This window comes from Clostridium sp. MSJ-8 (genome assembly GCF_018918325.1).
Taxonomy (GTDB): domain Bacteria; phylum Bacillota; class Clostridia; order Clostridiales; family Clostridiaceae; genus Clostridium.
Genome location: NZ_JAHLQH010000041.1, coordinates 115344 through 173014, shown reverse-complemented (window position 1 = coordinate 173014; position 57671 = coordinate 115344). Strand labels below are relative to the sequence as shown.

Genomic DNA, 57671 nt, shown 5'->3' with positions numbered 1-57671 from the left:
TAAAAACAGAGAACAATCTGCAGCAGCAGCTACTGCAGCAGCATCAAGCAATAATACAGATAGAGGTTCTAGCGTAACTGGAATAACAGCAACAGGTACTGCTTCAGCCGTATTACAAGTAGCTTATAGTTTAGCAGGATTACCATATCAATGGGGTGCAACTGGTCCAAGCAGTTATGATTGTTCAGGATTTACACAATATGTGTACAAAAAGGCTACAGGAATAGACATAGGAAGAACAACTTATGTTCAAATAAATGCAGGAAAAGCAGTTTCTTATGATGAATTACAACCGGGAGACTTAGTATTCCCTCATGAGGGTCATGTTGGAATATACATAGGAAATGGACAAATGATTCATGCACCAAGAACTGGTGATGTAATTAAAGTTTCTTCTGTATACAAGTTTATGACAGGAAGAAGAATATTAAACTAAGATATTAGAATTTTAAGATGATTTCAGAGATGGAATCATCTTTTTTTACTCTTAAGGAAATTACATCTTTTTATATAATAAATAACTAACCTTTGATATAATAGAGATGCTACATTATTAATAATTAGGATGGTAACGATGGAAAAAGATTTTCAAAATATAAAGATATATGAAGATGAAACAATAGATGATTTACAATTAAAAGGATTAAATATTATTCAGAAAAATAAAAATTTTAGATTTGGAATAGATGCGGTGCTTTTATCACATTTTGCTAATGTGAAGAATGGAAGTAGGGTTATAGATTTATGCACTGGAACAGGAATAGTTCCATTATTATTGCTTGGGAAATATAATGCAAAAGAAATTGTAGGGATAGAAATTCAAGAACATATGGCAGAGATGGCAAGTAGAAGCATGCAATTAAATAATTGCAATGATACTATAAAAATATATAACAAAGATTTAAGAAATATTGAATTTTTAAAAAGTATAGGAAAATTTGATGTATTAACTGTTAATCCACCATATAAGTTAGCTCAATCAGGAATTGTTAATGAAATAGATGAATTAGCTATAGCTAGGCATGAAATAAAGTGTAATATAGAAGATGTAATATCTGCAGCAAAAGTTCTTCTTAAGGATAATGGAAGAATGTTTATGGTTCATAGACCAGAGAGGCTAATAGATATAATTGAAGCGATGAGAAAATACAGAATAGAGCCTAAGAGAATACAAATGGTTCATCCTAACGTAAAGAAGGCACCCAATATTATGCTTATAGAAGGTCAAAACTACGGTGGAAAATTTCTGAAATGGGATAATCCTTTATATGTGTATAATGAAGATGGAACATACACAAAAGAAATTGATGATATATATGGAAGAGGAATGGAATAATTATGGAAAATGGTAAATTGTATTTAGTTCCTACACCAATAGGGAACTTAAAGGATATAACTCTAAGAGCATTGGAAGTTTTAAAGAATGTAGATGTAATTGCAGCAGAAGATACTAGACAAACATTAAAATTACTTAATCATTTTGAAATAAAGAAAAGTTTGATGAGTTATCATAAACATAATGAAATGAGTAAAGGTGAAGATATAATATCTAAGCTAAAATCTGGGTTTAATGTTGCAATTGTAACGGATGCAGGTACACCAGGAATATCAGATCCAGGAGCTGTTATTGTTGAAAAATGTATTGCAGAAAATCTTGAATTCGAAGTATTACCTGGTGCTACTGCTTTTACAACAGCATTAGTTTATTCAGGATTAGATACTACTAAATTTGAATTTAGAGGATTTATATCAAGAGATACGAAGGAACGTAGAGAAACAATAGAAGAAATAAAAAATAGCAGAAATACAATAATAATATATGAATCACCATATAGGATTAAAAGTACTTTAGAATTGCTATTAAAAGAGTTGGGTGATAGAAAAATAGCACTTTGTAGAGAACTTACTAAGCTTCATGAAGAAATAATAAGAGGAAGCATAAAAGAAGTTATAGATGCAGTAGAAGATAGAAATATAAAAGGTGAGTTTGTTATTGTTATTTCTGGAAAAACTCAAGAACAAGTAGATGAAGAAAATAAAGAAAAGTGGGCAGATATAGATGTGAAACAACATCTTATAAACTTAATAGACGAAGGAATGACTAAAAAAGAAGCTATAAAGGTTGTTAGTAAAGAGAGAGGATTAAGTAAAAACGAAGTATATAAAATAGCTATAGATATTTAATTATACAGAAAAAAATGTAGAAAAAAAGTTGTTATAAAAAAATTACAGTGATTACTAATTTGAGACATGGTGACTTGAAATGTTAATTGTTTTGTCGATTTTTTTGCTATTATGATAGTTTTCAAAACTTGTTATAGCATTTTAAAATTTTATTTCTATAGGTATTATACTTTCGTATTGCATAAATATTATTTATGATTGCTATACTTTTATATAGGATTGAAGGTTATATAAAAGTATAGAAAAAAAGAAAGAGCATAAGGGGAATGCTCTTTCTTTTTTATAGATAAGAATTAAAGATTTGCGTTCTTCATTTCTTCAAGACAGTTCTTACAGATATTCTTACCTTTGTAGTTTATAACGTCTCTAGCATCTCCACAGAAGATACATGCTGGTTCATATTTCTTTAAGATGATTTGTTCACCATCTACATATATTTCTAATGCATCTTTTTCTGCGATATCTAAAGTTCTTCTTAATTCTATTGGGATTACAATTCTTCCTAGTTCATCTACTCTTCTTACTACACCTGTTGATTTCATATAAGTTTCCTCCTTGTTCTTTCATCTTTCGACATTTACCATACTATATTACCAAATCTGTAATTTACAGTCAACCTTAAAACGAAAAATATTTAAATAAACTCATCTTTTTTGTATAGAAATATGGTATAAGTAAAATATACTACCATATATTTCTAATGTCAATACTTTACAACAAAAAAGTATTACTGTTTTTTACAAATAAATAATGCTTTTTATATGTTTATTTTTGTAAAAAGTGACTTAAAGCTAGTAAATATCACATTTTCGCAAAATGAATTGCAAAAAATAAAATAACGAGTTTTAATATTATCTGTCGAAAACAAACAATAACACAAAAATGTTAAATATTCAAGAACAAAATGTAAAAAAGTATTATATTGATGAAAATAACTTGTAACAAGTTTTTTTATACTATATAATATACACATAATATCATGTGATGAGGTGAGGAAATATGGAAGGAAAAAAGGTTGATTCAAGCTATGTAAAAAAATTAGTTGAAGAAATGTCTAAGAGTAGTATGGTTTCGTACGACGAATTACCACAATATGATTTGTTTCTTTCACAGGTTATTGATTTTTTAAATGATAAGTTCGAAGAGGATAAATACACCAATAATATTGTTCAAAATTATATAAAAAGTGAAGTTATTTCAAAACCAGAAGACGGAAAGAAAAGAGGGTATACTAAGGTACATTTAGCACAACTAGTGTTATTAAGTTATATGAGACCTATTCTTACAACAGAAGAGATAAAAAAAGTATTTAGATTAGCATTTAATGAAATTAATGATAGAAGTGATGATATAATTTCATGGCAAGATGCTTATAAAATATTTAATGAAGTTCAAAAACAGAGCTATGATAGTTTCTTTCATTCGTCAGTTGCAAGTGAAGAAAAATTAGATGAGATAATGAAGAGCTTAGATTTAGATACTAAAGATGAAGAAAGAATAAGAGTGTTTATATTGGTTATTTCATTAGTGGCTCAAGCAAGTGTTATTAAGAAGTTAGTACAAAGATTAGCAAGAGAATATGAGACTGAATAATAATTTTGAGGCAATATGCATATAATAATACTATTGTGTTAGTATATATTATATATTGAAAAGAAAGGAGTTATAATGGGTAAAGGACATGATAAAGGCACTAATTTGAGATTGATAATTAAGCTAATTGTAAAAGTAAGAAAAGATGATATATTTGCATTAGCTTCACAATTAGCATATTATATGATTTTATCATTTATTCCATTAATAATTTTCCTTATTTCATTAATTGCATGGATTAATGTAGAATCGATTAATTTTTTATCTATTTTACAGGGTTTCTTACCTTCAGGAATATATAGTGTGGCAGAAACCATTATGAAGGAAATTATAAATGCTAGAAGTATGAGTTTAGTTGGAGGTTCAATTTTTGTTGCTATATGGATGGCATCATCAGGATTTAGAGCACTTATAAAAGGTATTAATAAGGCCTACAATTTAAAAGATACTAGATCTTATATAAGAAGAACTATTATTGCTTATATTGGTACAATAATATTTGCATTATCAATTATAGCTGCGTTAGCTGTTATAGTATTCGGAAGAGTAATAGGTGAACATTTACTTGCATTGTTGCCTAATGCTGAAATATTTCAATATATTTGGATTATGTTTAGATATGTAATAATGCTAGTGTTTTTAGTTATTATTTTTACAGCATTATATAAGTTTACACCTTGTAAGAGATTTAAGTTAAAAGAAGTACTTCCGGGAGCAATTGTTAGTGCGTTAGGATGGTTGATTTCTTCTTTTGGATTTTCTTACTATGTTAATAATTTTAATAACTATACCAAATTTTACGGAAGTTTGGCTGCTATATTTATAATGATGTTGTGGATGTTTATAACTTCTATGGTTATAATTTTTGGAGTAGAAGTTAATTCAGTGTTAGTTAACCACAAGGAAGAAAATAATATTTAAAACAAGTATAAAAAAAATAATATTGTCAATAATACTGTAATGTGAGAAATGTTTATTAAGTAATTATAGAAAGGAGTTCCTGTATTATCAGGAATTGAGTGTATGAATAAGATAGTATTAGTTGGCAGACTTGTGAGAGATCCAGAACTTAAGTTTATAGAAGATATTGATAGATATTGTGCACATATTACATTAGCAGTTGATAGAAACTTTAAAGATGTAGATGGTAATGTCAAGGCAGATTTTATACCGGTTACTATATGGGGAAAGAAAGCTGAGAATTTGTGCAAGTATACTAAAAAGGGTAGTTGTATAAGTGTTAGTGGAAGAATAAGAACAGGAAGCTATAAAGATAAAGAAGGTAACATGAAGTATATAGTAGAAGTAATCGGTGATGAATTTAAATTTATTAATACTGGAATAAAAGAAGAAAAAATAAATTAAATATAGAATTAGATTATAAAGTGGAGCTTTAACTTAAGGGGTTTTTATAATATCTTAGGTTAAAGCTTTAATTTTTACTCTTTAGGGAATTATATTTTGTTTGTAGTTGAGGATAAGTATTTTAGATGTAGTACTTGCTACTACCTAAAGAGTAAAAAAATAGTTCCATGATAGAACAGAACACAAAAAAACAAGTTTAGTAACCTGTCGTAAGGTTCTAACAAAATCGACAGCTCCATAAAGTCGCCTTGACGATTTTTTATATACCAAAAAAGAACAAGATGTAACAGAAAATTAACAAAAAATCAATAATTATAAGGCGAATGTTCACAAAATATGCATAAAAAATAAGGATAAAGAAAGAAAAATATAAGTTGATGTCAGTATTTTAAGAAATATTTTTCTAAACAGAGTATAAAATATGACAAAAAAGTATTAATGATTATGTTAATATTTGACTTGTGCAAAGGTTAAGGGATTTGCACATGAAGGGGGAAGAAAATTGAGAATAGTAGAGACAAAGGATATAAGTGTGAAGATTAATGGGAGAGAAATGCAATATGTATACAGATTATTAGTAAAGGATTATAATAATAAAAAGGTATATGGATTGGAAGTAGAGAGAAGGGATATAAATAATAATCAAATTGTTAATATTGAGAGAGAAAACATAGAAAAAATATCAAGTGTAAAGAGCAAAGTAAAAGAAATGTTAGATATATTATATAAGGGGATTGTTTCACCTATACATGTTGTCGATATATTAGGGGAAGAGATTGATAAATGTATAGCTGAAATCTAAAAACAAAAGAGGTGCTAAAAACATGATTTCTGGAATTGGCGTAGATATAGTGAAGGTAAATAGATTTGATAAGATAGTTAATAGAACTCCGAGTTTTGTAAAAGGGGTATTTACAGAAAGAGAGATAGAATATATTTATAGTAAAACTAATAAGTTTGAAACTATGGCTGGTATATTCGCAGCAAAAGAAGCATTTTCAAAAGCAATAGGTACAGGAATAAGGGGATTTAAACTTACTGATATTGAAATAGTACAGGATGAATTAGGAAAGCCGAATATTATATTAAATGATAATGTAATTAGTAAGTTTAACTTATTAGAAAGTAATATAAAAGTTTCTATATCACATAGTGATGAAAATGCAATTGCGTTTGTTGTTATTGAGGAGGAGTAATTAATGAAGGTATTATCAGCTATTAACACTAAAAAGGTAGATAGTTATTGTATAAATAATATCGGTATACCAAGTATAGTTCTTATGGAAAATGCGGCAGAACAAGTAAAAAAAATCATATCTAATAAAGGAAATCATTTTTTGGTATTATGTGGGGAAGGAAATAATGGTGGCGATGGACTTGCTATTGCAAGAAAGTTGTTTATGGAAGGTAAAGAGGTATGTGTGGTCATATGTAATGGTACGGGCAAGAGAACAGAAGATTTTTTGATTAATTATAATATCTTAAATAATATAGGGGTAGAGATATTACAATTAGAAGATATAATCGAGAGAGAGAGTTTTGAAAAGAAGATTTGTTATTATGATGTAATTATAGATTGTATATTTGGTATAGGGTTAAATAGAGATATAAAAGGAAATACTTACAAATTAATTGATATGATTAATAAGAAAGCTAAATATAAGGTATCTGTGGATATTCCATCTGGAATAGATGGAAATACAGGTATGATAAAAGGAATATGTGTAGAAGCAGATAAGACTGTAACTATAGAGACATATAAACAAGGTTTTTTCTTAGGGGAGGCATGCAACTATTTAGGGGAAATAGATGTAGTTAAAATAGGTTTTTTACAAAGTGTGATTGATAAGTTTTCAGAGGGAATAGATATATTGGATAAAGCGGAATATGAGAATATGATAGTTTGTAGGAAAAAGAACGGGCATAAAGGGGATTATGGAAAGATACTTATACTTGCTGGATCTAAAAGATATACTGGAGCTGCATATATAGCGTCAGAAAGTGCAGTTAGATCTGGTGGAGGACTTATAACACTTATTGCAGATAATGATATAAAAGAAATAATGCAGACAAGACTTACAGAGGCTATGGTTATAGATTATGAAGATAAAGATTTAGAAAAATTAATTAAGACAGCTGACATTATAGCCTGTGGTCCAGGTCTTGGACAAACAGAAAAAAGTAAAGGTATACTAAAGAAGGTTATAGATGAGAGTGAATGTAATTTGGTAATAGATGCAGATGCAATAAATATAATAAGCAAAGATTCCGAACTTTTAAAACAGGTAAGAGGAAGAGCTGTATTTACTCCACATTCAGGTGAGATGGCTAGACTTACAGGCAAGAGTATAAAGGAAGTAAATGACAATAGAATAAATATATGTAGAGAATTTGCAAAGATAAATGATGTTGTTGTTCTATTGAAGGGGTATAAAACAATAATTGCGAGTGAGAGTAGATGTATAGTTAATCCTACAGGAAATAGCAAGATGGCTACAGGGGGGATGGGTGATTGTCTTACTGGAATGATTGCCGCACTTATAGGACAAGAAAAAGATATATTTATTGGAACCATATTAGCTGCATACGTTCATGGATTAATAGGAGATGAATTAGCTAAAGAGAGATATTCGATAAATGCTAGAGATATAATAAAATTAATACCAGAAACACTTAATAAATTACAAAGATAAAAGAATATTTTTTCTGCTCAAATAATAATAGTTAATATTAAGGATATTTGGGGAGGAAATTATGAATAAGATTAAATGTATAAAGGTAGCATTAATATTACTTATTCCTTTTATTTCTATAATAGCAATAATAGAATTTAGACATATGATTATTCCAACAAATAAAGAAATAATTAAAAATATTATTCTCAATAAGGGATATAAAACATTAGCCGAAGTTAGTGTATGTAATGAATTACAAAACCAGAATGAAGATGTAAAGTTATATTATAAGAGGAATGTTGGGCATAGAATAGATTTTATTAACTTAAATATATCTAAGATATATTCAGAAAATAATATAGAAGTAAAAGAAAACGAATATGTATATAGTATTGATAGAGAAAAAAATGATATATATGCTTTTTTGTTTGTAGAGAAATTGCTACAAAAAGATGTTGAATATATTAAGGAAAAAAGTGAGGAATGGGGAGATATAAAATATATAGAAATAATGGTTAATATAGATAGTGATAATAGTAATTTTAGTAAAGCAAAGGTGTATATAAACAAAAAAGAAAGAAAACCTATTGTTACTAAAATATATGATAAAGAGGGAAAAGAGAGAATTATTATAGTTTACAAAAAGTTTAGTTATTCCAAAAAGATAAATAGCAAACAATTCAAATATGACAAAGATGGTGCTAGTAATATGGCACCAGTCTAAATTAATAAAATAGCCATAAATCATATAATTAGTAGACTTTTTCAGCATATAATATGAGAAATATATGTACATAGATTATAAGGGCAAGTGTATATAACAAAATGTAAAATAACTATTAATTCGTCAAAAATCTTTGACATGTTGACATAATTTGTAATATAATCTACTTAAATCAACTCTTTGATTTTAGGAGGGACTAAAAATGTCAACTTACAGAGAAAGCAAGGATGCTTATAAAAAAAATCTGAAAACAGAAAAAAAATGTAAAGATTGTGACGAAGAAATAATAGAATGTAATATAGACAATAATTTTATAGAAATAATGAAAAAGGGTTATTTAGAAATGGCAAACTTGAATTTACAGCTTGCAATTGATGATGAAAGTGAATTAGTTGATGCTAAATATTACGAAACATGGCTTAGTGGAGAGTGATTTTTAAATGACTACTATGGTTGTAAAAAGAGGGGATATATTTTATGCAGATTTAAGTCCAGTAATAGGTTCTGAACAAGGCGGAATTAGACCTGTAATAATTATTCAGAATGATATAGGAAACAGATATAGTCCAACAGTAATAGTTGCTGCTATTACTTCTCAAATAAATAAGGCAAAGTTACCAACACATGTTGAGATATCATCAGAAGAGTACGGCTTAAATAGAGATTCAGTAGTACTATTAGAGCAAATAAGAACATTAGATAAGAGAAGGTTGAAGGAAAAAATAGGTCATATGACTGATAAAGATATGAATAAAGTAAATAAAGCATTATTAATAAGTCTTAATTTAGATAAATATTGATTTAAATAGACTCCTGTATATTTATGAAAAAGTACAGGAGTCTATTTCTTTGTAAAATTATGCACTAATTAGTATAGCACATATAATGAATTAAAGTATACTAAATAGATAATAATATAAAAAAGTACTATATTTTATAGCTGATAATGTGTACAAAGAGATAATAGTGTGCTACAATAAATTAGGAAATCACATTAGAATCAAAACATTTTAGAAGTCTAGGAGGAATACTATGAAAAAGAATAAAGAGGAACTAATAGAAATTTCTAAAGTAATTAGAAAAGATATAGTTAAAATGTTAACAGAATCAGGATCAGGTCATCCAGGTGGTTCACTATCAGCAGCAGATATTGTAACTACACTTTTTTTTAATGAATTAAATATCGATCCAAAAAATCCTAGGTGGGAGGATAGAGATAGATTTGTTTTATCTAAGGGTCATGCAGCACCAGTTTTATATAGTGCTTTAGCAAGAAGAGGATATTTTGATCCAGCAAAACTATTAACACTTAGAAAGATAGGTTCTGATTTACAAGGACATCCTAATATGAATGATATTCCAGGAATAGATATGTCGACTGGATCATTAGGACAAGGAATATCAGCAGCAGTAGGAATGGCACTTGCAGGAAAAACTGATAATAAATCATATAGAGTATATGCACTTCTAGGCGATGGTGAGCTAGAAGAAGGTCAAGTATGGGAAGCAGCAATGTCAGCAGCTCATTATAAGTTAGATAATATGATGATTTTTGTTGATTTTAATGGATTACAGATAGATGGAGAGGTTACAAAAGTAATGAATCCATCACCTATAGATAAGAAATTTGAAGCATTTGGATGGAATGTTTTAGTTATAGATGGACATAATTATGATGAAATATTAGATGCTATAGAAAAAGCAAAACAACATAAAGGACAACCTACAGCTGTTATTTGTAAAACAGTAAAAGGTAAAGGCGTGTCATTTATGGAAAATGAAGCTTCATGGCATGGAACTGCACCAAGTAAGGAACAATGTGCACAAGCAATAAGTGAATTAGGAGGAGAACAATAATGGGAAATAAAATAGCTACTAGAGAATCTTATGGAAAAGCATTAAAATCACTAGCTGAAACTAATAAGAATGTTGTAGTTTTAGATGCTGACCTTTCAAAATCAACAAAAACTGCAGAATTCAAATCAGTAGCAGCTGATAGATTTTTCAATATGGGAATAGCTGAAGCTAATATGATGGGAGTAGCAGCTGGTATGTCTACTTGTGGAAAAATACCATATGTAAGTACATTTGCAATGTTTGCAGCAGGTAGAGCTTTTGAACAAATTAGAAATTCAATATGTTACCCTAATTTAAATGTTAAGATATGTGCAACTCATGCTGGTTTAACAGTAGGAGAAGATGGTGCAACTCACCAAGCAATAGAAGATCTTTCATTAATGAGAAGTATTCCTAACATGACAGTAATTAATCCAGCAGATGATATAGAAACTCAAGCTGCAATAAAAGCTATAGCAGATTATCAAGGACCTTGTTATGTAAGATTAGGTAGAATGGCTGTAGCAAATGTAAATGATGAGAACAATTATAAATTTGAAATAGGAAAAGGTGTTAAGCTAGCTGATGGAAAAGATATAACTATAATTGCTACAGGAATTATGGTTGAAGCTGCATTAGAAGCTAAGAAGATATTAGCTGAAGATGGAATTGAAGCAGGAGTAATTAATATTCACACTTTAAAACCTATAGATAAAGATATAATTATAAATGCTGCAAAAGAAACAGGAGCTATTGTAACCGCAGAAGAACATAGCATAATTGGTGGATTAGGTTCAGCTGTAATGGAAGTAGTAAGTGAAAACTATCCAGTTCCAGTATTAAGAGTTGGAGTTAAAGACGTATTTGGTGAAAGTGGTAAGCCACAAGAGTTGTTAGAAAAATACGGCTTAACAGCAAAAGATATAGCTAATAAAGTTAAAGAAGCAATAAAGTTAAAATAACACACTCAATATATATTAAAAAGGTTGCTATTAGTAGTTTTTAACTTCTAATAGCAATCTTTTTTTACTCTTCATTGAATATTTTTAGGGAATATAGGCATTCTATAAATGTAAATAATTTTAAGAAAGTGTGTGTATTAGAAATATGAAGATATTTAGAGAATGGGTTAATATAATTATCGGAGTGATTTTAATAGCTATATCTATTGAATTGTTTTTTGTGCCTAATAATTTAGCTGGGGGTGGAGTTACAGGGCTAGCAATAGTTTTAAATAAATTATTTCCTTTTATGAGTGTGAGTATTATAACGCTTATATTTAATGTTTTTTTGTTTTTTATAGCATTTAAATTATTAGGAGGAGAATTTGGGAAGAAAAGTGTTATTACTACTATATTATTATCAATTTTTATGTATATAATAGAGAAGGTTATGGGAGATTATGTTATTACCAAGGATATCCTTATAGCTACTATATTTGGAACTATAATATCAGCCCTTGGAACTGCAATTGTATTTAATAATAATTCATCTACAGGTGGAACTGATATTTTAGCGAAGATATTACAGAGATTTTTTCATGTTAATATAGGAATGGGATTGCTTGTAATTGATTTTTTGATTACAATAATAGCTATGATTGTATTTGGAATAGATAGTGGGTTGTATTCAGTTCTTAGTGTGCTTATTTTGGGTATGACTGTTGATCGTTTTATAGATGGATTTAATTCAGTAAAAGAAGTATTTATCGTAAGCTCTGAATACAAAGATATTTCAGTGTATATAATGAATGAGTTAGATAGAGGTTGTACATATTTAAATGGAGAGGGAGCATTTACAGGCAAAAGTATTAAAATAATATATACTCTATTAGGAAGAAATGAATTTATTAAACTAAAAAAATACCTACAAGATAATAATTCTGATGCAATAATAAGTGTATGGGAATCTTGTGAAGTTATGGGAAATGGATTTCGTAACATTTCTGAAATGTGACTAATTTATTAATAAATTAAAATAATTTCGTGAATTGATGTGCTTATGTTATAATAATAAATAGAGTTAAAACTTATGAATTTAATAAGGAGATTTTGAAATGATAAAATTTAGCAAAGTATCAAAGATGTATGATAATAATGTAAAAGCATTATCAGATATAAATATAGAGATAGAAAAAGGAGAGTTTGTTTTCTTGGTTGGACCATCAGGAGCTGGTAAGTCTACTTTTATTAAAATGCTACTAAAAGAAGTAGAGCCAACAACAGGGCAGATAGTTGTTGGAAAAGTTGATTTAAGTAAGTTGACTAGAAAGAAAATACCATATTATAGAAGAAAAATAGGTATGGTGTTCCAAGATTTCAGGTTGATACCGACTTTGAATGTATATGAAAATGTTGCTTTTGCTATGAAGGTTGTAGAGGCTTCTCCAAAAGAGATAAGAAGAAGAGTACCTATGGTATTGTCATTAGTTGGATTGTCACATAAATATAAAATGTTCCCTAGTGAACTATCAGGTGGAGAGCAGCAAAGAGTTTCACTTGCTAGAGCGATAGTTAATAATCCTTCTGTACTTATAGCTGATGAACCTACAGGAAATTTAGATCCAGATACAGCAAAAGAAATAATGGAATTATTAAATGATATAAACAAAGCAGGAACTACAATACTTATGGCAACACACGCAAAAGATATTGTTGATAGCATGAAGAAAAGAGTTATTGCTATTGAAGGTGGAGAAATAGCTAGAGACGAAAAGAGAGGTATGTACGAAGATGAAAATTAATACAATAAATTATTTAGTAGGAGATGCTTTTAAGAGTTTAAAGAGAAACAAAACTATAAGTATAGCATCAGTATTAACTGTTTTAATTACATTTTTAGTTTTAGGAATATTTTTATTAATTGCACAAAATGCTAATTTGATGATTGATGGACTTCAAGATAAGATTGAAATTCAAGTTTATTTAACTAAAGATATTAAGCTTGTAGAAGAGAGAGAAATTCAAGTTAAAATAAAAGAACAAGCTGGTGTAGAAAAGGTTACATATGAATCAGCAGAAGATGCTTATAATAAAGTTTTAGAAAGCAATCCAAATTTTTTAAGTGGATATACATTAGAAAAAAATCCATTTCCAGCATCTTATATAGTTAAGATAAGTGATGCAGATAAGATTGATGATATTATAAAGGCTATAAAAGATTTGCCAGGAGTAGAGTCTATAGAAAATCAACAAGATATAGTAGGAACTATTCAGAGTATTGTAAAAGGAACTAGAATAGTAGGTATAGTATTATTTATTGTTTTAATTGCTGTTTCTGTATTCTTAATAATGAATACAACTAAACTTACTGTTTATTCAAGAAGAAAAGAAGTAGGAATTATGAAGTTTGTAGGAGCAACAGATTGGTTTATTAGATGGCCATTCATAATAGAAGGAATGGTAATTGGATTAACTGGTGCCTTATTATCTTCTTTTGTATTATTTGGTTTATACAAGGTAGCATTAAATAAACTTTTATCAGCATTAGTTGTAACATCAATTACAGTTATTGCACCAAGTGCTGTGCTTACAGTAATGCTATTTGAATTTGCATTAGGTGGTATTATTATTGGAGGAATAGCTAGTTTCTTAGCTCTTAGAAAATTCTTAAAGGTATAAAATTGTAAAGTTTTAAAGGGGTTTAGAATAATATGGAAGATGAAAAAAAAGGACAATGTAAGAAAAAAGTTATAAAAACTGTTTCTTTACTTCTTATAGTTGGAGCAAGTTTCTCTGTAGGAAATCTTGCGTTTAAACATGGAATAATTATAGGAAAGAATCGTGGCGATTATAAGTATGCATTAAGCATTGCTGAAAAATATCCTGAGTTTACTACTTTATTTGAAGTAAGAGATGATATAGAGAAGTTGTATGATGGCGAAATAAATTCAGATTTACTAGCAGAAAATGCAACTAAAGCTATGACAGAATCTCTTGGCGATAAATACACAGTATATATGAACAAAGATGAGTATAATGATTATCTTTATTCAGGATCTGGATATCATTCTGGAATAGGTGTATATGTTAGGGTAAATAATGAAAATAAAGTCGTGGTTATTGGATTTGTTGATGGCGGAACAGCAAAAGATGCTGATATACAAGTAGGCGATGTTGTGAAAACTGTTGATGGTGTGGAAGTTGGCAGTGATTTAGATAAAGCTGTTTCACTTATATCAGGTAAAGAAGGCACATCGGTAAAATTAGGACTAGATCGTGAAGGTGTAGGAACTGTAACTACAGAAGTTAAACGTACAAAATTAGAAACTACTTCAGCAACAGGAAAAATGATAGCAGATAATATAGGATATATAAGCTTACAGAACTTTAATAAGAATTCTTCAAAACAGTTCTCTGAGGAGTTAGATAAATTGTCCCAGTCAGGAATGAAAGGGCTTGTATTAGATTTGAGAAATAATGGTGGAGGATATCTTGATGAAGCTATAAATATAGCATCTGAGTTTATACCAAAAGGAAAAATAGTGACATATACAATTGACAAGAATAAGAAGAAAATATTCTATAAGTCAACAGGTGAAGATGTGTTAGATATACCTGTTACAATATTGGTTAATGAATATAGTGCAAGTGCATCAGAAGTTTTAACTGGAGCATTAAGAGATTATGACATTGCTGAAACTGTTGGAGTTACTACTTTTGGTAAAGGTATAGTACAAGAAATGTTCCCTTTATCACAAGGTGCTGGTGGTCTGAAGGTTACTGTTTCAAAATATTATTCTCCTAAAGGGAAGAATATAAATAAGGTTGGTATTAAGCCAACATATGAGGTTAAATTAGCTGATGGTGTGACAAGTAAGGATTATTTAACTGAATCAGATAATCAGCTTGAAGAAGCTTTAAAGGTAACACAAGAAAAAATAAAGTAGGGGATGTATATATATGGATTTAGCAATATATACACTAAAATCATTAGCATATATAGTAGTTCAACCATCTTTAATATTGATGCTAGTAATAGTATCAATATTATTCTATTATAAGAATAAAAAGTTAGTTGGAATTCAGAAGCTAGTAATTGGCTGCGAATCAAGATCAGCATTAGAAATTACATTAGCACAAATTGCTTTTGGTATGTTGTTTGGAATACTAGTAAGTTTAGTTTTAATGATGTTAGGTATAACGTTTAATGAGAATTCAGGGATAGAATATCTATTTCTTTTGTCGATATTGATGACATTTATAAGACCTAGGTTTGTATGTTTCTCATATTCAGGTGCGGTACTTGGACTTATAGGTCTTATTGTTAAACTTTTAAATGGCCAATTTGGGTTTAATATAAAATTCTTTGATATTGATATATTATGTTTAATGACCTTTGTAGGTGTAATGCATATATTAGAAGGTTTTTTAGTTATTATAGATGGAGAAAAAGGCTCTATACCTGTGTTTTCTAATAAAGATAATAAAATAGTAGGTGGATACGCCTTTAGCAGATATTGGCTAGTGCCTATTGCTATATTTATTGCTGTAAGTAGTATGCAGAATCAAGGCGCAACAGTTGATTTAAATACTCCAGCATTTTGGCCAATATTAAAGACTAAATATATATTAAACATAATTGCAACTTGTATGTTGTCGGTTTTACCGTTTTTTGGTGTGATAGGATTTTCAACTGTTACATTTACGAAGACAAAACAGAAAAAAATTAAGTCTACTGGTGCATATATTATTGGATTTGGTATAATACTATCATTGATAGCTCAAATATGTAGAATAGGTGTGGTAGGAGAAGTTATTACTGTTATTCTTGCCCCTTTATTACATGAATTTATGCTTAGAATTCAGAATGTAAAAGAAGACAAGAATAAACCATTGTTTTATAGTGAAGAACATTCCATATGTGTATTGGAAGTTATTCCGTACTCAGAGTTTTATGCTAAAGGAATTGTTCCAGGAGATAGAATTATAAAGCTTAATGGTGAATATGTTCAATCTGAAAAAGAATTATATAATTCTTTTAGAAGTGGATTATCAGTGATTGAATTAGAAGTACTGAAGATAGATGGAGAACATAAGATAATATCTATAGACTTAAGTAATAAAGACAGAGTTAAGATATTATTTGTTCCTATAGCAGTAAAAAAAGAAGAAGTAGTTTCAGTTGGAGGAACAAAATTTTCAGATGTTTTGGATGAAGCTAAACAAGACAATCAGATAAATGATTAGGGGGACTTGAATAAGTCCTCTTTTTTTACTCTTTAGGAAATTATATTTTGTTTGTAATTGTGGAGAAGTATTTTAGATATAGAGTTTAAGTAATGCTAGAGTTATATTCCTAAAGAGTAAAAAAGAAAAATAGTGCCATGACAGAACCCAAAAACAAGTTTTTGAACCTGTCATAATGGCTAAAAAATCGATGGCTCCATAAAGTCGCCTTGGCGATTTTTTTAACTCTTTATGAAATCATATTTTGTTTATTCTCTGTAGGAAATTACTTGAAAGATTTTGGATTATGAAATATAATGAAATACGAACATAAGTTTGATTACAAGGGGTGATAAGTTTGGATAAATTTAAAATTCAATCAAAATATAAACCGATGGGAGATCAGCCTCAAGCTATTAGAGATATAGTAAATTCAATAGAGGCGGGAAACAAATGCCAAACATTATTAGGTGTTACAGGTTCAGGAAAGACCTTTACTATGGCTAATATAATTCAAGAAATACAGAAGCCAACTATAGTTTTAGCACATAATAAAACACTAGCAGCACAACTTTGTTCAGAATTTAAAGAATTTTTTCCAGACAGTATAGTAGAATATTTTGTTTCGTATTATGATTATTATCAACCAGAAGCATATGTTCCACAGACAGATACATTTATAGAGAAAGATGCATCTATAAATGATGAAATAGATAAATTTAGACATTTAGCTACTTCAGCATTATTTGAACGAAAAGATGTAATAATTGTAGCTTCAGTTTCATGTATATATGGTTTGGGTAATCCAGAGGAATACAAGAAATTATGTATAAGTTTAAGAACTGGTATGGAGAAAGATAGAAATGAATTAATAAGACAATTAACTGATATTCAGTTCGAGAGAAATGATATAGATTTTCAGAGAGGAACATTTCGAGTTAGAGGAGACTCTATAGATATTATATTAGCTTCGTCATCTAATATAGGAATAAGAGTAGAATTCTTTGGAGATGAGATTGATAGAATAAGAGAATTTGATGTATTAACAGGTAATATAATTGCAGATAGAACTCATGTAGCTATATTCCCCACTTCACACTTTGCAGCTTCTAGAGAAGCTATAGAAGTTGCTATAGGTAGGATAGAAGAAGAACTTGAAGATAGATTACAAGAGCTTAATGCACAAGATAAACTATTAGAAGCCCAAAGATTAAGACAGAGGACTAATTTTGATATAGAGATGATAAGAGAAATGGGGTATTGTAGCGGAGTGGAAAACTATTCAAGGATATTTGATGGAAGGGATCCTGGAAGTCCACCTCAGACACTACTAGATTATTTCCCAGATGATTATCTTATGTTTATAGATGAAAGTCATGTTACACTACCTCAAGTAAGAGCAATGTATGCAGGTGATAGATCTAGAAAACAATCATTGGTGGATTATGGATTTAGGTTACCTTGCGCATTTGATAATAGACCACTTAAGTTTGGAGAATTTGAAGATAAGATTAACCAAGTTGTATTTGTTAGTGCAACTCCTGGTGAATATGAGTTAGATCATTCTAAGGTAGTGGCAGAACAGATAATAAGACCAACAGGACTATTAGATCCAATTATAGAGATTAGACCTGTAGATGGGCAAATTGATGATTTGTATAAAGAAATATTAGAAACTAAAGAACGAGGATTTAGATCTCTAGTAACAACATTAACCAAAAAGATGGCAGAGGATCTTACAAAGTATTTATCAGAGTTAGGTGTTAAGGTAACTTATATGCATTCAGACATTGATACTATAGAACGAATGAAGATAATCAAAGATCTTCGATTAGGTGAATATGATGTTTTAGTAGGAATAAATCTATTAAGAGAAGGGTTAGATATTCCGGAAGTTGCTTTAGTTGCAATTCTAGATGCTGACAAAGAAGGTTTCCTTAGATCTGAAACATCATTGGTTCAGACTATAGGAAGAGCAGCTAGAAATTCAGAAAGCAAGGTTATAATGTATGCTGATACTATTACAAAGTCTATGGATAGAGCAATAAAAGAAACAAATAGAAGAAGGGGCATACAAGAAGAATATAATAGAGAACATAACATAATACCAAAGACAATAATAAAAGAAGTAAGAGATGTATTAGAGATAAGTAAAACAGTTGAAGATGATTCACCAAAAGAACTAGATAATAAGAAATTAACTAAGAAGGAAAAGGACAAAATTATTAAACAATATACTCAAGAAATGCTTGAAGCAGCAAAAAATCTTCAATTTGAAAGAGCTGCAGAGCTTAGAGATATAATAGAAGATTTGAAATCTAATAAAAAAACGAAAGGAAATAGATAGATGATTGAGAATATTAAAATAAAAGGTGCAAAAGTTCATAATCTTAAAAATATTGATTTAGAAATACCTAGAGATAAGCTTATAGTATTTACCGGTTTATCTGGTTCAGGTAAGTCTTCTCTTGCATTTGACACTATATATGCAGAGGGGCAGAGAAGATATGTAGAATCTTTATCTGCATATGCTAGATTATTTTTAGGACAAATGAACAAACCAGATGTTGAAAGTATAGAAGGATTATCACCAGCTATAGCTATAGATCAGAAGACAACAAGTAAGAATCCTCGTTCAACTGTAGGAACTATAACAGAGATATACGATTATTTAAGATTGTTATATTCTAAAGTAGGAACACCTTATTGTCCTAATTGTGGAAAAGAAATAAAGCAACAATCTGTTGATCAAATAGTTGATAAAGTTATGGAATTAGGAGAAAGAACTAAGATAATGGTTTTGGCACCTTTAATAAGAGGAAAAAAAGGTCAGCATGAGAAGGTGTTACAAAACATAAAGAAGAATGGTTTTGTTAGAGCTAGAATAGATGGAGAAATGTATGAGCTAGCAGAAGAGGAAATAAAATTAGAAAAAACTCGTAAGCATAATATTGAAGCAGTAGTAGATAGGTTGATAATAAAAGAAGGAATAGAAGGTAGATTATCTGATTCGTTAGAAACTGCATTAAAAATAGCAGAAGGATTAGTTATAATCAATATAGTAGGAGGAGAAGACATACTATTTAGTGAAAAATTTGCTTGCCCTGATTGTGGCATAAGCATAGATGATATTGCACCTAGATTATTTTCATTTAATTCACCATTTGGAAAATGTGATTGTTGTGATGGGCTAGGAACATTGTATGAAATAGATCCTAAACTTGTTATTCCTAATAAGGATTTAAGTATTAGAGAGGGAGCAATAGCTACTTGGGGTGATGGTAGAATGAAACCAGAGTCATGGACTTATGCTATATATACTGCTCTTACAGAGAAATATAATTTCTCTTTAGATACTCCAGTTAAGGAATTACCAAAGGAAGTTATAGATGTAATATTATATGGAACTAATGGCGAAAAGCTTAAGATACCTTATACTAAGGATGGAGTAAGGTCTATTTATTCTTATGCATATGATGGGGAGATAAATTCTTTACAGAGAAGATATCAAGAAACTAATTCAGATATGATAAAAGGTGAAATAGAACAATATATGAGTAATAACCATTGTCCTAAATGTAAAGGTGCTAGATTAAAGAAGGAAGCTTTATCTGTAAAGGTTGGAGATAAGAACATATATGAATTTACTACAATGCCTATAAGAGATGAGTTAGAATTTATGAAGCATCTCCAGTTATCTGATAAAAATAAAATTATAAGTGAACAAATAGTTAAAGAAATAGAGAATAGACTTCAATTCTTAATAGATGTAGGGCTTGATTATTTATCATTAGCTAGAAGTTCAGGTACTCTATCAGGTGGAGAATCTCAGAGAATAAGACTAGCAACTCAAATAGGCTCTGCACTTATGGGAGTATTGTATGTATTAGATGAACCTAGTATAGGTCTTCATCAGAGAGATAATGATAGGCTTATAGGAACTCTTAAGAAGTTAAGAGATGTTGGAAATACTGTCATTGTAGTTGAGCATGATGAAGATACCATGAGAGAAGCTGATTATATAGTTGATATAGGACCAGGAGCAGGGGAACACGGTGGAGAAATTATTGCAGCAGGTCCATTAGAAGATATAATGCAATGCAATAATTCTATAACAGGACAATACTTGAGTGGTAAGAAAAAGATAGATGTGCCTATTAATAGAAGAAAAGGTAATGGAAAATTCATCAATATAAAAGGTGCAAAAGAAAATAATCTTAAAAATCTTAATGTATCAATACCTCTAGGAACATTAACAATTGTTACAGGAGTATCTGGTTCTGGTAAAAGTACTTTGGTTAATGAAATATTATATAAAGGATTAAACAAAATAGTAAATAAGAGTAAAAATCCTGTTGGCAAGCATAGAGAGATTACTGGTTATGAAAATATAGATAAGATAATAGATATAGATCAAAGTCCAATAGGAAGAACTCCACGTTCAAATCCAGCAACTTATACAGGAACTTTTGATATTATACGAGAATTATTTGCATCAACTCCAGAAGCGAAAATGAGAGGATATAAGCAAGGAAGATTCTCTTTCAATGTAAAAGGTGGAAGATGTGAAGCGTGTTCTGGTGACGGAATAATTAAGATAGAGATGCAATTCTTATCAGATGTATATGTGCCATGTGAAGTATGTAAAGGTAAGAGATATAATAGAGAAACTCTTGAGGTAAAATATAAAGGAAAAAATATAGCAGATGTATTGGAGATGACAGTTACAGAAGCTCTAGAATATTTCGAGAATCACCCTAGAATTAAGAATAAACTACAAACCTTATATGATGTTGGATTAGGCTATGTAAGATTAGGTCAGCCATCTACACAATTATCAGGTGGAGAAGCTCAGAGAATTAAGCTTGCTTATGAATTATCTAAGAGAAGTACAGGAAAAACATTATATATTTTAGATGAACCAACAACAGGACTTCATATAGAAGATGTTAAGAGATTAATAGAAATACTTCAGAGACTGGTAGATGCAGGAAATACTGTAGTTGTAATTGAACATAATCTTGATATGATAAAATGTGCTGATTATATAATTGATCTTGGACCAGAGGGTGGAGAAAATGGAGGAACATTAGTAGCGAAAGGAACTCCAGAAGATATAATTCGCAACGAAAAATCTTACACTGGTAAATATTTAAGAAAGCTATTATAAAATAGTAAGAGAAAATTTATATACAATGTATAATTTTATTGTATAATCATAGGTGGGTAGGATTAATTGTTCGAGGTGAAGATATGGATTTTTCAAGTTTAACGAAAATAGTATTTGGTATAATATTTATAATAATACTATATGTAATAATATATTATGCACTAAAAATAATGTACAAAGACGTAAAAGGTGGCGGTAGAAGAAGGGCACCTATGAAGAGGAAAAGTTACGGAATAGAAGTATTAAAGGTAGAGCAACATAACGATTTAAAGGTAGGCTCTGTGATTCCTGTTAGGAATGAAGTAACTATAGGAAGAAAAGAAGATAATGCAATTACATTATCAGATCCGCATGTATCGGGGCATCATGCAAGATTACTTATTAAAAATGAGATATTATATGTTGAAGATCTTAATAGTACTAATGGAACATTGGTAAATGGTAGGAAAATTAATGGGAGAGTTAAATTATTTGCTAAAGATGAGATAGAAATAGGTACTACAGTACTTAGAGTATTAGGATAGAATGCTGGGGTGATAGAGTGAAGACTAAGAAGGATGAGAGAAAGTTATTAATAATAACTTATATATTGTGTATATTTCTCTTTGGTAAGTTAGCAATATTGGAAACACCGATAGATAAACAAGCGCTTATAATAGGAGGTATTCTATGTCTAGTAATAGGATATTCTCATTTTGTAATAAGAAAGTTTTATCCAGATGGTGATAAATTCTTGCTAATATTTGCATGTATATTATCAGCTATAGGAATAGCAGTAATATATAGAATAGATCATTCAGATGCTATTAAACAAATAATATTATTTATAATTGGTATTATTATCTATATACTTGTAGTTGTATTGTTGCCAGACATGAAGAAGTTGTCTAAGTATAAATATGTGTACTTGGCATGTACTGCAGTGCTTATGCCTATGGCGAGTATTTTAGGAAAAGAAGTATATGGTGCAAAGAACTGGGTATTTATAGGCCCTATAGGATTTCAACCATCGGAATTTGGTAAGATAACATTGATATTATATTTAGGATCAGTACTTATGAGTTATGATAGGACTAAAAAAGGACTAGAACATATAAAAGTACTAATAGAACCAGCTATAGTAGTTATGGTATCACTAATATGTTTGGTTATTCAAAGAGACTTAGGATCTGCACTTATTTTCTTTGGAGTTGCTGTGGCTATATTATATGTTGCAACATCTAAGAAAAAATATGTTTTTACATGTTTGGCGTTATTTGGAGCGGGATCAGCTATGGCATATAAACTTTTTTACCATGTTCGTAAAAGAGTTAGAATATGGTTAGATCCTTGGAAGGATCCAAATGATGAAGGTTATCAGATAGTTCAAGGATTATATTCAATATCATCAGGAGGAATGTTAGGATCAGGCTTAGGTCAAGGATATCCTGGATTTCTTTCAGTTCCATCTTCAGATTATATCTTTGCAGTTATATGTGAAGAATTTGGAATGGTATTTGGAATAGGTATAATGTTCTTATATTTCTTATTTTTCTATAGAAGCATAAGAGTAGCATTTATAACAGAAAATAGTTTTTCACAATTAGTTGCTGTAGGACTTAGTTGTATGATAGCATTACAGGTTCTAGTTATAATTGGTGGAATATTTGCCATTATTCCATTAACAGGTATAACATTACCATTTGTAAGTATGGGTGGTAGTTCTATTATATCTACCTTCTTTGCATTAGGATTATTACAGAAAATATCTGAGGAGGGTTAAGATATATGGGAGATTTCAGAAATAGTGTAAAAAAAGTAATGATAGTTTTTTTAGTGCTTTTTGTTGCATTGATAACATATATTGCATATTTCCAAGCATTTAAAGCCCCAAGTATAGCAGCTGATGAAGGCAATAAGAGAATATGGGCCAAGAGAAATGAGATATTAAGAGGAACTATATATGATAGGGATGGAAGAGCCCTTACTACGAGTGAGAAGAGCGGAGTGCTTACACAGAAAAGAACTTATGTATATGGGGACTTATATTCAACAACACTAGGATATATCAATGAAACTTATGGACTATCAGGTATGGAGAAGACATTTGATAATCAACTTACACAATATAGTAGTGTTAAAGCTGGAGTTAAAGAATTCTTTAGCAATTTTAGTGTAGATAAATTAAAAGAAGATTTTAAAAATAGAAATAATGAAGAAGAAAAAATAGGTAATAGTGTTGTATCAACATTAGATACCGATATTCAACAAGTTGCATATAATGCATTAGGTAATCAGCAAGGTGCAGTAGTTGCCCTTAATCCTAAAACGGGAGAGGTTTTATGTATGGTATCTAAGCCAGGATTTGATCCTAATAATCTTGCAGAATCAATGCAAGCAGCAAATGCAGGAGATACAAGTGTATCATTTATAAATAGAGCAACATATGGTGTTTATCCTCCAGGATCAACATTTAAAACAATAACTACAGCTAGTTCATTAGAGAATATAAGTGGAGTTGAAAGTAGAATATTCCAAGATAATGGTGTATTATCATTTAATAGCGACTATTCATTATCCAATGCTGGTGGAGCTGCTCATGGAAGTATTAATCTAAAACAAGCTTTTGCTTATTCTAGTAATGTTGTATATGGAACATTAGCTTTAGAGCTAGGCAATGAAAAGTTAAAGAGTACAGCTGAAGATTTTGGATTTAATAGTAGTATAGATGCGATAGGTTTTTCTATACAGAAGAGCACATTCCCAACACTAGAAGACTATGAAGAAGGTATGATTGCACAAAGTGGTATAGGACAGAGTTCTATAGTTGCTACACCGATGCAAATGGCATTAGTTGCAAGCACAATAGCTAATGATGGTGTGATGATGAAACCAAGAATAGTGAGCCAGATTAAGGATATGCATGATAATGTAGTGAAGACTTATGATTCAGAAGAATATAAAAAAGTATTAGATTCAGATATAGCAGCTACTATAAAGGATTATATGATTAATCTAGTTAGTAGTAATGGTAGTATGTATTATTTTAATGGTTATAATGTAGCTGGTAAAACAGGAACAGCTGATCATAATAATGATGATGGTAGTGCTGCTACACCACATTCATGGTTTATAGGTTTTGCACCTGCTGATGATCCTAAGGTTGCAGTGGCAGTAATTGTTGAAAACGGAGGATATGGAGCACAAGTTGCAGCACCTATAGCAGGTCAAGTTATTGCATCAGCACTAAATCAATAGTAGAAGAATTAAAAGCAAATTTATTTGTGGTAAAAGTGACTTAATTAGCTATTAAGTCAATACACAGGTAATTTTGCTTTTGTTACTCTTTTAGAAAATTATATTTTGTTTGTAGTTGTGAATAAGTATCTTAGATATAGTATTTGAGTAATCTTAGAGCATACTACCTAAATATTTTTGGGGATGGAAGAAAAATATCAAAAGAAGAGGTGATAATTATTTTTGATTTTGAATATCAGTTAAAAATATTGCCAGATAATCCAGGAGTATATTTGATGAAAAATTCTCTTGGAGAAGTAATATATGTAGGAAAAGCAAAAATATTAAAAAATAGAGTTAGACAATATTTTCAGAATTCAAAAAACCATTCTGAAAAAGTAAAAGCTATGGTTAAGAATATAGCGGAATTTGAGTATATAGTAACAGATACAGAAATGGAAGCACTTATTTTAGAATGTAATTTGATAAAAAAATATAGTCCTAGATATAACATTCTTCTAAAAGATGATAAATTTTATCCTTTTATTAAAATTACTGTTAAGGAAGATTATCCAAGAGTTTTCATAACTAGAAATTATGCTAGAGACGGTGCAAAATATTTTGGACCATATACTAATTCAACAGCAGTTCATGAAGTTATGAACCTTATTCAAAAGATATTTCAAGTGAGAACATGTAAGAGAAGCATAAAAGAAGATGGAGAAAAAACTAGACCTTGTTTAAATTATCATATAAAAAAATGCAAAGCACCTTGTAATGGCGGAATATCTAAAGAAGAATATGGCAAAATGATAAAAGAAATAATGGATATATTAAATGGTACTAATAAAACTATAATATCTGAACTTAAAAAGGAGATGCTAGAGTATTCAGAAAAACTTGAATTTGAAAAAGCAGCATTAGTTAGAGATAGAATAAATGCAATTGAAGCATTAGTTGAGAAACAAAAAATATTCAATAAAAGTGATAGTGATGAAGATTTTATAAATATATTCAGAGATGAGGAATGTGCATGTATTCAAGTATTTTTCTTTAGAGAAGGGAAAATTAATGGCAGAGAGCATTTTATTATACAGGATACAAAAGATGAAACAGATGAAGATATATTAGAACAGTTTATAGTTAACTTTTATAGTGGAACAGCAATAATTCCTAAAAATATATATGTTCCGGGAATATCAGACATAGAAGTTGTAGAAGAATTACTTTCTGTAAAGAGAGGATCTAAGGTATCTATAAAGATACCTCAAATAGGCGAAAAGCTTAAGATGATTAATTTGGTTAAAGAAAATGCTACATTGATGTTACAGCAGTTTAAATCTAAGATATTAAAGGAAAGAGAAAAACAGCAAGAAGCACTTGAAGAATTAACAGAAAGATTGAATCTTGAAGAAATACCATATAGAATAGAATCTTATGATATATCGAATATTCAAGGAGTAGATTCTGTTGGTACAATGATTGTATTTGAGGATGGTAAACCTAAAAATAGTGATTATAGAAGATTTAAAATAAAAACAGTAAAGGGTGCTGATGATTATAGTAGTATGAGAGAAATATTAACTAGGCGTTTTGAGAGAGGATTAAATGAAATAAAAGAGATACAAGATAAGAAGCTTATGTTATCTAAGGGTAAGTTTCATAGTTTTCCTGATCTTATAATGATGGATGGTGGTAAAGGTCAAGTTAATATAGCATTAGAAGTCCTAAATAAACTAGGAATAAATATTGAAGTTTGTGGTCTAGTGAAAGACGATAAGCACAGAACAAGAGCAATTATATATAATAATAAGGAAATTATAATAAGAAAAGATTCAGAGTTAATGTATATGATAACAAGAATTCAAGATGAAGTTCATAGGTTTGCGATAACATATCATAGGACACTTAGAGATAAGAGAACTTTACATTCTATATTAGATGATATTCCTAATATAGGTGAGAGGAGAAGAAAAGATTTACTTATGCATTTTGGTAGTGTTGATAATATAAAGAAGGCAACTAGAGAAGAGCTTCAAGATGTAAAATCACTTAATAAGAAAAGTATAGATAGTATTATTGAATATTTTAGAAACAATAACAAAAAATAAGCTTGAGTAGATAATAATATCTTGTTTATATTGCAAATATAAATTATACTAATAGGTAGGCATAAAGAGAAGTTTTGACTTCAAATGTAACGTTGGTGCAATACGTTTAGTTAATAAATAAATAGATCGAGGAGTTTGTCATGAATCAATATTGTAGTTATAAGGATTTATTTAAAGATATATATTCAGAGGATAGTATTAAGGTTAATGAACCTATGAAAAATCACATTTCATTTAAGGTAGGAGGACCTGCAGACATATTATTAGAACCTTCAAATGACATGCAAGTTATAAAGACTATTAAAATATGTAGAGATAACAATGTACCATATATGATTATAGGTAATGGTTCTAATCTACTAGTTAAAGATGGTGGAATAAGAGGCGTTGTAATTAAATTATCTGGTTTAAATAGTGTTAATGTTGATAAGAACTATATAACAGCGGGAGCAGGAGTAGTGCTTAAAGAGGTATCAGATGTAGCGTTAGATAATTCACTAACAGGATTTGAATTTGCATCTGGAATACCAGGCTCTGTAGGTGGTGCTGTATTTATGAATGCAGGGGCATATGATGGTGAAATGAAGAATATTATTAATTCAGTTACTGCGTTAGATAAGAATGATAATATAATTACTTTGCCTAAAGAGAAATTAGAATTTGGATATAGAACTTCTAATATTAAGACAGAAGGTTATATAGTTTTAAGTGCACAATTTGAATTGCAATTAGGAGATAAGGATAAAATAAATAATAGAATAGAAGAGTTAACTCAGAAGAGAGTAGAGAAACAACCACTTGAATATGCTTCAGCAGGAAGTACTTTTAAGAGACCAGAAGGATATTTTGCAGGAAAACTTATTCAAGATGCAGGACTTAAAGGTTTTTCTGTAGGGGATGCAGAAGTGTCGCAGAAACATTCTGGATTTGTAATTAATACTGGAAATGCTACTGCACAAGATGTTTTAGATGTAATAAAGCATGTTCAAGATGAGGTTAAGAATCAGTTTGGTGTAGAGTTAAAGACAGAAGTAAGGATAATTGGTGAAGATTTACAAAAATAATGATAGGGTGGATTCTTGGAGGGTCCACCTTTGTTAAGTTAAAGGTTTGAATTGTATAAGGTTAGAGGAAGTAACATTTTGGAGGCGATTGCTATGAGATTTATTATTGTAACAGGTTTGTCAGGAGCAGGAAAGACGGAAGCTACAAGAACATTAGAAGATATGGGGTATTTTTGTGTAGATAATCTACCACCTAAGTTAATACCTAAATTTGCAGAAGCATGTAGTACAGGAAATATAGAAAAGGTGGCTTTGGTTATAGATATAAGAGGTGGAATATTCTTTGATGATTTATTTGAATCGTTGACATATTTGGATAAAAATGAATATAAACATGAAATAATATTCCTTGAATGTAGTGATGAAGTGTTAGTTAAGAGATTTAAAGAATCTAGAAGAAGTCATCCGTTAGCACCTACTGGAAGAGTTATAACAGGTATTAATGAAGAAAGAAACAGACTTAGCAAAATAAAAGATAAAGCTGATTTAATTATAGATACTTCAAAATATAAAATAAGAGATTTAAGAGAAAAATTAAATGAATATTTTGGAGATGCAACAAGACCTGAGAGACAACTTACAATAACAGTATTGAGTTTTGGATTTAAATATGGAATACCTGTTGATTCAGATTTAGTATTTGATGTTAGATTTATTCCTAATCCTTTCTACATTCCAGAGTTAAAGGCATATTCTGGAGAGGATGAACCTGTAAAAAAATTTGTGCTAGAACAAAGTGAAACTGAAACCTTTATAAACAAATTAATGGATATGTTACAATTCTTAATACCAAATTATCAAAAAGAGGGAAAACGACAATTAATAATTGCGATAGGTTGTACTGGTGGTAGACATAGATCTGTGGCTATTACTAATGAAGTTAATAGAAGATTATCAGAAGCTTATTATATTTCTAAGGCAGAACATAGAGATATATTAGAAGATGTTAATAAAGGAGCAAAAAAACTATGAGAATAACTGACTGGCTTAAGCCAGGAATAAAAGTAAAGAGATGGTTATCATTTGGTTTGCTAGGAGTACTACTTATAGTATTTGGTAGTACTGAATTGGTTAACAAAAGAGTATATGACATATATTATAAGGCATTCTATATACTTATAAATATAATTGGACTATTCATAATATATATTGCGGTAACAGAAGTTATAAAGTCATTTATTGTATTGGCGAATTCCGGATATGTAAAGGTGACTTTAGATAATAAAAATATAGAAAGTCTAATATATGAAAAAAGATTGTTAGTAAAAGGAGCTAAGATTGTAGTAATAGGTGGAGGAACAGGACTATCTACAATGTTAAGAGGACTTAAGTATTATACTTCTAACATAACTGCTGTAGTTACAGTAGGCGATAATGGAGGAGGATCAGGTGTGCTTCGAGAAGATCTTGGAATGTTACCACCTGGAGATATACGTAACTGTATATTAGCATTAGCGGATACTGAGCCTATAATGGAAGAATTGCTACAATATAGATTTAAAGATGGAATTTTAAAGAACCAAAGTTTTGGTAATTTGTTTTTAGCAGCTATGGATGGAATATCAGAAAACTTTGAAGAAGCTGTCCAGAAGATGAGCTCAGTTCTAGCAGTTACAGGAAAGGTTCTTCCGGTAACTCTTGATGATATGCAATTAGTTGCAGAATTGGAAAATGGAAATAGAGTATATGGAGAATCAGAAATTCCAGAAGAAGCAATAAAACAAAAAACAAAAATAGCCAAATTAATGATAGAACCTGAAGGTGCCAAACCATTACAAGAAGCATTAGATGCCATAAAGGAAGCTGATGCAATAATATTAGGACCTGGTAGTTTATACACAAGTGTTATATCTAATTTATTAGTAGACCAGATTAGTTCAGCAGTAGGAAAGAGTAATGCAATAAAGTTATATGTATCTAATATTATGACTCAACCTGGCGAAACAGATGACTTTAAAGTGTCAGATCATATAAAAGCAATGAGAAAGTACGGTGGAAAAGAAATTATAGATTATGTTATAGCTAATAATGGAAATGTACCACAAGAATTACAACAAAAATATAATGCTGAAGGTTCTGTAGTAGTTCAAAATGATAAAGAAGAAGTTAAAAAATTAGGAGTAAAAGAGATAGAAGCTGATTTAGTTAAGATAGAAGATGGTTATGTTAAGCATAATACAGATAAGTTAGCAGAAGTACTTATAGATACAATAATGGAAAATAGATTATTTTATGATAAAAAGAAAATAATAGAGTATATGTATTTATCTCAAAAAATAAAACAAAGAGAGAAAGAAGAGAAAAAGATAAAGGAGTAGTAGTTGCATGTCATTTTCATCAAAAGTAAAAGGAGAAATTGGTAGATACACAGATTTAACAAAGACTGAAGCACTTGCTGAAATATCAGCTATTATGAAAGTTGGTGGAACTTTAGGCTTTAGTGGAAAAGGATTATCTTTTAAGATAACCACTGAAAATCCTGCAAGTGCTAGGGTTATATTTACAATTTTAAAAGAATATTTTGATATACACTCAAAGCTTATGGTTAAAAAAAGCACTTCTCTTAAAAAAAATAATATATATATGGTAGTTATAACAGAAGAAATGGGAGTAAGAGAATTATTAAGAAAAACTGGCATATTAAAAGAAATAGATGGAGCAATGAATCTAGATTATGGGATAGATAGAGAAATGGTAAAGGGAGAAGCTGAGAAAAAAGCTTATATAAGAGGAGCTTTTTTAGGTGGTGGAAGTGTAAGTAATCCAGAGAAAACTTACCATTTAGAATTTGTTACACATAGTGAAGAATATGCTATTAGTTTAAGCAAGTTAATAAATGAATTTGGATTAAAATCAAAGGTTATACAAAGAAAAAATGCATTTATAGTATATATAAAAGAAGGCGAGCAGATAGTAGATGTGTTAAATATAATTGGAGCTCATTCTTCTTTACTTGAATTAGAAAATATTAGAATAATGAAGGAAATGCGTAATAATGTAAATAGATTGGTTAATTGTGAAACTGCCAATTTATCCAAAACTGTAAATGCTGCAGTAAGACAGGTGGAAAGTATTAAGCTAATACAATCTCAAATTGGACTTCAGAGATTACCTCAGAACTTAAGAGAGATAGCAGAGCTTAGGCTTAATTATCCTGATGAATCCCTAAAGGAACTAGGGGAGATGTTAGATCCTCCAGTTGGAAAATCTGGTGTTAATCATAGGTTAAGGAAGATAGAGAAGATAGCATCTGAATTGAAAAATGAAGAATAAAGGAGGAAAGGAGTATGTCTGACAAGAAGTTCTGTCACTTACATCTTCATACAGAGTATAGTCTGTTAGATGGTTCTGGAAAAGTTGATAAACTTATAAAGAGAGCCAAAGAGTTAGGAATGGATAGCATAGCAATAACAGATCATGGTGTAATGTATGGTTGTGTTGAATTTTATAAGCAAGCTATTGCAAATGGAATAAAACCTATATTAGGATGTGAAGTATATGTTGCAGGAAGAAATATGCATGAAAAGAACTTTGAATATGGTAATTCTACTTATCATTTAGTATTACTAGTTAAAAATGAAATAGGTTATAATAACTTGATGAAAATTGTATCAGCAGCATCAATAGATGGATTTTATTATAAACCTAGAGTAGATCATGATTTTTTACAAAAGCATAGTGAAGGATTAATTGCACTTAGCGCATGTTTAGCTGGTGAAGTACAGAGAAATATAGTTAATGATGATTATGATAAAGCTAAAGAAATAGCTCTATTATATAAAAAGATATTCAAAGATGGTTTCTATTTAGAAATACAAAATCATGGCATACCAGAGCAGAGAAAAGTAAATGAATGGAACATAAAATTATCAAGAGAATTAGACATACCATTAGTTGCAACAAATGATGTACATTATATAAAGCAAGAAGATAGTAAAGCACATGATATATTAATGTGTATTCAAACAGGTAAAACAATAGAAGATGAGAATAGAAGAAGATATCCATCAGATCAATTCTATTTAAAATCAGCAGAAGAAATGTGGGATATGTTTTCATATATTCCAGAAGCTTTAGAGAATACATTAAAGATTGCTGAAGAATGTAACTATGATTATAAATTTCATGAATCAAAGCTACCTAAGTTCCCTTTACCTGAAGGAGAAGAACCTTATAGTTACCTTAGAAATCTTTGCTATAAAGGATTGATAGACCGATATAGTGTGTTTACTAATATTCGTAATAAAGAATTAAATTATGATGAAATAGACAAAATAAAAAATGAATCAGAGGAAGCAAAAGAATATATAGATAGATTAGAGTATGAATTAGGCGTAATTAAACAAATGGGATATGTTGATTATTTCCTTATTGTATGGGATTTTATAAGATTTTCTAATGAGAAAAAGATACCTACAGGACCAGGAAGAGGTAGTGCAGCAGGTTCTATAGTTGCATATACTCTTGGTATAACCAAGATAGATCCAATTAAATATACGCTTATTTTTGAACGTTTCTTAAATCCTGAGAGAGTAAGTATGCCAGATATAGATTCTGACTTCTGTTATGAAAGAAGACAAGAAGTAATAGATTATGTTGTTGAAAAATATGGAGAAAACAATGTATCACAAATAATAACATTTGGTACAATGGCACCAAGGATATGTATAAGAGATGTAGGAAGAGCTATGAATTATTCATATGCTGAAGTAGATAAGATAGCTAAGATGATACCTAATGAACTTGGAATAACTATAGATAAAGCTATAGAAAAGAATCCTGAATTGCATCAGATATATGAATCTGATCAGAGGATAAAGACTCTTATAGATATAAGTAGAAGTCTAGAAGGTATACCTAGACATTCTTCAACCCATGCAGCTGGAGTGGTAATTGCATCTAAGGCACTAGTTGAATATGTACCACTTCAGAAGAATGAAGAAATGATAGTAACACAATTTGGAATGACAACTCTAGAAGAACTAGGACTGCTAAAGATGGATTTCCTTGGATTAAGAACTCTTACAGTAATGAGTGATGCTGTAAAGATGGTGAAGGCAAACAGAGGTATAGATATAGATTTAGATAAAATAGATATGGACGATGAAAATGTCTATAAAATGATAGGTGACGGACATACTTCAGGAGTCTTTCAATTAGAGTCACCTCGTATGACTGCATTTATGAAGGAATTAAAGCCAGATAGATTAGAAGATATCATAGCGGGAATAGCATTATATAGACCAGGACCAATGGCAGAAATACCTAGATATATAAAGGGAAAAAATAATCCAAAAGATGTTGAATATATTGTTCCAGAATTGGAGAGTATATTAGATGTAACCTATGGTGTTATTGTATATCAGGAACAAGTTATGGAGATAGTAAGGAAGCTTGCTGGTTATTCTATGGGTAGAAGTGATATGGTTAGAAGAGCTATGTCCAAGAAAAAGCATAAGGTTATGGAACAAGAACGAGAGAATTTCATTAATGGTATAGTAGATAAGGATGGTAACGTAGAAGTACCTGGTTGTATTAGGAATGGAATTAAAGAAGAAGATGCTAACAAGATATTTGATATTATGATGGATTTTGCATCGTATGCATTCAATAAGAGTCATGCAGCAGCTTATGCAGTAGTTGGATATCAGACAGCATTTCTTATGCGATATTATCCTGTTGAGATGATAGCAGCTATGCTTAACTCAGTTATGGGCTCTAGTGATAAGGTAGCTTATTACATTAAATTTGCAGAAACTCAAGGCATACAAGTGTTACCACCAGATATTAATCATAGTTATTCTAAGTTCACAGTTAGTGGCAATACAATTAGATTTGGATTGGCTGCTATCAAGAATGTAGGTTATAACGTTGTAGAGAGCATAGTTCATTCGAGAGATTTAAAGGGAACATTTGGATCATTAGACGAATTTATAGATAAGATAGATTTATCATCTGTTAATAAGAGAGCTATAGAGAGTCTTATTAAGGCTGGAGCATTAGATTGTTTCAATGTATACAGATCTCAAATGTTAGCAGTATATGAGAAGGTAGTAGAAGGAGCAGTTAATCAGAAGAAGAGGAATATAGATGGACAGCTGAACTTATTTGATTTAACTGAAGATATAAGTACAGAGATACCTAAGATTGTTTATCCAAGGATAAAAGAATTTAATAAAAAAACTATATTATCTATGGAGAAAGAAATGACTGGGTTATATATATCGGGACATCCTTTAGATGAATATAGACAGAGCTTGAAATATCAAACATCCATAGAAATTGAAACTATTAACAAGTCATATGAGATGATAGAAGATAGTGTAGCAGATGAATTATCTGCATCTATAATTGCAGATAACTACGTCAATGATAACGACACTGTTATAATAGGTGGGATAATAACATCTATGAATCAAAAAGTAACTAGGAATAATCAATTAATGGCCTTTTTACAATTAGAAGACCTTACTGGGACTATAGAAGTAATAGTATTTCCTAAGACCTTAGATAAGGTTAGAGATCTCATTTCTGAAGATTCGTTAGTTAGAATTAAAGGTAGAGTAAGTATAAAAGAAGATGAACCACCAAAACTAATTTGTGAGAGTATAGATGGGCTAGAGAAGATAAATGATGATAAACTATATATACTAGTTAAAGATAGAGAAGAACTTAATATATTAAACAGAGAAATAGTTAAATATATAGGTGATTGCACAGGAGACACACCAGTATATGTATGTGTAGCTTCAGAAAATAAGAAATCCTATAGATTATCTCATGATAAGTGGGTTGAATTAGATGACAATATAGTTTTGGAAAGATTAAGAGATAGGTATGGTGTAGACAATGTTAAGGTGGTAAATAGATAATTATTGAAGTTAGTAATTGGATATTATTGATTATTTAAGAATCACTAGTTAATTCAATAAAAAACTCTAGTTAAGTTTGTTGATTTAGGATATAATATATCATAGGGTATGATAAAAAAATAAAATAAATAAGCTATTTCCATTGAAAAATTATCGATTTTTTTGTACAATTATTTTGGTTATTGTATAAGTGGACGATTTTGGTATTAGTGGGACTTATTAAGCCCCAACGGTGTGTAAGGAGGAGTTTTAATGAAGAAAATTGCTATTTTAACAAGCGGTGGCGATGCTCCAGGAATGAATGCAGCGATCAGAGCGGTTACAAGAGCAGCCTTAGACAAAGGATTAGAAGTTGTAGGAATCGAAAGAGGATATGCAGGATTATTAGGTGGGGAGTTTGTCCCTATGAATAGAACTTCCGTTTCAGATATAATTCAAAGAGGTGGAACTATTCTAAGAACTGCAAGATGTTTAGAATTTAAACAAGAAGAAGTTAGAAAAAGAGCTGTGAAGATTCTTAAGGCTTATGGAATTGACGCGTTAGTAGTTATAGGTGGCGATGGTTCATTTACAGGCGCAAAACTTCTATCTAAGCTTGGAGTTAAAACTGTAGGATTACCAGGTACAATAGATAATGATTTAGCTTATACAGACTATACAATAGGATTTGATACTACACTAAATACAGTATTAGATGCTGTAAACAAGATAAGAGATACATCTAACTCTCATGAAAGAGTTTCTATAATAGAAGTTATGGGAAGACATTGTGGAGATATAGCACTATATTCAGGACTTGCAGGTGGTGCAGAAGCTATATTAGTACCAGAAAAGGGATTCGATAAGGATGAATTGTGTAGAACAATTATGGAAGGTAAGAGAAATGGTAAAACTCATAATTTAATATTATTAGCAGAAGGCATTGGAGGCGCTTTTGAATTAGCAAAAGAAGTACAGGAAGTTACAGGAATAGAAACTAGAGCTACAGTATTAGGCCATATTCAAAGAGGTGGAAGTCCAAGTGCATTTGATAGAATATTAGCTTCTAGAATGGGAGCGAGGGCTGTAGATGTATTATTAGAAGGAAAGACATCAAGAGTAATAGGAATAAGAGACAACAAGATAATAGATGATGATATAGATGAAGCTTTAGCAATGGAGAGAAAATTTGACGAAGAATTATATGAAGTTGCACAAGTATTATCAAAATAATTAACGATTAATAAATTTTTATTTATTATAGATATATTTGAGATAAAAATATTTAAATCAAGAGGAGTGTTATTTTAATGAGAAAAACTAAGATGATTTGTACAGTTGGACCAGCTAGTGAAAGTGAAGAAATATTAGAGCAAATTATAAAAGCAGGTATGAATGCTTCTAGACATAACTTTTCACATGGTGACCATGAAGAACATCGTGGAAGAATTGAAAAGGTAAGAGCAATTGCTAAGAAGTTAAACAAACAAATAGCTATCGTTCTTGACACTAAGGGACCTGAAATAAGAACTGGTAAATTCGAACCAAACAAAGTAGAATTACAAATGGGAACTGAATTCACTATATATGCAGGTGGAGATGTTGTAGGAGATACTACTAAATGTTCTGTTACTTATGAAGGATTAGCTAAAGATGTTAAACCAGGAAACACTATCTTAATAGATGACGGTTTAGTAGGATTAACTGTAAAAGAAATCGAAGGAAATGCAATTAAGTGTGTTGTTAACAACACTGGATTAGTTGGAACTCATAAAGGAGTTAATGTTCCTGGAGTATCAATAAAATTACCAGCTTTAACTGCTAAAGACGAAGCTGACTTAAAGTTCGGTTGTGAAATGGGTGTTTCAGCAGTAGCTGCTTCATTCATAAGAAAAGCTGATGACGTATTAGCAATAAGAAAGTTATTAAATGAAAATGGTGGAGAAAACATTTTAATCATATCTAAGATAGAAAATCAAGAAGGTGTTGATAATATAGATGCTATATTAGAAGCTTCTGATGGAATCATGGTAGCTAGAGGAGACCTTGGTGTTGAAATCCCAATAGAAAACGTACCAGGAGTTCAAAAGATGATCATCCAAAAATGTAACGCTGCAGGTAAGCCAGTTGTAACTGCTACTCAAATGTTAGATTCTATGATGAGAAATCCAAGACCAACAAGAGCAGAAGTATCAGACGTAGCTAATGCTATCTATGATGGAACAGATGCTATCATGTTATCAGGAGAAAGTGCTAACGGTACTTATCCAGTAGAAGCTGTTCAAACAATGGCTAGAATAGCAGAAACTACAGAAGCTCAATTACAATACAAAGTTGCAGTTTCAAATGCTAAACATCACATTCCAGCTATAGCAGGAGTTATTTCAAGAGCTACTTGTAATGCAGCAGCTGAATTAGAAGCAGCAGCAATATTAACTTCAACTCAAAGTGGTGCTACAGCTAAGAGAATATCTCAATGTAGACCAGAATGTCCAATCGTTGCTGTTACACCATGTGACAAAGTTGCTAAACAATTAGTATTCTCATGGGGTGTATTCCCAATCTTAGCTGATAAGATGGAATCAACAGATGAAATGATGGAAAAATCAGTTGAAATAGCTGAAGCTAACGGATTTGTTAAGAAGGGTGATACAGTTGTTATCGCTGCAGGAGTACCAGTAGATAAGATAGGTGCTACTAACTTAATGAAAGTAAGCGTTGTTGAATAATTAATAACAACTTATAATAGAAAGTCTCAAGATGAAGATTCATCTTGAGATTTTTTTTTGCATAAAATTATCAATAATAGATAACAATATTAATGTAGAAGAACTTTAGTGAATAATAGAAGAAGTTTCAATATATAATTATTAGTCTATTAGAGAGGATGATATGCTGATGCCTAGGTTAAATTGCAGTGCTATGAATTGTGATTATAACGATAATGGATTTTGTACAACTGCTAATATAACAATAGAAGGAATGGAAGCTAATAATAAGTCCGACACTTATTGTAGTACATATATAGATACAGATGGAGTGATTGGATTAAGGAATGAGTATAGCAATTATATGATGGGAATGGTTCAAGGATTTTCATCATCTGCATTTGAGGGTAATATTATGAGCCCATATATACAATGTAATGTACATACATGTCACTATAATTTAGATGGAGTATGTATGGCTAGAGATGTGAATATATATGGAGAATCACAAGGACAATTGGGTACAGAATGCAATACCTTTATTAGAAGATAATATATCTTTTGATGTAAGATAAAATAATCTGCCTTTATATGAAAAAGTATAGTATAATTGTTCAGAAGGAAAATAATAAATTTAATCTATTTAAAGGGTGATATATTTGGTTGAAAAGAACAAAGAATACATTTTAGATATAGTTGCAGAAGGATATCAAGGAGAAGGTATAGCGAAAATTGAAGGTTATCCTATATTTATAAAAGGTGCAATAAAAGGTGAAAAAGCAAAGATAAAAATCATAAAAGTTAATAAAAACTATGCTTATGGAAGGCTTCAAGAGATAATAGAAACTAGTGAAGATAGAGTTAAACCTACTTGTAGTTATTATAAGAGATGTGGTGGGTGTTCTCTTCAACATATGAATTATAAGAAGCAATTAGAGTTTAAGTGGAATAGAGTTAAAGATTGTATAGGAAGAATAGCAGGTTTAGATGAAGAATTAGTTAAATATCCTTTAGGGATGGATAGTAATGCATATAGATATAGAAATAAAGTACAATTACCAATAGGAAAAGTAAATGGAGAGATAGTTATAGGTTTCTTTGCTGAAAGAAGTCATGACATAATAGATATAGATGAATGTTTAATACAATTTGAAGAAGCTGATTTAATAAGAAAGATAACAAAAGAATGGATAATAGATAATGATATTGAACCAGCAACAGTTGATGGGAAGTATAATGCTAATGGATTAGTAAGGCATATAGTTATAAGAAAAGGCTTTACTACAAATGAGATAATGGTAGTATTAGTTGCTACAACAGATAATGTACCACATATAGATGAATATATAGATAGACTTAAAAGTAATATTCATGGCCTTAAGAGTGTAGTTTTAAATATAAACAATAAAAACACTAATGTAATATTAGGAACTAAGTGTATAACAATATATGGTTCAGATACGATACAAGATTATATAGATAAGTTTAAGTTTAATATATCGCCATTATCGTTCTTTCAAGTTAATCCTAAACAGACAGAGGTGTTATATAATAAAGCTCTAGAATATGCAGGATTAACAGGAAATGAAGTGGTTTTTGATGCTTATTGTGGAACAGGAACAATAACTTTATTCTTGTCTCAAAAGGCTAAAAAGGTATATGGAGTAGAGATAATAGATGCAGCTATAGTTAATGCAAGAGAGAATGCAAGAATAAATGATATAGATAATTGTGAATTTTTTGTGGGTAAATCAGAAGAGGTAATACCACAGTTATTGAACCAAGGAATTAATCCAGATGTTATAATGTTAGATCCACCTAGAAAAGGTTGTGATATAAGTTTATTACAGTCTATTATAGATTGTAATATACCTAAAATAGTGTATGTGTCTTGTGATCCTAGCACTTTAGGTAGAGATTTAAAGATTTTAAGTGAGAATGGCTACAAAGTTAAGATGGTACAACCTGTAGATATGTTTGGCGGAAGCTTTCATATTGAGTCAGTAGCTTTGCTTGTCAAGGAGTGTTAACGACGTAGAGAAGCAACTAGTACTGACCATGCAATAGCTGTCCAAGAATACGAACCGAAGGTGAGGTATGATTGGAGACAGCAAACTGCTGAGGCAAGTAGCTTTGCTTGTCAAGGAGTGTTAACGACGTAGAGAAGCAACTAGTACTGACCATGCAATAGCTGTCCAAGAATACGAACCGAAGGTGAGGTATGATTGGAGACAGCAAACTGCTGAGGCAAGTAGCTTTGCTTGTCAAGGAGTGTTAACGACGAAGAGAAGCAACTAGTACTGACCATGCAATAGCTGTCCAAGAATACGAACCGAAGGTGAGGTATGATTGGAGACAGCGAACTGCTGAGGCAAGTAGCTTTGCTTGTCAAGGAGTGTTGAAGGCGGAGAGAAGTAGAGCTAGTACTGACCATGCAATAGCTGTCCAAGAATACGAACCGAAGGTGAGGTATGATTGGAGACAGCGAACTGCTGAGGCAAGTAGCTTTGCTTGTCAAGGACTGAAGGGACGACGAGAGGAAGATAAGCAATTTAAATTATAAAAAAATACATTAAGATAAATGAAAAGAGGGATATTTATGGCGGATTTATTTGATATTATTGGCCCTGTTATGGTAGGACCGTCTAGTTCACATACAGCAGGTGCAGTGCGTATAGGACTTGTTACAAGAAAATTATTAGGAGAGAAGCCTATAAGAGCTATCATTTCATTGCATGGATCATTTAAAGCAACTGGTGTAGGGCATGGAACACATCAAGCAATTATTGCTGGACTTTTGGAAATGAAACCAGATGATGTTCGTATTCCTCAAAGTTTTCAATATGCTGAAGAAGAAAATCTTTCGTTTAGATTTGAACAAGTTAACCTTAGAAATGCTCATTCGAATACTGCACTTATAGAAGTGGAAGGTATAAATGGAAGTAAAATAAAGGTACAAGCATCTTCTGTTGGAGGTGGAAGGATTGTAGTAAATAAAATTGATGGTATAGAAGTTAATTTTACTGGTGAAAATCATACTCTTGTTGTACATAATATGGATCAAGTAGGACATGTGTCTCAAGTTACTACAATGCTTGCAGAACAAGGTGTAAATATTGCTACTATGCAATTGTTCCGTAATAAACGAGGTGGACAGTCTGTTATGGTTTTGGAATTGGATCAGACAGCATCTAAGGAAAAATTAAAAGAATTAGAAATGCTACCAGGAATAGAAAAAGTAACATATATTGAAGCTGTGAGATAGAAAGGTATGGTGTAGAAAAATGGCATTTAGAAGTATGAAAGAGATTATGGATAGAGCAGAAAAGTTAAATGGAGATATTGTAAGTGCTATTGTAGAATCAGAGTGTAAAGATTATGGAATGGATAAAGAGGACGTATATTTGCGAATGGAAGAAATGTGGAGCAGCATGTATCAAGCTGGAATTGAATATGATGAGACATTACATTCAAAAAGTGGACTTGTAGGTACAGATGGACAAAAAATGATTAATTATATACAGAAGGAAGAATCTTATAGTGGCGATTTTATGGGAAATGTTATTGCAGAAGCTATTAAAATGGGAGAATCTAATGCTTGTATGAAACGTATTGTCGCAGCGCCAACTGCAGGATCTTGTGGAGTACTTCCAGCTGTATTAATTACATCATTTAAAAAGTTTTCTTTATCTACACAAGAAATATTAGATAGTTTATTTGTTGCAGCAGGTATTGGCCAAGTAATTAGTGAGAGAGCATCATTAGCTGGTGCCACAGGAGGATGTCAAGCTGAAATTGGTTCAGCAGCAGCTATGGCAGCAGGTGCATTAGTTCATTTAAAAGGTGGATCGCTTAGTCAAATATCAAATGCAGTAGCAATTGCATTAAAAAATATGTTAGGATTAGTGTGTGATCCAGTAGCAGGATTAGTAGAAGTGCCATGTGTAAAAAGAAACGTAGCAGGGGCTGTAAATGCAATTGCAGCAGCTGATATGGCTCTTGCTGGAATAAGTAGTAATATTCCGGCAGATGAAGTTATAGATGCTATGAGAGAAATTGGCGATGATATGCCTACAAAATATAAGGAAACTGCATGTGGTGGGTGTGCAGTTACAGAAACAGGAAAGAGAATTGCCAAAAAGATGAAAGATATGCAAAAATCAATGATTTAGTAGGTATATTAAAGTTATCGAAAGGATTATAAACTAATGAAAAATATAAAGGTTTTCTTTAAATATGTTATACCATCAGTACTTGCACTTGCATTATCTGGAGTTTACGCAATTGTAGATGGATTTTTTCTTGGAAATAGTGTTGGAGATATCGGACTTTCAGCAATTAATGTAGCTTATCCTATTACAGCATTAATTCAGGCTATAGGGACTGGAATAGGAATAGGTGGGGCTGTTTATTATTCCATAAAAAAAGCAGAGAATAATATTGAAGAGGCTAAAGAATATGTAGCAGGGTCGATATGGATGCTTATTATATCTAGTGTTTTTCTTACAGCTCTCTTTTTTACATTTGCTAATCCATTTATAAAATTATTAGGCGGTAGTGGACAACTTTTATTGCTGGCAGAGAAATATGTTAAAGTTATTTCTATTGGAGCAACATTACAGATTATTGCAACAGGATTAGTTCCTTTTATAAGGAATAATGGAAGTTCATTTTATGCAATGATGGCAATGGTGTGTGGATTTTTATCTAACATTATACTTGATTATCTATTGGTATGGGTAAGAAAAGGCGGAATTGAAGGTGCAGCATATGCTACTATTATAGGCCAGGGAATTACTATGATAATTGCTATTGTCTATTTATTGAAAAATAAATTGTTATCGTTAAAGGTTGATCTTTCTAAAGCTAAAAATATATTTAAATCTATTATAAAAGTGGGATTGGCACCTTTTGGATTGACTATGACGCCTAATATATCATTGATTATAGTAAATAGATTTACTGTTTATTATGGAGGCGAACAATCAATTGCTACATATGCATGTATAGAGTATGTTATATGGATAATATATCTTATTCTTCAAGGTGTAGGTGATGGTAGTCAACCTCTTATGAGCCAATATTATGGAGAAAAGAGTTATAAGAAACTACGTGATGTATGTAAATTAGCTTATGGTTTTGGAATATTTTTAGCAATAACTAGTTTTATTATTATGTACATATTAAGAGGTGATATAGGTACATTATTTGGTGCATCCAATGTAGTTAATGATGAGATAAGTAAGGTTATGCCTATATTTCTAGTGTCATTTCCTTTTGTAGCTGTAAATCGTATAACTACAGCTAGTTTTTATGCAACTGAAAAAAGTTCATTTGCATATATATCAACTTTTATAGAACCTGTGCTTATGTTAATATTTATTCTTATATTACCACCTTTATTTGGAGGGCAGATAATGATATGGTGGAGTACAGTCTTTGCTAGGATAATATCAGCTATAGTTGCAGTAACGTTAAATAGAGTAATAAAAGAAAAATAGTGTTATTTGCAGGTTCCAAAAACAAGTTTTGGAACCTAGCATAATGACTAACAAAATTTAAGGTTGAATAGTCGCTGATGAGTATGTTGTTTTATTAGAATTGATATGGTGGATTGCCAGTTATACGTGATTTGCTATCTGGAACAAAACGTTTTGGTGAATTAAAAAAATCAATAGGAAGTGTAACTCAAAAGGTACTTACAACACAATTACGTCAAATGGAAGAGAGTGGTCTTTTAGTTCGTAAGGTATATGCGGAAGTTCCACCGCGTGTAGAATATACACTAACAGAAGTAGGATATAGTTTGAAACCGATATTAGATGCAATGTGGGAGTGGGGAGAAAATTATAAGGCACAAAATCTACCTATAGATTAATATAAATTATTGGAGGCGTAAGTGATGAAAGGGAATAATAATAAAAGTATTGATTTTGGTGGAGATAAGATATTATCAATAATACTAAGGCTAGCACCGCCAGTTATGATAGCTCAATTGATACAAGCTTTATATAATATTATAGATAGTTATTTTATAGGTAGGTATTCAGAAGATGGCTTAACAGCATTGTCAATAGTATATCCTATACAATTATTGATGATAGCCCTTGCAGTAGGTACTGGAGTGGGTATTAATACAGTAATGGCTCATTATCGAGGAATTCATAAGGATAATAAGAGTGATGAAGCAGCTGGAGTTGGACCATTATTAGCATTTGTTATGTGGATTATATTTGCACTTGTTACATATCTGATTATGCCTTATTATGCAAGGATTTCATCTAATTCAGAACAAGTAGTTCAAGAAGTAATTACATATGGAAGAATAGTAAGTGTATTTAGTATAGGTGTTTTTTTTGAAAGTATATGGACAAAAGTATTACAAGCTGTTGGAAATATGAAGATTCCAATGATAGCTCAAGTTGTTGGAGCAATTGTTAATATTATTCTTGATCCAATATTGATATTTGGCATTGGAATAATACCAAGGTTAGGTATAGCAGGTGCTGCTATAGCTACTGTATTAGGACAAATAGTAGCAGCATTTATAGTGATGAGAAAGGGATATAGAAAGTCTCCAGCTATTTCAAAATATATGGGATATATAAAAAGAATTTATTATTTAGGATTTCCTAATATGTTAATGCAATCAGCTTATACTTTTTATATATTGGGTTTAAATTTGATATTAAAAGGTTTTTCAGATCAAGCAGTAACAGCTCTTGGATTATATTATAAGTGGCAGACGTTTTTCTTTATACCATTAGGAGCTATGCAGACCTGTATTGTTCCTATACTTAGTTATAATTATAGTGCTGGAAATAATGAAAGATGTAAAAGCACATTAAAGGATTCTGTATTATTAGGGTTTGCATTGATGTTTATAGGTGTTTTATGCTTTGAACTTATTCCTTCTAAGTTATTAGGAGTTTTTTCGCAAGACACAAGTGTTATTAGTATAGGAATTACTGCTTTTAGAATTATTGGAATTTCATTTATTCCAATGGTTACATCGTTGATATTTCCTGTGTTTTTTCAAGCTATAGGTTATTCTATAAAAAGTTCCATTTTAACTATACTTAGAACTGTAGTTTTATTTGTGCCATTAGGTTGGTTATTTTCAAGAGTTGGATTACAATATTTCTGGATCACATTTCCGCTTACAGAAACTATAACTACTATAGTAGGGTTTGCTCTATATAGAAAATTCAACTCTATAGAAGAAGAAATAATAAGTACTTAAGAAGTAAATAAGTTCAATAATTTTTTAACTAGAAATATAGAAGCCTTTAAGATAATTGTTGACAATATAGATACACTAAAAATCGTAATAGTTCTTGAATAATTAAAATATACTAATGCTAGTATATTTTAATTATAGAAGTTCAATATATCATTCCAGATTATTTCACAATCAATTTCATTAATAAGTTCATGTCTTTTATCTTTATATAGCTTTGTACTTATATCTGTGTAACCTACATTGCTTAGAAATTTTTTTAAGTGGTTAAATTTGTTTTTGCTTCGAATAACAGGATCTTTTTCGCCTGCTATTAATAATATAGGTAGATTAGGATTGTTGCATGAATAATTTTTATCAATAAAAGATAGCTTGACCAAATTAAATAAGTTCAAGAAACCATTAGCAGTAAAACGATAATGACATAAAGGATCATTATTATATGCACTAACTATTTCTTTATTAGAGCATATCCATGAATTTTCTTCTCCCTCAAAAGAATCATATAAACCAAAAGCTAGAAAGTTTAGAAAATTACTTCTATTATGATCACCATAGATACGACTATTCAATTTTGCAGCAGCAATACCTATTCCAACTAATGAATTTTCAGTTGGTGGACCACAAAGAATTAGCTTGTCTATATTAATATCATGATTTTGCATAAATACACGTGCTACGAGAGTTCCCATACTATGAGAAAACATGTATACAGGAATATCTGGATATTCATCATGAATCCATTTATTAATTTGAGCAATGTCATTAGCAATTATATTTGAATTTTCTGTATAGAAAAAACCTAAATCTTTTTCATCTTTGATACTATTTCCATGACCTCTATGATCATTTATAATGCATGTATATCCATTTTGTGATAGGTATTCCATGAAAGGATAATATCTTTCTTTATGTTCAGCCATTCCATGTGAAAATTGTATTATACCTTTTGGATTTTCAGCAGGACAAATGGCAATATCTAAATTTAAGTTATCGTAATTAGACGCAATTATATGTTTTTTTATCATTCACAATTACTCCTTATATTTTTGTATATATTTATATTAAGAACTTAAAATTATTATGTTATTTACCATAACAAAAACTATAACTTTTTGCAAATGAAATAAATACCTAATAATAAAAATTATAATAATTATACTATATAAGTAAGATTGGTAGGGGAACATTTTAATTTTTTTTGATGTTATGGTAAAATTAGGCGTATATGTAATAAGGGGTAAAAAAAGATGATACGTTTTTCACAAGAAAGTGATTTAAAAAGAGTAAATGAAGTCTTAGATAAGTAAATAATGTTCATATAAATGGAAGAGAAGGTGTTGTATGTGGATTCTCTTGTGTACAGTATGTTTATAAACCAGAATCACCATACAGTAATGCGAGAAAGTATTATAATATTGTTGAGTTTGGTGTTGATGGATCATATAGAAGATATATGGAATATAAAAATGAATAGATAATATGGAGGGCAATTAAGTTAAATATGTATTTAGAGCAAGACGTGGTTAGAATAGCCAAGAGGGAAAACAATACAAAGAGGAATTACTTGGTGATAAATAAGCTTCAAGGAAAGCATATACCTGTGCAGCCATCTGAAGCATTTAAAATGTTTAGAGAACTAGCAGTACAATTAAAAGATGAATATGCGAATGAGAGGTTGTTATTAGTTGGGTTTGCAGAAACAGCTACAGCAATTGGAGCAGCTATAGCAGGGGAGTTAGGATGTTTATATATGCAAACTACAAGAGAGGTTATTCCTAATGTTGAATATTTATTCTTTTCAGAAGAACATAGTCATGCAACTGAGCAAAAATTAGTTAAGAATGATATAGATAGGGTATGTGATACTATTGATAGGATTATATTTATTGAAGATGAAGTTACAACTGGTAAGACAATATTGAACATTATTAACATATTGGAGAAAAAATATCCACAGATCAAGAATTATTCTGTAGCTTCATTGTTAAATGGTATGAATGAAGAATGTTTGAAGAAGTATAGTGATAGAGGGATTAAACTTCATTATCTAGTAAAGACTAATCATGATAGATATGTTGAGATAGCAGATGGATATATGTGTGATGGAGAATATATATGTTCAACTAATACAGATGATATGACAATAGAAGGTGTCGATATTATAGAGTCTAGCTATTACCTGAATTCAAGAAGAATTGTAGATATGCATGAATATATAGACTGTAATCTAGAATTATGGAAACAGATACAGGATAATATAGATATTAAAGACTATAAGAATATTTTAGTTATTGGAACAGAAGAATTCATGTACCCTGCTCTGTATGTTGCTAATAAGATAGAAGAGATGGGCTATGATGTAAGGTGCCATTCAACAACACGAAGTCCTATTTCTGTAAGCAAGGATGAAGCATATCCACTTCATAAAAGATATGAATTAAGAAGTTTTTATGATAGTAATAGAACTACGTATATATATGATATTAATAGATATGATTATGTAATTATAATTACTGATGCTAATGAAGGATATGAAGAGGGATTATATTCATTAGTAAATGTATTGCGAGAAAATGGAAATGATAATATAGCTATGATTAGGTGGTGTAAGGAATGAGAAGTTCATATAATGAAGCTGATGTAAAGTTACTGCTAAAAGATATTACTGGTTTAGTAGAACCAAAGTCAACAGAAGAGCGTGAGAAGCTTATACAATCAGGAAGGCATTATAGTGAGATGTTACCTATTGAATATGTACCTACAGAAAAATACATGCAAGTATATAGAGAAGCATTGGAAAAATATTCAAAGGCAACTGCTCAGGCAGTAGGAAGTTTAAGCGATAAGATAATAGACATCAAGGGAAAAGATGTTGTATTAGTTTCTCTTGCTAGAGCAGGAATGCCTATAGGTATACTTGTTAAGAGATATATCAAGATGAAGTATAAAATAGATATACCTCATTATTCTATTTCTATTATAAGAGGAAGAGGTATAGATGATAATGCTATGAAATACTTACTAGATAGATATTTGTCTAGTCAGATATTATTTGTAGATGGTTGGATAGGCAAAGGAGCTATTTTAAATGAATTAAAGAAAGATATAGCTGTCTATGATGGAGTATCAGCAGATATAGCTGTAATTGCTGATCCTGCAAATGTTACAGAGCTATGCGGAACACATGAAGATATATTGATTCCTAGCTCTTGTTTGAATTCTACAGTGTCTGGATTAGTTAGTAGAACATTTCTTAGAGATGATATAATTGGACCTGATGATTTTCATGGAGCAGTATATTATGGAGAGTTAAAAAATTCAGATTTATCCTATGAATTTATTCATGCAATTGAAGAAAAATTTTCTGTGAATAATACATCTTCATTATATCAAGTGCAGGGGTTAGGTATTGATGAAGTGAGAAGTATAGCAGATAAATTTAATGTTAATGATATTAATTTAATTAAACCTGGTATAGGAGAAACAACACGAGTTTTATTAAGAAGAGTTCCTTGGAAGGTTTTAATTGATTATAAGTATAAAGATAATCAAGAATTAAGTCATATTGTTAGACTAGCAGAAGAAAAGAAGGTTCCTATAGAATATTATTCTCTTAAACATTATAAATGCTGTGGGATTATTAAAAAATTAGCAGATGCATAATTAAGCATTTCTAAATATAAAAAAATTAAGGTAGCTAAATGTTGTAAACTCACTAAAGTTCAAACAGTACAACATTTTAAACGCTACCTTAATTTTTTTATAGAAATACTGAAGGGTTTAAGTTTATTTAATTCCGAAAGATTCAGCCATTAAGACTGTTTGAAGAGCCCAATTATAATGGGTTTTATATTCGTTCATTCTTTCCTCAACAATATTTCCACTTACTAGTGAGTGTAGAGAATCGTCCCAATTTAATATGGATTTTGCATCTTCTAGATCTTTTGAACAAACTTTGTATGAATCATTTACAACAGATATTTGTTTAGGATGAATTACAGTTTTGCCTATAAAACCACATATCTTATCATCCTTAATTTCTGAAATTAATCCATTTTTCCAATTAGAACTATTATAATATTCCCATACAGGACCAGATATTACGTAATCTGAACCATATACAGTTATTATATCTGCAAATATATTAGCTATAGGTTTTATTTGATGGATAGATTCGTTATCTTGGCGTCTGAATCCAAATACATGGCATAAGTCATTACCACCAACTCTAATATTTAATATTAATTTTTCTACAGCAGCTAATTTATCTTTTAGTGCATATAAGATGTTATAACGATGTCTTAAATCTATTATAGAAGAATTTTCATATATAGGCATTGCATATATTGGAGTGCTACTTTCCTTATTAATTTTAATTAAGGTATCTATATAATTGTCAGCATTATCAAGAGAGAACTTAGGTAAAATAAAACCACATAAGATATTAGAAACTTCGCCTAATGAATAAAATATACGTTGCATCTGATCAGAATTACGGACTCTAATAAATATCTTAGGTATATAAAACAGCTTTTCTTTAGTGGCTGTATATATTTCTTTTAATGAGTTTATCATTATAGCTTCTGCCTCTAGAACATGATTGTCGTGAATAGTATCTTCTAAACATAAAGCAAGTGAATATTTTTTACCAAACTTTTCTGAAATTATAGAATTAGAAATTGATTTGTTATTTGCAGGACAATATAATAATGCCCCAACGCTATAATATATTAATGAATTTTTCATGATTTTATCCCTAAACCCCTTTTATAACAATAATTGTAATATTAATATACAAGTTTGATTTTACCATATATTGTTTTAATGTTGTAGAAAAAATAGAACAAATATGGTAAAATTTATATATTTAAATGTGGAGATGTGATGTCAGGGTGAAAGATAAGATTTTATATAGGCATAATGTACATAAGATAGATTCTATTGAAGAATTTTACAATAAAGATGCTGAAGTTAAGTCTGGCTATAAAGATGTATATTTTGTTAGGCTATTGGGTGTAAATCAAGGATATACAGAAAAAATAAAAACTATGGATGAAAAAGTATCATCTAGAGAAATATATATAAGGGTCGATAAACTTATACCTTCTTTTGATTTAGATATAATTAATTTATATGAGGAATATTATAATAAATGGATAACAAGTAATAAGGAGAGACTTATTATAAAGTCATCTGAATCTAATTGTGAGTTACAAGAATATTTAAGTAGAGCTTGTAGAGAAGTTATTAATTTATATACAACATATAAACGCAATATTTCTGAGTCTATGATTAAGAATTTTATGATAAAACTTATGTATTGGTTTGATTATTTATTTGGAGATAAACTAACAGATTGGAATAACAGTACTAATGTTAAGGTAGTAATTAGTAATATATTTAAGGAACAAGAATATTTGTTTTGTTATATGATGACACTTAGTGGAATTGATGTTCTACTTCTACAGTGTGAAAAAGATATTCAACTAAATAAGGAATTAGCTCAATTATCTACAATATGTGTTATTGGAGAATTTAAAACAATTGATATTCCCCAATATACAAGAAGCAATTCTACAGACAGAATACGAGTAGTTATACCATCTAGACCACCTAGAAGGTCTAGTACTCAAAAGAAAGTCAAAGATCAAATAAGCTATAATGATAATCAAGCTACTATGAGAGTTGATGCAATGAAAAGTGATACACGAAGAGAAAAGAATTTTGAAGAATTAGCATTATTAGCAGCTTCTATAGTAATGATAGCAGTACATAATGATCAAGGGGAGATTATAGGAACAGGTTCTGGGATTATGATAGGACGTGAAGGCTATATATTAACTAATTATCATGTAGCAAATAAAGGTGCCTTCTATTCTGTTAGAATAGAGAATGATGAAGTGGTATATAATACAGATGAACTTATTAAGTATAATTCTATTCTAGATTTGGCTATTATAAGAATAGATAGAATATTGACTCCTATTCCTATATACACAAGTAAAAAGAAATTAGTAAGAGGACAGAAGGTAGTTGCCATAGGAAGTCCTTTAGGATTATTTAATTCAGTTTCTGATGGAATTATATCAGGCTTTAGAGTAATTAAGGATGTAGATATGATTCAATTTACAGCTCCAATATCGCAAGGAAGTTCGGGAGGAGCGGTACTTAATATGTATGGAGAAGTAATAGGGATAAGTACTGCTGGTTTTGATGATGGACAAAATATAAATCTTGCTGTAGGATATGAAAGTATAAATATGTTTATAAAAGGCTTTGTAAATTAAATTAATTATTATGTTTGATAAATAAATATTTACATAATATAATTAGAATAACATTATATAGATAATCGACTTCTGTAATAGCTTTCTTGTAAAAGCAAATACGATGTGATATAATTTCCATACGAACTATTAAATGGGGGATAAGTAATGAATTGTGATAAAAGAAAACTAAAAATATCATTTAATTCACCAGCAATTCTAGGTTTTACTATAATTTGTTTTGTAGCATTAATCTTAGGATACATAACAAGAGATGCTTCTACTAATGCAATATTTAGTGTTTATAGATCATCTTTATTGAATCCTCTTACATATGTTAGACTTGTAGGGCATGTATTTGGACATGCAGGTTGGGATCACTTTATAGGCAATATTATGTTAATTTTAATAGTTGGACCATTACTTGAAGAAAAGTATGGTACTTCTAATATTATATTTGTGATTCTAACAACAGCAGTTGTGACTGGAATAGTCAATTGTATATTATTTCCACATACAAGACTTTTAGGAGCTAGTGGAGTTGTATTTGCATTTGTATTATTATCGTCATTTACAAGTATAAAAGAAGGAACTATTCCTCTTACCTTTATTTTAGTAGCGGTTATATATCTTGGTCAACAAGTATATGACGGCATTTTTATTAAAGATAATGTTTCTAATCTTACTCATATTATAGGAGGAATTATAGGGGCAAGTCTTGGTTATATTATGAATAAAGGAAAGATGAGTAAATATTGAGGGTGAAAATTATATGTTTGAGCATGGGAAAATAAGTGGTCTGGATGATTTTTTCCTTGAACTTGATAAGAGAAAAGAGAAAAAAATATATTTTTATAGAATAAATGGATATACTCAAGAAGTTGCAGACTTCATTAAGAAATATTATGAAGCAGCTAGAAAATCAGGAGTAATTATCGAAGGTAAGATACCTAATCCTGATGAGAAGAATTTGGCATATTATAATGAGATAATGGGAATGGATTTTCAGATGAGCAATGAATTCATTCTAACAAGTCTTAAGAAATGGTTACCTAGAATGAACGATTATCAAAGGGAAAATGTAGCCATTTCTATATATGATACACTTGATTCTCTAAGAAAATCTGGAAAGAACGAAAATATGCTTAAAAATGCATATATAAAATTTATGTGTTGGTTATATTATAAGTTTGAGCGAATTGTAAATATTCTTGGAGAAAACAATATCCCTAAGATATTATATGAAGGAGAAATAAGCAATTATGAATTGCTACTTATAACAGTTCTAGCGAAGGCTGGGTGTGATGTTGTACTATTGCAATATCATGGAGACCAGAAGTATTTACAGTTAGATTCTACTTCTATAATGTCTGATAATTTAATTATACAAGGTATGGAGGCATTTCCAGAACAATTTAATTTAAAGTGGATTATGAAGAAGATTCAGGAAGAATTCAATAATCAGAGATTATATGGAGATAAGCCTAATTTAATTAATTGTACTAATGCATGGATAGAAGGAAAGGCGTTAGTAGACATTCAAAAGAGTATAATGGCAAGGGGAGACGATCCTAAATTATTTTATAATTGCTATTGTAGAATAAATGGCGTAGAAGATAAACTTACGTACATGAATGATTTGTTTAAGTTCTATGAGAACATAATAAATAGTAAGAGAAAGGTTCTTGTTATAGATGGAAGCATTACTCCACCTACTAATGACGAGATAGCCTTAATTAATAGAAGAAATTATAACAAGCAAGATCAAATGTTATTAGATCTTGGAAATAATATAAAATATACTCCAAATAACGAATTACAAAAGCTTATGAAGAAAGCTTTTATTGATATAATGTTAGAAGAAGCTGAAAAGCCAGAAATGAATTTAAATAAATTAACCAATAAGGCAGTATATATATTATGTTGGTTAAGAAGATATCAGGGAGATTTGTTTTCTAATTGGAAAGCACCAGATATTTCATGTTTTATTCATATGGGACCATGTACGAATGAAAATGAAACTTTGTTTGTAAAATTTCTAGCTAGACTTCCTATAGATGTTCTGATATTAAATCCAAATCTTAATCAAAAGTGTGAGTTGATTGATTCATTATTGTATGAAGAAAATTATTCAGAATCATTGAATATATCTGCATTTCCTAGAGAAAATGCAGACATACATATAGGAACAGCAGCATATCATGCTGAAAGAGAACTAGATACGCTTATGTATCAGGATACAGGAATATATAGAGAAAAGCAATATAATAAGGCAAATACTATTAATTTGCAAACTATGTATGAAGAGATAAAGATATTATGGGATGAAGAATTAAAATATCGTCCAAGTTTCAGTACAGTAGATGATGTGGTTAATATTCCTGTAATATATTCAAAAATATCAGGAATAAAGGATGAAGATGTTGCGGCATATTGGAGTTCCATAAAGGAATTAATAACAGAAGATACGTTTGTTATTGATAAAGTTCCGTTTATAGAACCAGGGACACCTAATCCAGCTAAAGCTCATGTGGCTAGTTTCTGGAAGAATGGAAAACTACAGAGAAAAACTATTAAAGAAGATGAATATTATCAATATGGAGTACTTAGAGATGAGGTTCAAGAACATATATTAGATAAGATACAGCTTCTTGTAGAAAGTAAACTAATTAGTGGAACTTTTGAAAATGGGACTGAATATACAATTATAGCAACAATATTAAATCTTCCAAAGGATATAGTGAGATTAATACAAAAATTTGATTTCACAAAGAAAAATCCAAAAATAATTATGATTAATACTGGAGAAAAAGTTATTTCTTTAGAAGATACTATAATAACTGCGTTTTTAAATCTAATTGGATTTGATGTAATATATTTTGTACCAACTGGATATCAAAGTGTAGAAAAATATTTTAATAAGAAGGTATTTGAAGAACATCAAATAGGTCAATATGTATATGATTTACATGTGCCTAATTTTAATAATATAAAAAGCAATGCACGTTCAAAAAGATGGCGTGACAAACTATTTAAGAGAGGTAAATGAATATGGGACTTGATTTTAGTAAAAAAACAACAACTACTACACAAGATGCACAACAAGTAACAGTAGTAGAACCACAACAAAATGAGATTCAAGAGGTTCAGCAATATGACATAGTAGCTGATCGTCAACAAATGAATGCAGTGTTAGTAAATTCACCTGAAGTAGATGCACTTGTAAGCACTATAGAAGTAGATAATTTAGAAACTATTGTATCATTTGGTGCAGAAGTTGCAGAAGAAATATCTAAAGCTTCTGATATAGTACTTAATAGCATGAATATGTCGCAGATTGATGACTCAAGTGAGATGTTAAATACACTTGCAAAGATCATGGATAAATTTGATATAAAAGAAATTCAAGAGAATCCAGGATTATTCTCGAAATTATTTGGTAACTTGAAAAAGCAATTAGAAAAGATATTAAATAAGTATCACACAATGGGTGATGAAGTTGACAAGATTTATGTGCAATTAAAACAATATGAAGCAGAAATTAAACAAGCCAATAAAAATTTGGATCAAATGTTTGATGCAAATGTAGAATATTATCATGAATTAGTAAGATATATATTAGCTGGAGAGCAAGGCTGTAGAGAATTAGAAGAATATATAGCTAAGCGTCAAGCTGATTTAGAAGCTACAGGAGATAATTCAATTCAATTTGAATTAACAAGCTTAAATCAAGCCTTGATGATGTTAGAACAGAGAACTCAGGATTTAAGAACAGCTGAAAATGTTGCAATGCAATCAATTCCAATGATTAAAACAATGGAATTTAGTAATATGAATTTAGTAAGAAAAATAAATTCAGCATTTATCATTACACTTCCTGTATTTAAGCAAGCTCTTGCACAAGCAATTATGCTTAAGAGACAACGTGTTCAAGCTGAAGCTATGTCAGCATTAGATGAAAAGACAAATGAAATGCTAATTAAGAATGCTCAAAATACAGTAGAACAATCTAAGATGACTGCTAGATTAGCATCAGGAAGCTCTATAAAGATAGAAACACTAGAAACTACATGGAGAACTATTGTTAATGGTATTGATGAGACAAGACAGATTCAAGAAGATGCACGTAAAAAACGTATAGAAGATCAAGCTCGTCTTGAAAATATTAAACAAGAGTTCAATCAAAAATATCATATGCCAGATAAGAAAAATTAGTCATAGATTTTAGTTATATTAAAGGGAGGTTTTATTATGCCAATTAATTTATCAAAAGGACAAAAAGTTGATTTAACAAAAGGAAATCCAGGGTTAAAAAAGATTATGGTAGGATTAGGATGGGATGTTAATGCATTTGATTCAGGAGCTGATTTTGACTTAGATGCTGCAGCATTCATGTGTGAAACAAATGGTAAGTGTCCTACAGAAAAAGAATTTATTTTCTATGGTAATCTAGAACATAATAGTGGTGCTGTAAAGCATATGGGTGATAACCTTACTGGTGAAGGTGAAGGTGATGATGAGCAAATTCAAGTTGACTTAACAACAATTCCTGCAAATGTAGAAAAAATTGCTTTCACAGTTACAATATATGATGCTGATGTAAGAAAGCAAAATTTCGGACAAGTATCAAATGCATATATAAGAATAGTAGATGAAACAAATAATCAAGAATTAATAAGATATGATTTAGGAGAAGATTTCTCTATAGAAACTGCAGTAGTAGTTGGAGAATTATATAGACATAATGGAGAATGGAAGTTCAATGCTATAGGAAGTGGATTCCAAGGTGGACTTGCAGCTTTATGTGGTCATTATGGAATAGAAGTAGCATAAGGGGGAAATAATATGCCAATTAGTTTAAAAAAAGGTCAAAAAGTAAATCTTACAAAGGATAATCCAGGATTAACAAAGGTAGTAGTAGGATTAGGATGGGATGTTAATGCATTTGACACAGGAGAAGCATTTGATTTAGATGCAGCTGCATTTCTATTAACAGATACAGGTAAAGTTAGTGGTTCTTCTGATTTTGTATTCTATGGTAATTTAATGCATCCATCACAAAGTGTACAGCATTTAGGAGATAATTTAACAGGTGAAGGTGATGGAGATGATGAACAAGTAAAAGTAGATTTAGCAAAAGTACCTGCTAATATTTCTAAGATAGCTTTTACAGTTACAATATATGATGCAGATGTGAGAAAACAAAATTTTGGACAAGTATCAAATGCGTTTATAAGAATAGTAGATGAAACAACTAATCAGGAATTAATAAGATATGATTTATGTGAAGACTTTTCAATAGAAACTGCAGTAGTAGTTGGAGAGTTATATAGACATAATGGTGAGTGGAAATTCAATGCTATAGGTAGCGGATATCAAGGTGGCTTAGCAGCTTTATGTAATAGCTTTGGTGTTGACGTAGAATAGGAGGATAATGGACATGTCAGTAAGTTTACAAAAAGGACAGAAGGTAAATCTGTCAAAGGACCATGCTGGATTATCAAAGGTAATTGTTGGATTAGGTTGGGATGAAGCTAAGAAAAGTGGAGGATTTTTCTCTGCTTTTAAGAAACAAGATATAGATTGTGATGCTTCTGCAATTATGTTAAGAAATGGAAAATTTTGCAGTGACAAAGATTTAGTGTATTTCAGAAACTTAAAACATAGAAGTGGTTCAGTAAAGCATATGGGAGATAACTTAACAGGAGCTGGAGAAGGTGATGATGAGCAAATAGTTGTTGATTTATCAAAGGTTCCAGAAGAATATGATAGAATTGTAATTGTAGTAAATATATATGCAGCTGTGCAAAGAAAACAGGATTTTGGAATGATTAAAAATGCATTTATACGTTTAGTAGATGCTAGAAATAATAATGAGATGTGTAAGTATAATTTATCTGAGAATTATAATGGTATGACAGCTATGATTTTTGGGGAAATATATAGACACAATGGAGAATGGAAGTTTAATGCTATAGGGCAACCAACAACAGATCCAGGCTTAAATGAGCTTGTAAGAAGATTTGTATAAATTTAAGTAATGTGTTTAGTTATTAGTTGAAGATAAACTAAGAAGTTAGCTTATCTTCAATTAAGGATATAATAAAAAAAGGAGACAGGATTTTTATGGATTATAAAGGACTATCTGATAAGGAAGTTGAACAATCGAGGGAGAAAAATGGTTCCAATGTTATTCCTGATTCGGAACCAACAACGTTTTGGCAAGAATTTAAAGAGACATTTGGAGATCCAATGATAAAAATATTACTAGTAATCGCTGCATTAATGATAGTAATGTTTTTTATGGGATATGCAGAAATATATGAACCACTAGGAACAATTGTAGCAGTAATTATTGTTGCTGTTGTATCTGCAAAGACTGGAGTAGCTAGTGATACAAAGTATAGAGAGTTAAAGGACAAAACTGAAAAGGATAAGTGTAAAGTATACAGAAATGGTGTTGTTACAGTTATTGATGTTGACGATGTAGTTGTTGGA

Annotated in this window: 52 protein-coding genes (2 of these 52 cut by a window edge); 49 read left to right on the top strand and 3 right to left on the bottom strand. The window is 30.2% G+C overall.

The features are described 5' to 3' along the window. From KQI77_RS09360 to rsmI, 3 genes are all read left to right on the top strand, one after another. A protein-coding gene (locus KQI77_RS09360; RefSeq protein ID WP_216390160.1) for an NlpC/P60 family protein crosses the window boundary here: on the top strand, positions 1 to 436 show its 3' end. The gene continues 824 nt to the left of window position 1, outside the view; the window shows 436 of its 1260 coding nt (coding positions 825-1260); its start codon lies off the left edge, out of view; the stop codon is at positions 434 to 436. A gap of 138 nt (positions 437 to 574) precedes the next feature. Beyond that, entirely contained in the window at positions 575 to 1336 is a 762-nt protein-coding gene (locus tag KQI77_RS09355; RefSeq protein WP_216390159.1) for a tRNA1(Val) (adenine(37)-N6)-methyltransferase, read from the top strand. A 2-nt stretch (positions 1337 to 1338) separates the two neighbouring features. Continuing rightward, on the top strand, positions 1339 to 2184 hold the full coding sequence (gene rsmI, locus KQI77_RS09350; protein ID WP_216390158.1) for a 16S rRNA (cytidine(1402)-2'-O)-methyltransferase: 846 nt from the start codon (positions 1339 to 1341) through the stop codon (positions 2182 to 2184). 293 nt (positions 2185 to 2477) lie between these two features. Here the strand turns inward: rsmI and KQI77_RS09345 are convergent, their stop codons facing one another. Beyond that, positions 2478 to 2726 carry an AbrB/MazE/SpoVT family DNA-binding domain-containing protein gene (locus KQI77_RS09345; RefSeq protein ID WP_216390157.1) on the bottom strand — a complete coding sequence of 83 codons (249 nt, stop codon included), beginning with the start codon at positions 2724 to 2726 and terminating at the stop codon, positions 2478 to 2480. Between the two features lie 457 nt (positions 2727 to 3183). Here KQI77_RS09345 and KQI77_RS09340 point away from each other — a divergent pair, with 457 nt between their 5' ends. The 36 genes from KQI77_RS09340 to KQI77_RS09165 all read left to right on the top strand — a co-directional run bounded on the left by KQI77_RS09340 (position 3184) and on the right by KQI77_RS09165 (position 44907). After that, positions 3184 to 3777, top strand: coding sequence for a DUF1836 domain-containing protein (locus tag KQI77_RS09340; RefSeq protein ID WP_216390156.1), 594 nt, complete (start codon positions 3184 to 3186; stop codon positions 3775 to 3777). A gap of 75 nt (positions 3778 to 3852) precedes the next feature. Further along, a complete protein-coding gene (locus KQI77_RS09335; RefSeq protein ID WP_216390155.1) occupies positions 3853 to 4698 on the top strand; it encodes a YihY/virulence factor BrkB family protein in 846 nt (281 codons plus the stop codon). 102 nt (positions 4699 to 4800) lie between these two features. Next, the gene (locus tag KQI77_RS09330) at positions 4801 to 5142 is read left to right on the top strand and encodes a single-stranded DNA-binding protein (protein WP_216390154.1); all 342 of its coding nucleotides are present in this window, start codon (positions 4801 to 4803) and stop codon (positions 5140 to 5142) included. A gap of 502 nt (positions 5143 to 5644) precedes the next feature. Next, the gene (locus KQI77_RS09325; RefSeq protein WP_216390153.1) at positions 5645 to 5944 is read left to right on the top strand and encodes a DUF6514 family protein; all 300 of its coding nucleotides are present in this window, start codon (positions 5645 to 5647) and stop codon (positions 5942 to 5944) included. A gap of 22 nt (positions 5945 to 5966) precedes the next feature. Next, positions 5967 to 6338, top strand: a complete 372-nt coding sequence (acpS, locus tag KQI77_RS09320) for a holo-ACP synthase (protein WP_216390152.1) — start codon at positions 5967 to 5969, stop codon at positions 6336 to 6338. Between the two features lie 3 nt (positions 6339 to 6341). Then, the gene (locus tag KQI77_RS09315) at positions 6342 to 7835 is read left to right on the top strand and encodes an NAD(P)H-hydrate dehydratase (protein WP_216390151.1); all 1494 of its coding nucleotides are present in this window, start codon (positions 6342 to 6344) and stop codon (positions 7833 to 7835) included. Between the two features lie 61 nt (positions 7836 to 7896). Continuing rightward, positions 7897 to 8541, top strand: a complete 645-nt coding sequence (locus KQI77_RS09310; protein WP_216390150.1) for a germination lipoprotein GerS-related protein — start codon at positions 7897 to 7899, stop codon at positions 8539 to 8541. A 202-nt stretch (positions 8542 to 8743) separates the two neighbouring features. Next, positions 8744 to 8974, top strand: a complete 231-nt coding sequence (locus tag KQI77_RS09305) for a hypothetical protein (protein ID WP_216390149.1) — start codon at positions 8744 to 8746, stop codon at positions 8972 to 8974. 7 nt (positions 8975 to 8981) lie between these two features. Beyond that, positions 8982 to 9341: a type II toxin-antitoxin system PemK/MazF family toxin gene (locus KQI77_RS09300; RefSeq protein ID WP_301281683.1), complete on the top strand. Its 360-nt coding sequence runs from the start codon at positions 8982 to 8984 to the stop codon at positions 9339 to 9341. Between the two features lie 232 nt (positions 9342 to 9573). Continuing rightward, the gene (locus KQI77_RS09295; protein ID WP_216390148.1) at positions 9574 to 10398 is read left to right on the top strand and encodes a transketolase; all 825 of its coding nucleotides are present in this window, start codon (positions 9574 to 9576) and stop codon (positions 10396 to 10398) included. Continuing rightward, positions 10398 to 11339 (top strand): transketolase family protein, encoded by a 942-nt coding sequence (locus KQI77_RS09290; protein WP_216390147.1) that lies wholly within the window; start codon positions 10398 to 10400, stop codon positions 11337 to 11339. The genes KQI77_RS09295 and KQI77_RS09290 overlap by 1 nt, the downstream gene beginning before the upstream one ends. A 145-nt stretch (positions 11340 to 11484) precedes the next feature. Beyond that, positions 11485 to 12333 carry a YitT family protein gene (locus tag KQI77_RS09285; protein ID WP_216390146.1) on the top strand — a complete coding sequence of 283 codons (849 nt, stop codon included), beginning with the start codon at positions 11485 to 11487 and terminating at the stop codon, positions 12331 to 12333. Between the two features lie 100 nt (positions 12334 to 12433). Next, entirely contained in the window at positions 12434 to 13120 is a 687-nt protein-coding gene (ftsE, locus tag KQI77_RS09280; protein ID WP_216390145.1) for a cell division ATP-binding protein FtsE, read from the top strand. Beyond that, positions 13110 to 13997 carry a permease-like cell division protein FtsX gene (ftsX, locus tag KQI77_RS09275; protein WP_216390144.1) on the top strand — a complete coding sequence of 296 codons (888 nt, stop codon included), beginning with the start codon at positions 13110 to 13112 and terminating at the stop codon, positions 13995 to 13997. The genes ftsE and ftsX overlap by 11 nt, the downstream gene beginning before the upstream one ends. Before the next feature lie 32 nt (positions 13998 to 14029). Further along, a complete protein-coding gene (locus tag KQI77_RS09270) occupies positions 14030 to 15265 on the top strand; it encodes a S41 family peptidase (RefSeq protein WP_216390143.1) in 1236 nt (411 codons plus the stop codon). 13 nt (positions 15266 to 15278) lie between these two features. Beyond that, positions 15279 to 16565, top strand: coding sequence for a signal protein PDZ (locus KQI77_RS09265; RefSeq protein ID WP_216390142.1), 1287 nt, complete (start codon positions 15279 to 15281; stop codon positions 16563 to 16565). A gap of 337 nt (positions 16566 to 16902) precedes the next feature. Then, entirely contained in the window at positions 16903 to 18891 is a 1989-nt protein-coding gene (uvrB, locus tag KQI77_RS09260) for an excinuclease ABC subunit UvrB (protein WP_216390141.1), read from the top strand. Next, the gene (uvrA, locus tag KQI77_RS09255) at positions 18892 to 21714 is read left to right on the top strand and encodes an excinuclease ABC subunit UvrA (RefSeq protein WP_216390140.1); all 2823 of its coding nucleotides are present in this window, start codon (positions 18892 to 18894) and stop codon (positions 21712 to 21714) included. A gap of 83 nt (positions 21715 to 21797) precedes the next feature. After that, entirely contained in the window at positions 21798 to 22238 is a 441-nt protein-coding gene (locus KQI77_RS09250) for an FHA domain-containing protein (protein WP_216390139.1), read from the top strand. A 17-nt stretch (positions 22239 to 22255) separates the two neighbouring features. Further along, the gene (locus tag KQI77_RS09245) at positions 22256 to 23476 is read left to right on the top strand and encodes an FtsW/RodA/SpoVE family cell cycle protein (protein ID WP_216390138.1); all 1221 of its coding nucleotides are present in this window, start codon (positions 22256 to 22258) and stop codon (positions 23474 to 23476) included. Positions 23477 to 23481: 5 nt separating this feature from the next. Then, entirely contained in the window at positions 23482 to 24951 is a 1470-nt protein-coding gene (locus KQI77_RS09240; RefSeq protein ID WP_216390137.1) for a penicillin-binding protein 2, read from the top strand. Positions 24952 to 25169: 218 nt separating this feature from the next. After that, positions 25170 to 27041: an excinuclease ABC subunit UvrC gene (gene uvrC, locus KQI77_RS09235; protein WP_216390175.1), complete on the top strand. Its 1872-nt coding sequence runs from the start codon at positions 25170 to 25172 to the stop codon at positions 27039 to 27041. Positions 27042 to 27181: 140 nt separating this feature from the next. Beyond that, complete coding sequence (gene murB / locus KQI77_RS09230; protein WP_216390136.1) at positions 27182 to 28105, top strand: UDP-N-acetylmuramate dehydrogenase; 924 nt, start codon at positions 27182 to 27184, stop codon at positions 28103 to 28105. Positions 28106 to 28198: 93 nt separating this feature from the next. Then, positions 28199 to 29077 carry an RNase adapter RapZ gene (rapZ, locus tag KQI77_RS09225; RefSeq protein ID WP_216390135.1) on the top strand — a complete coding sequence of 293 codons (879 nt, stop codon included), beginning with the start codon at positions 28199 to 28201 and terminating at the stop codon, positions 29075 to 29077. Beyond that, complete coding sequence (yvcK, locus tag KQI77_RS09220; protein WP_216390134.1) at positions 29074 to 30423, top strand: gluconeogenesis factor YvcK family protein; 1350 nt, start codon at positions 29074 to 29076, stop codon at positions 30421 to 30423. Before rapZ ends, yvcK begins: the two co-directional genes overlap by 4 nt. 7 nt (positions 30424 to 30430) lie before the next feature. Beyond that, on the top strand, positions 30431 to 31378 hold the full coding sequence (gene whiA, locus KQI77_RS09215) for a DNA-binding protein WhiA (protein WP_216390133.1): 948 nt from the start codon (positions 30431 to 30433) through the stop codon (positions 31376 to 31378). Positions 31379 to 31392: 14 nt separating this feature from the next. Further along, on the top strand, positions 31393 to 34977 hold the full coding sequence (locus KQI77_RS09210; protein ID WP_216390132.1) for a DNA polymerase III subunit alpha: 3585 nt from the start codon (positions 31393 to 31395) through the stop codon (positions 34975 to 34977). Between the two features lie 252 nt (positions 34978 to 35229). Continuing rightward, positions 35230 to 36189: a 6-phosphofructokinase gene (gene pfkA, locus KQI77_RS09205; RefSeq protein WP_216390131.1), complete on the top strand. Its 960-nt coding sequence runs from the start codon at positions 35230 to 35232 to the stop codon at positions 36187 to 36189. Between the two features lie 77 nt (positions 36190 to 36266). Beyond that, on the top strand, positions 36267 to 37685 hold the full coding sequence (gene pyk, locus KQI77_RS09200; RefSeq protein ID WP_216390130.1) for a pyruvate kinase: 1419 nt from the start codon (positions 36267 to 36269) through the stop codon (positions 37683 to 37685). 169 nt (positions 37686 to 37854) lie between these two features. Then, positions 37855 to 38217: a DUF1540 domain-containing protein gene (locus KQI77_RS09195; RefSeq protein ID WP_216390129.1), complete on the top strand. Its 363-nt coding sequence runs from the start codon at positions 37855 to 37857 to the stop codon at positions 38215 to 38217. Positions 38218 to 38323: 106 nt separating this feature from the next. Then, the gene (rlmD, locus tag KQI77_RS09190) at positions 38324 to 39694 is read left to right on the top strand and encodes a 23S rRNA (uracil(1939)-C(5))-methyltransferase RlmD (RefSeq protein ID WP_216390128.1); all 1371 of its coding nucleotides are present in this window, start codon (positions 38324 to 38326) and stop codon (positions 39692 to 39694) included. 569 nt (positions 39695 to 40263) lie between these two features. Further along, positions 40264 to 40929: an L-serine ammonia-lyase, iron-sulfur-dependent subunit beta gene (gene sdaAB / locus KQI77_RS09185; RefSeq protein ID WP_216390127.1), complete on the top strand. Its 666-nt coding sequence runs from the start codon at positions 40264 to 40266 to the stop codon at positions 40927 to 40929. A gap of 19 nt (positions 40930 to 40948) precedes the next feature. After that, the gene (gene sdaAA, locus KQI77_RS09180) at positions 40949 to 41836 is read left to right on the top strand and encodes an L-serine ammonia-lyase, iron-sulfur-dependent, subunit alpha (RefSeq protein WP_216390126.1); all 888 of its coding nucleotides are present in this window, start codon (positions 40949 to 40951) and stop codon (positions 41834 to 41836) included. Between the two features lie 36 nt (positions 41837 to 41872). Next, entirely contained in the window at positions 41873 to 43165 is a 1293-nt protein-coding gene (locus tag KQI77_RS09175) for an MATE family efflux transporter (protein ID WP_216390125.1), read from the top strand. Positions 43166 to 43278: 113 nt separating this feature from the next. Beyond that, positions 43279 to 43542, top strand: a complete 264-nt coding sequence (locus KQI77_RS09170; protein WP_216390124.1) for a helix-turn-helix domain-containing protein — start codon at positions 43279 to 43281, stop codon at positions 43540 to 43542. Between the two features lie 24 nt (positions 43543 to 43566). Beyond that, complete coding sequence (locus KQI77_RS09165) at positions 43567 to 44907, top strand: MATE family efflux transporter (RefSeq protein ID WP_216390123.1); 1341 nt, start codon at positions 43567 to 43569, stop codon at positions 44905 to 44907. 128 nt (positions 44908 to 45035) lie between these two features. Here the strand turns inward: KQI77_RS09165 and KQI77_RS09160 are convergent, their stop codons facing one another. Further along, complete coding sequence (locus KQI77_RS09160; RefSeq protein ID WP_253289410.1) at positions 45036 to 45932, bottom strand: alpha/beta fold hydrolase; 897 nt, start codon at positions 45930 to 45932, stop codon at positions 45036 to 45038. A gap of 476 nt (positions 45933 to 46408) precedes the next feature. Here KQI77_RS09160 and KQI77_RS09155 point away from each other — a divergent pair, with 476 nt between their 5' ends. Together KQI77_RS09155 and KQI77_RS09150 are read left to right on the top strand one after the other, a co-directional pair. Then, positions 46409 to 47524: a phosphoribosyltransferase domain-containing protein gene (locus KQI77_RS09155; RefSeq protein ID WP_216390122.1), complete on the top strand. Its 1116-nt coding sequence runs from the start codon at positions 46409 to 46411 to the stop codon at positions 47522 to 47524. Beyond that, a complete protein-coding gene (locus KQI77_RS09150; RefSeq protein WP_216390121.1) occupies positions 47521 to 48570 on the top strand; it encodes a cysteine protease StiP family protein in 1050 nt (349 codons plus the stop codon). The genes KQI77_RS09155 and KQI77_RS09150 overlap by 4 nt, the downstream gene beginning before the upstream one ends. A 123-nt stretch (positions 48571 to 48693) precedes the next feature. On the opposite strand, the gene KQI77_RS09145 is transcribed toward KQI77_RS09150, so the two are convergent. Beyond that, a complete protein-coding gene (locus KQI77_RS09145) occupies positions 48694 to 49653 on the bottom strand; it encodes an HpcH/HpaI aldolase/citrate lyase family protein (protein WP_216390120.1) in 960 nt (319 codons plus the stop codon). A 146-nt stretch (positions 49654 to 49799) separates the two neighbouring features. On the opposite strand from KQI77_RS09145, the gene KQI77_RS09140 reads away from it, so the two are divergent. From KQI77_RS09140 to KQI77_RS09105, 8 genes are all read left to right on the top strand, one after another. Continuing rightward, complete coding sequence (locus tag KQI77_RS09140; RefSeq protein WP_367397294.1) at positions 49800 to 51194, top strand: trypsin-like peptidase domain-containing protein; 1395 nt, start codon at positions 49800 to 49802, stop codon at positions 51192 to 51194. Positions 51195 to 51341: 147 nt separating this feature from the next. Further along, positions 51342 to 51932: a rhomboid family intramembrane serine protease gene (locus KQI77_RS09135; protein ID WP_216390118.1), complete on the top strand. Its 591-nt coding sequence runs from the start codon at positions 51342 to 51344 to the stop codon at positions 51930 to 51932. A gap of 13 nt (positions 51933 to 51945) precedes the next feature. Then, the gene (locus tag KQI77_RS09130; RefSeq protein ID WP_216390117.1) at positions 51946 to 54222 is read left to right on the top strand and encodes a YceG family protein; all 2277 of its coding nucleotides are present in this window, start codon (positions 51946 to 51948) and stop codon (positions 54220 to 54222) included. Between the two features lie 2 nt (positions 54223 to 54224). Continuing rightward, on the top strand, positions 54225 to 55388 hold the full coding sequence (locus KQI77_RS09125; RefSeq protein WP_216390116.1) for a toxic anion resistance protein: 1164 nt from the start codon (positions 54225 to 54227) through the stop codon (positions 55386 to 55388). 36 nt (positions 55389 to 55424) lie between these two features. Continuing rightward, on the top strand, positions 55425 to 56006 hold the full coding sequence (locus tag KQI77_RS09120) for a TerD family protein (protein ID WP_216390115.1): 582 nt from the start codon (positions 55425 to 55427) through the stop codon (positions 56004 to 56006). Positions 56007 to 56018: 12 nt separating this feature from the next. Continuing rightward, positions 56019 to 56600, top strand: a complete 582-nt coding sequence (locus tag KQI77_RS09115) for a TerD family protein (protein ID WP_216390114.1) — start codon at positions 56019 to 56021, stop codon at positions 56598 to 56600. Between the two features lie 13 nt (positions 56601 to 56613). Further along, positions 56614 to 57204, top strand: a complete 591-nt coding sequence (locus KQI77_RS09110; RefSeq protein WP_216390113.1) for a TerD family protein — start codon at positions 56614 to 56616, stop codon at positions 57202 to 57204. Positions 57205 to 57299: 95 nt separating this feature from the next. Then, positions 57300 to 57671 carry the 5' end (the start) of a calcium-translocating P-type ATPase, PMCA-type gene (locus tag KQI77_RS09105; protein ID WP_216390112.1) on the top strand. It continues 2340 nt past the right edge of the window, so only the first 372 of its 2712 coding nucleotides appear in the window; the start codon lies at positions 57300 to 57302; its stop codon lies off the right edge, out of view.

What these genes read in the sequence shown, in the direction of transcription:
- KQI77_RS09355 (WP_216390159.1), top strand. Translation starts at nt 575, where the DNA reads ATGGAAAAAGATTTTCAAAATATAAAGATATATGAAGATGAAACAATA.
- rsmI (WP_216390158.1), top strand. Translation starts at nt 1,339, where the DNA reads ATGGAAAATGGTAAATTGTATTTAGTTCCTACACCAATAGGGAACTTA.
- KQI77_RS09345 (WP_216390157.1), bottom strand. Translation starts at nt 2,726, where the DNA reads ATGAAATCAACAGGTGTAGTAAGAAGAGTAGATGAACTAGGAAGAATT.
- KQI77_RS09340 (WP_216390156.1), top strand. Translation starts at nt 3,184, where the DNA reads ATGGAAGGAAAAAAGGTTGATTCAAGCTATGTAAAAAAATTAGTTGAA.
- KQI77_RS09335 (WP_216390155.1), top strand. Translation starts at nt 3,853, where the DNA reads ATGGGTAAAGGACATGATAAAGGCACTAATTTGAGATTGATAATTAAG.
- KQI77_RS09330 (WP_216390154.1), top strand. Translation starts at nt 4,801, where the DNA reads ATGAATAAGATAGTATTAGTTGGCAGACTTGTGAGAGATCCAGAACTT.
- acpS (WP_216390152.1), top strand. Translation starts at nt 5,967, where the DNA reads ATGATTTCTGGAATTGGCGTAGATATAGTGAAGGTAAATAGATTTGAT.
- KQI77_RS09315 (WP_216390151.1), top strand. Translation starts at nt 6,342, where the DNA reads ATGAAGGTATTATCAGCTATTAACACTAAAAAGGTAGATAGTTATTGT.
- KQI77_RS09310 (WP_216390150.1), top strand. Translation starts at nt 7,897, where the DNA reads ATGAATAAGATTAAATGTATAAAGGTAGCATTAATATTACTTATTCCT.
- KQI77_RS09305 (WP_216390149.1), top strand. Translation starts at nt 8,744, where the DNA reads ATGTCAACTTACAGAGAAAGCAAGGATGCTTATAAAAAAAATCTGAAA.
- KQI77_RS09300 (WP_301281683.1), top strand. Translation starts at nt 8,982, where the DNA reads ATGACTACTATGGTTGTAAAAAGAGGGGATATATTTTATGCAGATTTA.
- KQI77_RS09295 (WP_216390148.1), top strand. Translation starts at nt 9,574, where the DNA reads ATGAAAAAGAATAAAGAGGAACTAATAGAAATTTCTAAAGTAATTAGA.
- KQI77_RS09290 (WP_216390147.1), top strand. Translation starts at nt 10,398, where the DNA reads ATGGGAAATAAAATAGCTACTAGAGAATCTTATGGAAAAGCATTAAAA.
- KQI77_RS09285 (WP_216390146.1), top strand. Translation starts at nt 11,485, where the DNA reads ATGAAGATATTTAGAGAATGGGTTAATATAATTATCGGAGTGATTTTA.
- ftsE (WP_216390145.1), top strand. Translation starts at nt 12,434, where the DNA reads ATGATAAAATTTAGCAAAGTATCAAAGATGTATGATAATAATGTAAAA.
- ftsX (WP_216390144.1), top strand. Translation starts at nt 13,110, where the DNA reads ATGAAAATTAATACAATAAATTATTTAGTAGGAGATGCTTTTAAGAGT.
- KQI77_RS09270 (WP_216390143.1), top strand. Translation starts at nt 14,030, where the DNA reads ATGGAAGATGAAAAAAAAGGACAATGTAAGAAAAAAGTTATAAAAACT.
- KQI77_RS09265 (WP_216390142.1), top strand. Translation starts at nt 15,279, where the DNA reads ATGGATTTAGCAATATATACACTAAAATCATTAGCATATATAGTAGTT.
- uvrA (WP_216390140.1), top strand. Translation starts at nt 18,892, where the DNA reads ATGATTGAGAATATTAAAATAAAAGGTGCAAAAGTTCATAATCTTAAA.
- KQI77_RS09250 (WP_216390139.1), top strand. Translation starts at nt 21,798, where the DNA reads ATGGATTTTTCAAGTTTAACGAAAATAGTATTTGGTATAATATTTATA.
- KQI77_RS09240 (WP_216390137.1), top strand. Translation starts at nt 23,482, where the DNA reads ATGGGAGATTTCAGAAATAGTGTAAAAAAAGTAATGATAGTTTTTTTA.
- murB (WP_216390136.1), top strand. Translation starts at nt 27,182, where the DNA reads ATGAATCAATATTGTAGTTATAAGGATTTATTTAAAGATATATATTCA.
- rapZ (WP_216390135.1), top strand. Translation starts at nt 28,199, where the DNA reads ATGAGATTTATTATTGTAACAGGTTTGTCAGGAGCAGGAAAGACGGAA.
- yvcK (WP_216390134.1), top strand. Translation starts at nt 29,074, where the DNA reads ATGAGAATAACTGACTGGCTTAAGCCAGGAATAAAAGTAAAGAGATGG.
- whiA (WP_216390133.1), top strand. Translation starts at nt 30,431, where the DNA reads ATGTCATTTTCATCAAAAGTAAAAGGAGAAATTGGTAGATACACAGAT.
- KQI77_RS09210 (WP_216390132.1), top strand. Translation starts at nt 31,393, where the DNA reads ATGTCTGACAAGAAGTTCTGTCACTTACATCTTCATACAGAGTATAGT.
- pfkA (WP_216390131.1), top strand. Translation starts at nt 35,230, where the DNA reads ATGAAGAAAATTGCTATTTTAACAAGCGGTGGCGATGCTCCAGGAATG.
- pyk (WP_216390130.1), top strand. Translation starts at nt 36,267, where the DNA reads ATGAGAAAAACTAAGATGATTTGTACAGTTGGACCAGCTAGTGAAAGT.
- KQI77_RS09195 (WP_216390129.1), top strand. Translation starts at nt 37,855, where the DNA reads ATGCCTAGGTTAAATTGCAGTGCTATGAATTGTGATTATAACGATAAT.
- sdaAB (WP_216390127.1), top strand. Translation starts at nt 40,264, where the DNA reads ATGGCGGATTTATTTGATATTATTGGCCCTGTTATGGTAGGACCGTCT.
- sdaAA (WP_216390126.1), top strand. Translation starts at nt 40,949, where the DNA reads ATGGCATTTAGAAGTATGAAAGAGATTATGGATAGAGCAGAAAAGTTA.
- KQI77_RS09175 (WP_216390125.1), top strand. Translation starts at nt 41,873, where the DNA reads ATGAAAAATATAAAGGTTTTCTTTAAATATGTTATACCATCAGTACTT.
- KQI77_RS09165 (WP_216390123.1), top strand. Translation starts at nt 43,567, where the DNA reads ATGAAAGGGAATAATAATAAAAGTATTGATTTTGGTGGAGATAAGATA.
- KQI77_RS09160 (WP_253289410.1), bottom strand. Translation starts at nt 45,932, where the DNA reads ATGATAAAAAAACATATAATTGCGTCTAATTACGATAACTTAAATTTA.
- KQI77_RS09155 (WP_216390122.1), top strand. Translation starts at nt 46,409, where the DNA reads ATGTATTTAGAGCAAGACGTGGTTAGAATAGCCAAGAGGGAAAACAAT.
- KQI77_RS09150 (WP_216390121.1), top strand. Translation starts at nt 47,521, where the DNA reads ATGAGAAGTTCATATAATGAAGCTGATGTAAAGTTACTGCTAAAAGAT.
- KQI77_RS09145 (WP_216390120.1), bottom strand. Translation starts at nt 49,653, where the DNA reads ATGAAAAATTCATTAATATATTATAGCGTTGGGGCATTATTATATTGT.
- KQI77_RS09135 (WP_216390118.1), top strand. Translation starts at nt 51,342, where the DNA reads ATGAATTGTGATAAAAGAAAACTAAAAATATCATTTAATTCACCAGCA.
- KQI77_RS09130 (WP_216390117.1), top strand. Translation starts at nt 51,946, where the DNA reads ATGTTTGAGCATGGGAAAATAAGTGGTCTGGATGATTTTTTCCTTGAA.
- KQI77_RS09125 (WP_216390116.1), top strand. Translation starts at nt 54,225, where the DNA reads ATGGGACTTGATTTTAGTAAAAAAACAACAACTACTACACAAGATGCA.
- KQI77_RS09120 (WP_216390115.1), top strand. Translation starts at nt 55,425, where the DNA reads ATGCCAATTAATTTATCAAAAGGACAAAAAGTTGATTTAACAAAAGGA.
- KQI77_RS09115 (WP_216390114.1), top strand. Translation starts at nt 56,019, where the DNA reads ATGCCAATTAGTTTAAAAAAAGGTCAAAAAGTAAATCTTACAAAGGAT.
- KQI77_RS09110 (WP_216390113.1), top strand. Translation starts at nt 56,614, where the DNA reads ATGTCAGTAAGTTTACAAAAAGGACAGAAGGTAAATCTGTCAAAGGAC.